The following is a 57,119-nucleotide window of genomic DNA, read 5'->3' as shown; positions in this document are numbered from 1 at the left end:
AATCCGTTCCAGAAGAAGATCGGCGACGCCTTCGACTGGACGGCGATCAGCGCCCCCTGCGGCGATGCCGGCTGCTATGCGATGCCGGGCGGCACCGCGATCGTCGGCTTCAAGCGCACCAAGTATCCGGAAGCCGTGGCGGCGTTTATCGAATTCCTCGGCTCCGAAAAGGTCCAGCGTGAAATCGCCGAAAACTACGTCATCCTGACGGGCGCCGACATCAAGGACCCGCAATACAAGCTCGAGAGCAAGAATGCTAAGGATGCCATGGCCGTCTTCCTCGGAAGCCGCAATAGCGTGCCGCAGGCAGCCCGGGACCTGGAACGTCTCAAGGGATCTTCCGCCATCTATCAGCTGATCGTCCAGAGGATGAGCCAGCTGATCGTCGGCGAGCTTTCCCTCGACGAGACCTTCAAGGCCATGAGTGCCGACGTCGACAAGGTCAACGGGGCGCTCGCCGCCAAGTAACCCGGTCACGCGTTGTCCCGCAAAATGCGCGCATGCAGCAGCCACGGCCTCGCAACAGGGCCGTGGCTTTTCATTTTCCTTACGGACACTTCGACCTGTTTCGAATTGTCGACGGCCGGAACCACGCTACGTCTGCCTTCAAAGTGTTGCAGCGTCCCTTGCGCGTCTGAAAAGACGCACGGCGCCGTACTGGAAAGGCAGCGTCATGCACTCAATCGAACAAGGCACCCAGGCTTACTCGCAGCTGAAGCCGGCCGCTCTCGCCATTCTTTGCCTCGGCGTGATCGTAGCGCAGGTCGATACATCGGTCGTCAATCTGGCGGTTCAGCCGATAGGGCTCGATCTCAGGGCCTCCGTCACCGAGCTGCAGTGGGTCGTCGACGCCTACAATCTCGTTTACGCCGCACTTCTCATCAGCGGCGGCCTGTTCGCCGATCTTTACGGCCGGCGCCTGATGTTCGTGATCGGCTGCGCTGTTTTTGCCCTGGCGAGCCTTGGCTGCGCTTTCGCCTCGACCATCGCGGTCCTCATTGCGGCGAGGGCCCTGACCGGCTTCGGCTCTGCCCTCCTCCTGCCCGCTTCTCTTTCGCTGATCCGGGTCATCTACCGGGATGAGAAGGTCCGTGCCCGGGCGCTCGGAATCTGGGCCGGCTGCAATGGAATGTCGCTTGCGATCGGTCCGAGCCTCGGCGGCCTCCTCATCCGTGATTTCGGCTGGCGATCCGTCTTCTTCGTCGTCATTCCCATCGCGCTGATCGCGGCGGCGGCAGCACGGTTTTTCGTTCCGGAAAGTGCCGATCGGCAAGGCCGGTCCTTCGACATGCCGGGGCAATTGCTGGGGATCGTATCTCTCACCGTGTTGACCCTCGCCGCAATCGAATCATCGCATCTGCCGCCCTTATGGATGGCACTCATGGCAATCGCCGGCGCGCTGCTTCTGCTGCTTTTCATCATCGTCGAGAAGCGCCTGGAGCAGAAGGCTCTGGTTCCGATCTCGATGTTTTCGGGCAGGCAGTTCCGCGGTGCCATGGCCGGAACGGCCGCAATGACTTTCGGCATGTACGGCACGCTTTTTCTTTTTCCGCTCGCCTCCCTCGGCCTCGGACGCCTGGCCTCGGTGGAGGCCGGACTGTCGCTGCTGCCGATGGCTCTCAGCTTCATCGCGATCTCACCCTTCTCCGGCTCGATTTCGGAACACCTTGGGAAGAACCGCACCATATCTGCCGGACTGGTGCTGATGGGTTTGGGCAACCTCCTGCTCGGCTCATCCTTTCTGGCCGACTTGCTCATCGCCGAAGAGATCGGATTGTTGCTGACAGGGATCGGGATGGGCATGGCGACAGGGCCTCTGACGGCGGTTGCGGTTTCGACCGTCACCGCCGATCGCGCCGGCACGGCAAGCGCCCTGATCAATGTTGCCCGCATGGTCGGGGCGACGACAGGCGTCGCTTTGCTCGGGGCGATCTTCGCCTTCCTGGGGGAGGCGGAAGCTGCCTTCATCGTCGCGATGACGGCGGGCGGCAGCGCGCAGCTGCTTGGAAGCTTTATCGCCTGGCGCTTGCTTTGAACGCGCGGCCGGATGTCGCGGTCATGCGCAGCCTCCGCATCCGCCGGCGAAGGCGTCGTGACACGAGCCTCGGGAGAGGCTATAGGCGTTGTCGGTCTGCGCCAGCCTGCGGGTCCACGTCAATTCACACATGCCGGCAACCCGGTTACGTCCGGCGACCCAGCGACTGCCTACCGTATAGAGGTGCATTTCCATGCCGATGGGCTCCGAGCATCCGCTGCGAAGGGAACTTCACAACGAGCTGCACGCGCGGCCGTCGCTTTATTTCGACGGCGACACCGATGTCTGGCACGTCGCCATCGTCGGCGAGAATGCTCCTCCGTCGATCCAAGACTCGCTGCCAGGACTGGAAGATGTCTCCACGACCCGCGAGGGCAATCACGGCATCGGCCGTTTCGGCGACGGCCGGCTGAAGTGGGAGGCCCATACCGAGTTCCTGACGCTGACCTTCGTCGTTCCGGCATCGGCCGAACCCGGCAGCCAGCCGCCGGAAGCCTTTCAGGCCTGCTGCCGCCAGATCGACGGAAAGATCATTGCAGCCGTTCGGGTGCTGGTGCGGGACGAGAAGGACGGACAGCGTCCGGAAAAACCGAAACTCGACTATGTCGCCTCTCAGGTCGGCGGCGGCGATGCGGAAGTGCATTCGAACTTCCGGCTGACCGACAGCGGTTTCGTCGAATTCCTGTTCTTCAACCGCAACCTCAACGCCTATCGCACCGGCCGCATGGTCAGGCGTTTCCTGGAGATCGAGACATACCGGATGATGGCGCTGCTGGCATTGCCGATGGCGCGCGAGACGGTCTCGAAGCTCTCCGTCTTCGACCGGCGCCTCGACTTGCTGATCGCGCATATGCAGAGTGCGATCAAGGTCGACAAGGCGCTGCTTTCCGAGGTGACCAGGCTCTCGTCGGATGTTCTCAACTTCTCGGCGCTGGCCCGCCACCGCTTCGGAGCGACGAAAGCCTATGCCGAAATTGTCGCGAGCAGAGTGTCGGAGCTTCGCGAGGCACGCGTCGAGCAGCGCCAGAGGCTCGGCACTTTCATTGACCGGCGCTTTCAACCGGCCGTCCGCTCGGTCGAAGCCGCCGAGCGCCGGCTCGACGAACTCGCCGAACGCGTGAGCCTGGCTGGAGACCTTCTCAGGACGACCGTGCAGGTCCAGCTCGAGGATCAGAATGCGTCGTTGCTGACGTCGATGGAAGAGCGGGCGCGCATCCAGGTGCATATCCAGCAGGCGGTCGAAGGCTTCTCCGTCATCGCCATCACCTACTACACTGTCGGGCTGGCGAAGATCTGCCTGGAAAGCATTTCCGAACTGGGTGTCGATCCGCATGTGGCGAAGCTCGCCGTACTCGGCGCCATCCCGCTCGTGCTCTTTGCCGTCTGGACGGCGGTCCGTCACGTTCGCAAGAGCATTGCCGGCGCACCGCACGGTCCGGCATCCGGGAACCACTGACGCGACCGCCGCCCTTTCGGGCGGCGGCGCTTATTTTCGTGCATCGATGGAAGGTCAGGATGCCAAGGCGTAGTGCCGATGCTCCGATGCCCGGCCGCTGCTCGTCCTGAAGCGCCGCAGCAATTCGGCAAGGCTTTCGGTTTCATGCGTCAGGCTCTGGGCGGCGGCCGTGGTCTCTTCAACCATCGCGGCGTTCTGCTGCGTCACCTTGTCCATCTGGTCGCCGGCGGCCGACACCTCCCGCAGGCTTGTCGCCTGCTCGCGGGCGGCAACGGCGATCTCGGCCACGGTCGCATTCATGGCGGTGACCTGCTCGACGATCTGTTCGAGCGACAGGCCGGATTCACCCACCAGCTGGACGCCTGTCTTGACCTGCGCCGAGGAAGTGGAGATCAACTGCTTGATCTCCCTTGCCGCGTTGGCGGAGCGCTGGGCGAGCTCGCGGACTTCCTGAGCGACGACAGCGAAGCCCTTGCCGGCCTCGCCGGCACGCGCCGCTTCCACGCCGGCGTTCAGCGCCAGCAGGTTGGTCTGGAAGGCGATCTCATCGATGACGCTGATGATGTTGCCGATCTTCGACGATGAATTTTGAATTTCCGTCATCGCGTCGATGGCGCGGGCAACGATCTCGCCGCCCTTTTCGGCATTGGTGCGGGCGGTCGCCACGACTCCCTGGGCGCGGCTTGCGCCCTCCGCCGTCCCGTTGACGCCGCGGGTCACGTCACCCAGCGCCGCCACCGTTTCTTCCAGGGACGCTGCCTGCTGCTCGGTGCGGCGGGCGAGATCGTTGGACGCCGTGGAGATTTCCGCAAGGCCGGAGCGGATGGTGGCGACCGCGCGAATGACGGAGTCGACCGCCTCTTCGAGGCTCGCAACCGAGTTGTTGAAATGGTCCCGGATCCTGACGTAGCGATGATCGACTTCGCCGACGCGGACGGTGAGATCGCCCTTCGACAGCGCGTCCAGCCCGACGGAGATCTGGCGGAAGGCATGTTCCATCACCTGCGCGTCGGAGAGCCGCTCGGCCTCCTGACGGAGCCGTTCCTCTTCGGCGGCGAGGCGCGCGCGTTCGGCATTGGCCTCGGCGATCAGCTTGGCGCGGCCTGTCTCCTGGAAGACCTTCAGCGACCGGGCCATGGCGCCCAATTCGTGGCGATGCTCGACGCCGGTGATGACGATCCCTTCCTCGCCGCGGGCAAGCTGTTCCATCGACTGGGCCATGTTGCGCACCGCCGAGGAAATCAGCCGGCCGACGAAATAGGAAAGCACCAGGCCGATGACGATCAGGAGACCGCTGATAACCAGCGTCGTGCTGGTCGCGGAGGCAACCGTTGCGTCGACCGAACCGTCGAGGTTCTTCTGCGCGCCGGTCACTGCCGCCTGCAGATTCTTGAACTCGCCTGATATCTTCGGCGCCAGCACGTTCAGCTGCGTCTGGCGGATATTGCCGGCAGCCTGCAGCACCTCCTTCATGTCGCCGAGACGGGCGGTGTAGTTCTGCATGAGCTGGCCGGCGCCCATCAGGCGCTTCTTCTGCAGCTCGTTCTTTGCGGCCTTGGCGGCGGCATCGTTGAGCGCCACGGCTTCGGCGAGTGCTGCCTGCGCCGTATCATAGGCGGCGAAATCATCGGAATGCACGAAGCGTTCGGAGAAATAGAGGCTGCGGTTCAGGGCCTCCAGCGTCGCCGCCGTCATCTGCAGCAGGGCCACGTCGTTCTGGCGCCAGGCGCTGCGCACGACGTCGTTGAGCGCGATGCTGGTCCAGGGGCCGAATTCGGTGACCTTGGAGATCAGCATGTCGCGTCGGGCCTGGAGGGAAACAATCTGTTCGAAAGCCTTGCCATAGGCGGTGATCTCCTGACGGATCGCCGCAAGGCCGGACTGCAGCTCCTTGTTGCCGGCAAAACGCGGATCATCCGCCTCGAAGGCCTTCACGCCGGCGCGAAAGCTGTCGACCACGGCTTGTGTCGGCGTCGAGCGGAAGGCTTCCGCCGACATCTGAATTTCGTTCAGCTGCTCGCTGTAGTCCGAGATGGCGAGACTTTGACCGGCCGTGACGCGATAGGATGCGAAGATCGCGGCGAGGCCGTTCATGCCCGAGATGGCGCTGACCGTGAGCAGGCTCATCAACAGGATCAGCGGCACGAAGCCGGAGGTGATCTGCGCGCGAATGCCGAATTTATTCCAGAAATGCAACATGATAGTCCTCTTATGCTCACTGGCTCTTCGGCAGATAGGCGGCAATGTTTTCAGGTGTGACGAGTTCGAAGGGAACGTTGTTTTCGCGCGGCACCTTCTCTTTGTTGATCAGCTTCACGGCGGCGTCGACAGCGGCAGCGCCCTGCCCGACGGCGCTCTGGAGAATGGTGACGTCGAGATCGCCTGCCACCATCGCGGCGAGCGCGTCGTCGGTCGCGTCGACGCCGCCGACGACGACGTCCTTCATCGGGATATTGGCCTTCTTCATGGCGCGGATCGCACCAAGCGCCATCTCGTCATTATTGGCGATAACCGCATCGAACTTGACGCCGGCCGCCAGCCATTCCTGCATCTGCTGATCGGCATAATCGCGTGACCAATAGGCCGCCTGCCGCTCGACGATCTCGAGGCCTTTGCATTCCGGCGTCGCGATGACATCGGTGATGTCCTGGGTGCGGGTGCGGGCAGCCACATGGAAGACCTCCCCCATCAGCACGACGACGCGGCCCTTGCCCTTGAGGAGAGAGCATACCTGCTTCGTTTCGAGCGTACCGGAGTCTTTCTCATCGGAGGCGACGACGACCTGATTGTCCGGCAAGTCCAAAAGATTGGAGGGCGTCGTGTTGATGTAGATCAGCGGAATGCCGGCATCCGCTGCGATCTTGGTCATTTGCGGCCCGAGATCGCCATCAGACAGCATCATGATAATGGCATCGACCTTGTCGGCGACGAACTGCTGAACCTGCTTCTTCTGCAGTTCGTTGTCGCCCTTGGCATTCGCGGTGACGAGCTTGAGGCCTGATATCGTCTTCCCGTGCGAGACGACGCCGTTCAGAAGCATCTCTCTGAATTTGTCGAGATTGGTCATCGAAACCGCGATCGTCTGCGCATTGGCAACAGAGACCGATATCGCCAGAGCGATGGATGCAAGCGTGGCCGTTTTCATGAATTCCCCTGCGCAATTCGGATACAACTGCGTTATTTCAAATTTTGGTTAAATTTTACTTTTCGACCGGAAACAAACGTTAAGCAGGGGATATGATCTTGCAACGCGAGCAGCGCGTTCTTCGGCGGCAATCGGCCGGACTTCAAGGACATCGCATCGAACTTGACGCAATGCGCTTAAGTCCTTGTACTTATAGACATCAGCGCCCGCCGAAGCCGGAGCCGACGCTGATGCCTTTGTAGATCACCCTCTGCAGCACGATGGCGAGCACGACGCCCGGCAGCATGGAGATCGTCGCACCCGCCATGATGTAGTTCCAGGCGGTGCCCTGCTGCGTCTGAAACAGGGTGAGGCCGAGTGGCAGCGTGGCTTTTTCGAGGCCGCTGGTAGCGATCAGCGGCCAGAGAAAACTCTTCCACTGCGCGATGAAGGTGAAGAGCGCCAGGAGACCGATGGCCGGCATGGCAAGCGGAACGATGATCCTGACCAGGATGCGCAGGCGCGAGGCCCCGTCCATCATCGCCGCCTCGTCGAGATCCTTGGGAATGCCGAGGATGAACTGGCGCAGTAGGAAGGTGCCGAAGGACGAGAAGGCGACCGGCAGGATCATGCCGTGATAGGTGTTGATCCAGCCGAGCTTGCTGACGAGAAGGAAGAGCGGGATGACCAGCATCACCTGGGGGATCATCAGCGTGCTGAGAAAGGTCAGCAGCAGTCCTTCGCGGCCCGGAAACCGCAGCCGTGCGAACGCATAGGCGGAAAGGCAGGATACCGCGATCACGATCGCGGTGACGCCGCAGGCGACGATGAAGGAATTCAACAGGAACGTGCCGAACGGCAGCGACACCAGGGCCTCGACGAAGGTGCCCCAATGATATTCCTCGGGGAGGATGCGGACCGGCACGGCCATGACCTCGGCATTCGAGCGCACCGCGTTCGACACCATCCAGAAGAAGGGAAAGAGGAACAGCAGCGCAACCAGCGAAAGCCCCGCATAGCTCAAGACGGTGCCGATCCCACGCAAGATGCGGCGGCGATCCGCAGAGACGGAATGTGGGTGCCGTGAGCTCGGATCAATCGTCATAATGCACCCATTTGCGCTGCATGTGGAACTGCAGGATGGTGAGCGCCATGATCATGACGAACATCACCCAGGCAAGAGCTGAGGCATAGCCCATCTGGAAATTCGCGAAGCCCTTCTGGTAGATGGCGAAGCCGAGTGTCGACGTCGCCGAGCCGGGGCCGCCGCGCGTCATCGCAAAGATCTCGTCGAAGACCTGCAGCGAGGTGATCGCCGTCATGACAGTGGCAAAGAAGATGGTCGGCGAGATGAGCGGCAGGCGAATGCGCCAGAAGCGCTGCCAGGCATTGGCTCCGTCGATCGTCGCCGCCTCGAGATAATGCTTCGGCACCAGGTCGAGCGCAGCGTTGAACATCACGACGTTGTAGCCGACATTGGCCCAGAGCGTGACGATCACGACCGCCTGCATCGCCCAGCTCGAACTCAGCAGGAAATTCGGCAGGCCGAGGCCGAGCGAGCGGATGACGCTGTCGGCGAGCCCGTCCGGCGTGAAGATCAAGAGCCACACCACCGAGGCGGCAATGGTCGGGGTGAAGGTCGGCAGGAAGAAGATCACCCGGAAGATCGCCTTGCCGTGTTTCAGGCTGGATATCCACACCGCCAGCGTCAGCGAGACGATGATATTCACGGCCAGATACTCGACGGCGAAGAACAGCGTGTTGTTCAATATCGTGTAGAAGGCCGGATCGACGGTGAAGAGCTTGATATAATTCTGAAAGCCGACGAAGGACGGCGTCGAGATCAACTGCCAGCTGGTGAAGGAGAGCGCCAGCGACGCCAGGATCGGCAGAGCCATGAAGATCATGAAGCCGAGGAAACTCGGCAACAGGAACAGCATGGCCGTCTGTGTCTCAGGCTGTAGAAAGCGCCGTGGCTGACCGGGCTGCAACGGAATTTCGGCGACGGCGCTTTGCGACATGTCTTCCTCCATCGCGGCAATCCTGCCACGCCATCCTATTGCTGCGCGAGGCTCTGGATCGACTCCATCGTCTGCTTGGCATCGGCGCTGCCGGCGAAGGCCGGCGGGAAATACTGGTTGAAGAGGTTTTCCACCGCCGCCCAGTTGTTGGTGATCACGTAGGGTACTGAATGCGCCAGGGAATAGTCGATGGCCTCGCCGCCATTGGTGATGTCCTTGGCCGCCACCTTGTACCAAGAGGATTGCGCGGCCGTGCGCGCCGGCAGCGCACGCCCCTGCTCGGCGAGATACTGCAGTGCTTCCGGGCTGGTCAGCACCTGGATCGCCTTCCAGGCCGCATCCTTGTTCTTGCTCGACGTGGCGATGCCGAAACCGGAGCCCGCCGTGACGGCCGTAAGCTCTCCCTCTCCGCGCGGGAGGGTGGTGGAACCAATTTTGAACTTGACCTTGTCTTTCATGCCGATGATCGACCACGGACCGTCGACATACATGGCGACATTGCCCGAGTAGAACCGGCCTTGGATGACCGTGCCGGCATCGGCGCTCGACGGCACCAGCGGCGCGACCTTGTCCTTGGCGGCAAAACCGATCACCTTCTCGGCCGCGGCAACGGCGCTCGGATTGGTCAGGTCGAGCTCGCCGGAGTCGTTGACATATTTATCGCCCCAGGCCGATGCCAGGACCGAATAATTCTGAGGGGTGATGCCGAATCCGTATTTGCCGTCTTTCGTCAGCTTCTTGGCTGCATCGGTGAATTCGGCCAGCGTCCAACCCGGTTTCGGCAAAGGAATGCCGGCAGCTTCGAGCGCATCCTGGTTATAGTAGATGACCCACGGACCGACATCATAAGGCAGACCGTAAAGCTGCTTGTCGACCGACATGCCGCCGATGATCGAGGGGGTGAAAGCGCCGACGTCGAACTTGTCGGCCGCGATCCGGTCATTCAGCGGCTCGAGCAGCGAATAGAAATTCGGCATGCGCAACGACTGCATGGAAACGATGTCGGCGAGCTGTCCCGACGCCGCCAGCACCGGCAGCCGCGTCCAGTAATCGACCCAGCCCGTCGTCGTCAGCGTCACCTTGATATCGGGATATTTGGCCGTCACCATGTCGGCCAGGTGCTGCCAGCCCTTGGTGTCGGCTTCGGAGCCGGTCCACATCTGCCAGGTCAGGTTGACCTGCTCGGCCGATGCGGCTGTGGCAAAAAGACTGCTGCCGATTGCGGCAAGCAAAAGCGTTTTCTTCAGAACCTTCATGGGTTTCTCCTCCCTCCATGAACGCAAAGGACACGCGAGTGCGATCGAGCTCACGCCTTGAGGACGATCTCGATCACCGGCACGGTAACGTCCGGGCGCCGGACCGGCAGTTCGAGCGTGATCATGCCTTCCGGCACCATCACGCCGATATTGGAATCCACATCCCTGGTGTGGCTCAGCCAGCGCACTTCGCTGGCGTCGTGCAGGAATTGCGCATAGGCGATCCTGTCGGCGAGGCCTTCGATGTGGATGTGGCGATAAGGCCAATTATAGACATGCAGGTAGAGGCGGTTGCCGCGCTGGGTATAGCGGCAGCCGGCCGGCACCGGATAGTCGGATGGCCCGGCCCCATAAATGGAGCGTGCGTTGACCTCAATCCAGTTCTGGTAGACTTCAAGCGCGCCGATGGCGCGCGCATCGAGCGTGCCGCGGCCGGTCGGGCCGACATTCATCAGGAGGTTGCCGCCGAGCGCGACGGAATCGATGAGCAATTGGATGATCTGTTCCGGGCTTTTCCAGCTATCCTCGTCGCGGTGATAGCCCCAGGAGCCGCTGAAGGTGTGGCAGGCTTCCCAGAGCACCCCCTGGCTGGCGATAGCGGGCGCCACGCGCGGCGTATATTGCTCCGGCGTCGTCACGTCGGGCAGATTGCCGGGCGGCAGATCGAGGCGGTTGTTGACGATGATGCCGGGTTGCAGCTCGCGTACCAGCGCGAGCAGGCGCTCGCTCTCCCAATCGGCACGCCCCTTGCCGGGCAGGCCGCGATATTCGCGCTGGGGATAGCTGAAATCGAACCAGATGATGTCGATGCGGCCGAAGCCGGTCAGAAGTTCGCGCACCTGTTCGCGCATATAGGCGGCATAGTTGGCCATATCGCGGCCGGCATTCAGCGCCTCGGCCTGCGGATGGTTGCGCAAGGGATGGTGGACGTCGATCGGAAAATCGGGATGGTGCCAGTCAAGCAGCGAATAGTAGAAGCCGATCTTCAGTCCTTCGGCGCGGAAGGCTTCGACCAGCGGCGTCAGCAGATCTTTGCCGCAGGGCGTGTTCGTCGCCTTGTAATCCGTCACCTTGCTGTCCCAGAGGCAGAAACCTTCGTGATGCTTGGTCGTCACCACGACATATTTCATGCCGGCAAGACGTGCCCGGCGGGCCCATTCCTTGGGGTCGTAGAGATCGGGATCGAAATTTTCGAAATAGCGCTGGTAGTGGTCGTCGGTCAGCTCTTCGCGGTTCTTCAACCATTCATGCCGGGCTCCCAAGGCATAGAGGCCCCAATGGATGAACATGCCAAGGCGGTCGTGGCTGAACCAGGCGTGCTTGCCCGCTCCTTCCCATGCCGGATTTTCCGACAGGCGTTCCGAATTCGTCACAGGTTTCTCCTCCCTGCTTTCCGGCTCAACATCATATCGAACCGGTTCGGTGACTAACACTCTTACCTGATCCGGCGCCTGTCAAGACAAATTCTCCATCGCAGATTCAGAAATGCAAGCCTTGCGGGATAGCCACTTTGAGGCATGCATGTTGCGCCGACCAATAAAATCGGACATAACAAGGCATTAGAACCGGTTCGACAGACATGACCACGATACGAGACGTAGCGCGCCTTGCGGGGGTTTCCATCTCGACCGTCTCGCTCGCGCTCAACAGCCCGAAGCGGGTCGGCGCCGAGACGCTCGACCGCATCCAGCAGGCGATAAATTCGACCGGTTACCGCATCGACCCGGTGGCCCAGACGCTGGCGCGCGGACGCAGCTCGTTGATCGGTTTCGTTTCGGCCAATCTCGGCAACATGTTCTTCGGCGACATCCGCCGCGAGATCGAGCATCAGGCGCTCGATCACGGCTATTTCGTCCTGATCGCCGACTCCTCCGGCAGGGCCGACCTCGAGCGGGCGCTGCTGGAGCGGCTGGAGGCGCAGAAAATCGCTGGCATTGCGCTGGCGGCAAACGGGCGCGGCGAGGAATACGCCACGTTCCTGCGCGACTTCAAGACGCCGATCGTGATGTTCGACCAGAAGGTGGAGGGTGCAGAGCGCGATTTCGTCGGCTCCGACAATCCGCTGACCACCACCATCCTGACGGAACACCTGCTGCAGCTCGGCCACCGGCGTATCGGCTTCATCTCCGGGCCCTCCGGCCTGCACACCGCCGACGAGCGCCTGAAAGGCTTTCTGAACACGATGACCGGCGCCGGTGTGGAGATCGACCCTTCGCTGGTGGTCGAAGGCGGCTACACCAGGACCGGCGGCCATGCGCAGGCGATGCGGCTGCTGACCCGCCGCGACCGGCCGACCGCCATCATCGGCGCCAACAACATGACTGGCCTGGCCGCACTGCAGGTGATGCAGGAGATGGGTTTCCGCTGCCCTGACGACGTGTCGCTGGCGATGGTCGACGACGTGCCCTGGAGTAATGTCATCACGCCGCGCATCACCATGGTGGTGCAGGATGCGCAGAAGCTCGGGGAATTGGCGGCACAACGTCTGCTGACAAGAATAGCAAGTCCGGAGGGCGCCGCCGCGCCGCCTGAGGATTTCATCCTGACGCCGAGATTCGTGCGCGGGGAATCGACCAGGCGGCTGTGAGGGCTTCTACCGATCTTCCCTCGTATGCCAAAGCCGCAATACATAGATTGTCGACTGCTGGATTTCGTAGCGGAGCTCGTAACGGCCGACGAGAATGCGGCGAACCTCTCGAGGATCAAACTCCTCGAGTCGCTCGCCGAGACGTGACTGCTCAAGCAGCCGCGCAGGGGCTGCCGTCAGCGCCTGTACGGTTCGGGCCGCAGCCCGCCGGTCGACCGGAGAGAGAAAGTCGTATAAGCGGGTAACATCCGAGACCGCTTTGCTCGTCCATTTGACTTCCATCACCGGGGCAACGAAATCGGCTCGTCACTGTCAAGACTATCAGCCCAGGCCTGAACAGCCTGATGATCGACAACGTTTCCACTATCCACGTCGGCCAACGCCTCAAGCGTCAAACGCCGACGCTCCTCTTCCTGGTCGATCCATGCAGTCAGTGCCTGCTTGACGATCCAGCCGCGCGAGCGTTCGAGCCGCGATGCAAGTTGATCGACCTTCTGCGCAAGCGGCAGCGGAACATGGGCAGTCAGAACTTTGGTCTCCATCGAAAACTCCTTGTCAATCACTTATAATCATAGCGATTAATTCTGATTATATCCAGTCACCTATTTCTCAGAAAAGCTCGAAACATGTCGGCGGACTGACGGAATGCCGAGAGTTTGCGATAAAGCGCAGCGGCTGATCTCCAAGTAAAAACCGCCAAGGAACAAGCCCGACTGCCGCGACCATTGAAAGAGCTCGAAATTTGTCATACATGTGTGATGAATCATGAGTTTCGCAGTGCCGCGCGTTTTGACGGCATTCGGATCAAAGCCGATGCGGGGGCAGGCGTGGCTATGCAGATGAAGGATCGCAGCAAAGGCTCCGGGTCGCTGGTCTCACAGGTCGGCGAAAGCCTTCGGCAAGCCATATTGAGCGGCCAGTATTCTGCCGGCGACAAGCTTCCGAGCGAGCATGAACTGACCGAAACGCATAGCGTCAGCCGGACCGTCGTGCGCGAGGCGGTGGCCGCGCTTCGCTCCGACGGGCTTGTCGAGGTGCGCCAGGGGGCGGGCATCTTCGTCCTCGGCGCCGATCCGGCTGTCTCCGCTGGGAAAGCCGACAAGGCCCGCGTTGTTTCCGATCTGGAAGTGCTCGAGATCAGAACGCCTGTCGAAATCGAAGCTGCCGGTCTTGCGGCCTTGCGCCGCTCGCCCGCGCAGGAGGAGGCGATTTTCGAATGCCACCGGAAAATTCTCCAGTGCATCGAGAGCGACCAATCCATTCGCGAGGCCGATCTCGAACTCCATGCCGCCATCGCCGAAGCCACGAACAATCCGCTGTTCCGGCAGTTCCTGGAGTCCCAGGGCTCGGCGATCATCCCGCAGTCCAGGCTGGTCCCGGAAACAAGGACAGCCGAACAGACTGCTTACCGAAAGCTGATCCACAGAGAGCACGAGGCGATCGTCGTCGCCATTTCCGACAGGGACGATCAGGCCGCCCGAAATGCGATGCGCGAGCATCTGGTCGGCAGCCAGGCAAGGTACCGCAACCTGCTGAGGGATCTGCGAAGCTTTACCAGCTGATAGTCGGCCCAGGAACTGTCTGAAAGCGCCCGTAGCGATTGGCGCGAATTATCCGCTATTTGTCCGGCGCGCGCATTTTCCCGTGCCATCAAATTGCCGAATATGGCTTCATGATCAACCGCCATGGAGCAAAAAATGTCCGGCCATGATACTGTCCTTCTCGTTATCGACGCCCAAGAGTCTTTCAGACAACGCGATTACTGGGATGAAAACCTGGCATCCGCCTACATCGATCGTCAGCAGGCGTTGATCGACGGCGCGGAAGCCGACGGAATACCCGTCGTCCAGATCTTCCATGTCGATGAAACCGCACCGTTTTCCGAGGCATCCGGGTTCGTCAGGACACTCGCGCCGCTCAGGATCGCGCCGAAGGCCACATTCAGGAAAAACCGCCATAGCGCCTTGGTCGGTTCGGGTCTCGACGTGTGGCTGACCGAGAACGGCGTCCGTCGTCTCCTGGTCTCCGGCATCCGCACCGAACAGTGCTGCGAGACCACCACCCGCCATGCCTCCGATCTCGGCTATCAAGTCGACTATGTCGGCGAAGCGACCCTGACCTTCCCGATGACCGACGCCACTGGGCGCACCTGGAGTGCGAGAGAAATTCGGGACCGGACCGAACTGGTCCTGTCAGGCCGTTTCGCTCGGATCGCGACCGTCGAACAGGCCCTGGCGGGGCGTGAAAAGCCACTCGCCGCATGACAGACGCCGCGCAGCCCTTCGATATTCCGGTCTTCGTCGTCGTGCCGCCGCGCGTGCTGCTGCTCGACGTGGCCGGTCCGATCGAAGTGCTGCGCAAGGCAAACCTCGAACAGCCCACAGTGCGCTTCACCGTCACCTATATCGGCCCGTCGGCGACGGTCGGCAGCTCGATCGGCCTTGCCGTTACGGGCGTCGCAGCATTGCCGGAATGCTTGCCCGATAGCGCGCTTGTCGTCATTGCCGGCAGCACCGACGTTCCGATGGAAAGCAGCCATCGGCGGGACGAACAGGAACGCGCCGACCAGGCTGCCATTGTCGCATGGCTGCAGCGCGCCATTCGTCCAGGAATTCGACTGGTCTCGATCTGCTCGGGCGCATTGCTCGCTGCCGAGGCCGGAATGCTCGACGGCCGCGAGTGCACCACCCATCACGGCTGCATGGAAGATCTGATCCGGCTCGCGCCGACGGCGCGCGTCCGGGACAACCGGCTCTATGTCGAGGATGGAGACCGCCTCACCAGCGCCGGCATCACCGCCGGCATAGACCTCATGTTGCATATCGTCGCCGAAGCGGCGGGACATGCCTGTGCGCTTGCGGTGGCGCGATAGCTTGTCGTCTATCTCAGGCGCGGCGGCTCGGATCCGCAACTTTCGCCCTGGCTCGAAGGTCGCAACCATATCCACCCGGTCATTCATCGTGCGCAGGATGCAGTGGTCGGCGACCCCTCTCGGGACTGGTCGGTGGCATTGCTCGCCCGCCTCAGCGGCGCCAGCCCGCGCAACCTTTCACGGCTGTTCAACGAGCAGACGGGCATGAGCGTTACGGATTTCGTCAACCGTATGCGCGTGGCTCTTGCCCGCGAGATGCTCGCCGGTTCGCGACTGGACATGGAGGCCGTCGCCATGCGCGCCGGCTTCGGCTCGGCGCGGCAGCTGCGCCGAGCCTGGAATCGTCTGAATGATGGCCCGCCGAGCACGGCACGGTCGCGGCTGTAGCTGAAAGCTAGTTGAAAGCTTCGACGTCATAGGAAGGGGCAGCATCGTGGAGGAGACACGGGTCAAGGGTGGCGAGACGACGATGCGAGCAAACCACAGGAGGAGATTTCCATGCGTTCTTCACGCAGCCTTTTTCACACCGTCGCCTTTTCGACGCTTCTCGCCGCAGCATCTTTCGCTACGAGCGCCGCAAACGCAGCCGACAAGATCACCATCATGGTCGGCGGTTATGAGAAGCAGATCTATCTGCCCGCCAAACTTGCCGAATCGCTCGGTTATTTCAAGGACGAGGGTCTCGACGTCGAGCTCTTGAACGAAGCCGCCGGCGTCGATGCTGAAAACCAGCTTCTGGCCGGCGCCGTCCAGGGCGTGGTCGGCTTCTACGACCACTGTGTGGACCTGCAGGCCAAAGGTAAATTCGTCGAATCCATCGTCCAGTTCAGCCAGGCGCCGGGCGAAGTCGAGATGGTCTCGAGCAAACATCCCGACATCAAGTCGCCGGCCGACTTCAAGGGCAAGAGCCTCGGCGTCACCGGTCTCGGCTCGTCCACCAACTTCCTGACCCTCTTCATGGCCTCGAAGGCCGGCCTGAAGCCCGGCGACGTCGTGACGGTTCCAGTCGGCGCCGGCGGCACCTTCATCGCCGCCATGCAACAGGACCAGATCCAGGCCGGCATGACCACCGAGCCGACGATTTCGCGCATGGTCAAAACAGGCGAAGCGAGTGTGCTCGTCGACATGCGCACGGTCGAGTCGACCCGTCAGGCGCTCGGCGGCACCTATCCGGCCGCCTCGCTCTACATGGAGGCCTCCTGGGTCGACGCGCACAAGGAAGAGGCACAGAAGCTCGCCAACGCCTTCGTCAAGACGCTGCGCTATATCAACACGCATTCCGCCGCCGAGATCGCCGACAAGATGCCGAAGGACTTCTACGTCGGCGACAAGGACGGCTACATCAAGGCTCTCGACGAGGGCAAGGGCATGTTCACGCCCGATGGCGTCATGCCGGAAGACGGTCCGAAAACCGTGCTTGCCGTGCTCTCGGAGTTCTCCAAGAACGTCAAGGGCAAGCAGATCGACTTGTCCAAGACCTACACGACGGAATTCGTCAAGAACGTCAAGTAGGGCGTCACGCCGCTTCCGGCACCAACCGGAAGCGGCCAACCGATCGATCCATGGGCATTGCGTGCACGCGCCCAAAGGCACGCTTCAGGTATCATCATGCAACATGACAACAACCAGATTCCGGCGATCGAGCTGATCAATGTCAGCCGCCGCTTCGTCTCGCCGACCGGCAAGTCCCTTACCGCCTTGCGCGATTTCAACATGACCGTCGCCCGCGGAGAGTTTGTCGCCGTCGTCGGCCCCACCGGCTGCGGTAAATCGACGACCCTCAACCTCGTGACGGGTCTTGCACGCCCGAGCGCCGGCGAAGTCCGGCTGATGGGCGGCCCGATCACCGGCATCGACCCGCGTGTCGGCTTCGCATTCCAGACCGACGCGCTCTTTCCCTGGAAAAACGTCATCGACAACGTCATGGCCGGCCCGCTGTTTCGCGGCAAGTCGCGCACTGAAGCGGAAAAGAGCGCACGCGACTGGCTGGCCCGCGTCGGCCTTTCGAAGTTTGTCCATCACTATCCCCACCAGCTTTCCGGCGGCATGCGCAAGCGCGTCTCGCTGGCACAGACCTTCATCAACGAGCCGGAAATTCTGCTGATGGACGAGCCTTTCTCGGCCCTCGACGTCCAGACCCGCACCGTCATGCATGAAGAGCTGTTGAAGCTGTGGGCGGAGCGAAAGGCCTCGGTGGTGTTCGTGACCCATGATCTCGAAGAGGCTGTCGCGCTCGCCGACAAGGTCTATGTCCTGACCGCCGGCCCCGCGACGGTCAAGTCGGTCTATACGATCGATCTGCCGCGCCCGCGCGTCGTGTCGGAAATCCGCTACGAGCAGAGCTTCATCGACTATTGCAAGACGATCTGGGAAGACCTCCGCGAGGAGGTGGAGACCAGCTACCGGCGCGCGAGCGAAGCGGCCTGAGGGAGGATATCATGGCACACACCACTCTTGAGGCCGGTTCGGCCACCCTGTTTCGGCCGGGCACGTCGGACTCGGAAATCGAGGCGTCGGCGCTGAAGGCGATGCGCCGGCGCAACACCGCGGTGCGCTTCTGGCAGATTGCCATCCTGGTCTTCGTGATCGGCATGTGGGAGCTGTCTTCCAACATGCAGTGGATCGACCCGTTCTTCTATTCGAGCCCGAGCGGCGTCGTTGAGCGCCTCTACGAATGGGCGACCGAAGGCACCACGGAAGGTTCGCTCTGGTATAATCTATGGGTGACGATGGAGGAGGCCTTGATCGGCTTCTTCGCGGGCTCGATCACCGGCGTCTTCGTCGGCATCGGTCTTGGCCGCAACCGCTTCCTGTCGGACATCTTCTCCGTCTACATCAAGGCGATCAACTCGATCCCGCGCGTCGTTCTCGCCCCGATCTTCATCATGATCATGGGTCTCGGCCTGCCGTCCAAGGTTGCTCTCGCCTTCATCATGGTGTTCTTCGTGGTGTTTGCCAACGCCTTCCAGGGCGTGCGCGAGGCCGACCGCAACATGATCGCCAATGCGCGCATCCTTGGCGCCTCGGACTGGCAGGTCACCCGCACGGTGGTCATCCCCTCGGCGATGAGCTGGATCTTCGCAAGTCTGCACGTCTCCTTTGGTTTCGCGATCATCGGCGCAATCGTCGGCGAATTCGTCGGTGCCCGGTTCGGCATCGGCCAGCTGATTTCGATCGCCAAGGGTACGTTCGATGCCGCCGGCATGTTCGCGGCAATCCTCCTCGTCATGGTCGTCACGCTTTTCGCCGAATATATCATGACGCTGATCGAGAACCGCCTGGCGAAGTGGCGCCCGCAGCAGCATCTCGATACGCAGTGATCCAATCCGACCTCCTCCCAAGGCAGATCGAACAGGAGGCCGGGTGCATGCCCGGCCTTCTGTCATTTGATGCACTTGAGGTTTAAGCAAGCGGAAGCCGCACCGTCACGACCAGCCCACTGCCTTCCGCGTCATCGAGCGAGACTGAGCCTCCGGCGCCTTCGACAACCTCCCGCACGATCGCAAGCCCCAGACCGCTCCCCTCGGCTTCGGTCCCCATAATCCGGTAGAAGCGTTCGAAAACCTGCTCGCGCTCGCCGATCGGAATACCCGGTCCGTCGTCCTCGACGGTGACGACGGCGTTGCCGTTCGCCTGGCCGATCGCGACGGTCACCCGTCCATTGGCACAGGTATAGCGTATGGCGTTGTCTATGAGGTTGACCAGCATCTCGCGCAGCATCGTCCCATCGCCTTCGACGATGACCGGTCGGTCCGCTTCCAGTCCGAGATCGATGTTGCGCTTGAGCGCCTCTTCGGCATGCGCTTCCAGGATCTCGCGGGCAGCCTTGCTGAGATCGGTCGTATCGCTGCGCGGACGGCGGCTTCCGGGCTCGGCCCGTGACAAGGTGAGGAGCTGGCTGGCAAGACGCGAAATCTGCTTCGTGCTGGTGCGAAGGGCGAAAAGCGCCTCGTCGCGGCGAGCCGCATCGGCTTCGCGGGCTGCCACGCTCGCCTGCGTCGAAATCAGCGCGAGCGGCGTTCTGAGTTGATGCGCGGCATTCGATACGAAGCGTCGCTGTGCGGCCATCTGGTTCTGGACGCGCTCCATATGGTCGTTCAGGGCATGAACGAGCGGTCGCAGTTCGCTCTGCACCATCTCGGGCGGCAGCGGATCGAGACGGTTGCGCCCGCGCTGGCGCACGGCGTCCCGCAGTCTCAGAGCCGGCGCCAAGCCCCGCTGAAGCCCGAGGATGGTCACCAGGCTTGCGACGAAGACGAGCACGAACTGCTTCGAAAAATCCGAAAGCCATAGCTGCCTTCGCATCGCATACTGGCTGTTATGCGTCACGGCGACGGTGACGGAGATCGTGCCGTCATCGGGAAGGCCGACGACAGGATGGTCGAGCATCAGGACGCGCACATCGGCACCATGGAACGCACGATCCTCGCCCGCCCGCTGTACGGCTGGCAACGGCAGGTCGGGAAGACCGCTCACCAGACTGCCCCACACAGTGATGACCTGGTAAAATACCCGGTCGCCGAAGCCCGTATCGAACATCTCCAGCGCGGAAGGCGGCACGTCCACCTGAACATTGCCGCCCTCATCGACGCGGACGGCTTCAGCAATGACGCGGGCCGAGGCCAGAAGCGTTCGATCCGTCACCAGTTTTGCTGTCGCATCCGCCGTCCAGAAGCTGTCGTAAAGATTGAAACCGATCGCGCCGAAGAGAGTGAGCAGCACCCAGCAGAGCAGCTGTACCCTCAGGCTCTGGCTGAGCCGCGCGATCGTGGCGCCCAGCTTTGTGATGAGGCTACTGGACATGTCGGAGGAGATAACCGAGCCCGCGCAACGTCCCTATCTGAACCGAACTGCTCTCGAGCTTCTTTCGCAGCCTGTGGATGTAGATTTCGATAGCGCTCGGATCCGCCTCGTCGTCGAAACCGAACACACTTTCGGAAAGAGCGGCTTTCGAGATCGTGTTGCCGAGCTTCATGACAAGCTGTTCAAGAACGGCATATTCACGCGGCGTCAGCTGCAGCGGTTCGCCTGCGACGAAAAACTGCCGCGTTCCACCGGAGAAGCGCAGATTGCCGACGGTGATCTCGGAGGATGCCCGATCCTGACCGCGGCGAACCACCGCACGGATCCTCGCCTCGAGTTCGGCGATTTCGAAGGGCTTGGCGAGATAGTCGTCGGCACCGCTGTCGAGCCCCGCCACACGACCGTCCAGGCTCGCATTCGCAGTCAAGATGATGACCGGCAGCTTGTTTCCGGACTGCCGCAATCGTTTCAAGAGCGTCAAGCCATCAAGCTTGGGCAGCGCCAGGTCGAGGATCATCGCGGCATACTCCGCCACCTTGAGCATGTGCTCCGCATCCTCGCCATCGTGGGCAATATCGATAGCATATTGCGCCTGTCGCAGGGCTTTCCCCAGCCAGGCCGCCAGATCCTTGTTGTCCTCCACCACAAGCAGTCGCATCCGACCTCCTTAGCATGTGCAGAGTGCTTGGCGGAAGCGCATCCGTGGGGTCATAAGTTGAGAGGAAGAGCGGCCGGCTCTGGTTTATCTTCGGCCGCAACTGCGACGTCCCGATCGACGGCGCCCGGCACTTCCGTTCCCCAGATCTCGATCTGGGTCAGCGCCGGAAAGGGCGAGGCATCCTCGGCCTTGATCAGCCCATGCAATTCCACCCATTCGACGATACAGGGTTCTATGGAAAAGCTCTGAGCAACACCCGATTTCACCAAGGGAAAGCGGGAGGTCCTGCCGTTCGAGAAAGTGACGCTGGCCTCATTCCACCAAGAATCATGCGGGAAATCGGCCCGGAGATAGAAGACGATCTCGTCAATGCTGACCGGCCGGCCGAATTCCAGCTTCAGCGCCGCCTGCGGATCGCGATTGATGCCCCAGCTCGTATAGGGCCAGAAGCCGTGATCGTCGTTGGCCTTTTCGCCGTCGATCGCGTTGCGCGCGGCAAAGGCCGCTTCGCCCCGGGTCTCCACATTGGCGCGCGCATGCGGAAACAGCGCCCGGTTGGCATGATCGTCCCAGGGGTTCAGAGCGAGATTACGGCGTTGCACGATCTCGTCGGGGCGCGCGCTTCGCGCCGAAAGCCGGTGGAGATCACCCCGGAAGGCATTCGGCGAATAGGGCTTGCGCTTGTCGCCGAAGGGCACGGCGAGGGCATAGGCGCATTCCTTCATATAGACCAGGCCGGGTTGGATCGCGCCATCGAGGGCGAGGAAGACATGTCCAGGCTCGGAGACCTCCAAGACCACGCGATCGCCTTCGCGATAGCTCTGTCGATAGACCAGGAAGGTCTCGTCCCGCCCTGTGGAGCTTGCCAGCACCAGCCCATCGGCATCCACGATCTTCAGCGTCAATTCCATGCTCGCCTTCCTCATACGATCCGCAATCTCAGAACCCTGCCGGCGAACGGCACGCGCAGCCGGTAGATTTTCCCGGGCCAGGCCGATCTCAGCCGGGCGTCCTCCACGTCGATTTCGTCGATTTCGATCTCGCCACCGCCATCGACGAAGATGCTGCCGAGATCGGCGAGATCGATCCTGTCCGGGACGACGGTCGGCGCCAGGCACGTCATCAGCGACAGCACCGCCGGCTTGCCGCCGTCATAGCTGTCGACGATCTCGACATGGCGGCCGCGCAGCAGGGAAACGATGCGCCGGTAGCTGTGCAGCTCTGCTTCGGCGGGATAGGCGCCTGCTATATCGAGCGATATGCGCGCGCGCTCCTCGTCAAACCCGACCTCGACGTCTCGCGCGCCGAATGTGTCGCCGGCCGACTGCATGACGCCTGCGAATGTCGGCAGGTTGTGGAACGCCGATTGCATCGTCCAGATCTCGTAGCGCCGCGCCGAAAAGGTCTTTGCGGTATAGGTCTCGACACCGACATCGATCAGGAACGGGCGCCCATTCTTGTAGAGCGTCACGCTTCCGACATCGTTGTGATTGTGGCCCTCGCCATTGTTGCCGCCCTTGACGGCGAGCGAAAACTGCTCGTCGCGGGCGATGAACAGGCCAATGCCGGGATAAAACATATCGCGTCGGGACGCAGGATGCGGCGGGGCGGCATCGGGAAGCGTCGGGCCGATCAGCACTTCCTGCACGCGATACCAGAGGTTCCATTCTCCGGGCAGGTGCGAGCTTCCGGAGGCCGCCCTATCGGCCGCGGCGAACTCAGCCAGCACCTGCGAACCGACCGCCTGTCCGAACAGATATTCCCGCACACTGCAGGGTTCGACCACCGCGGAGGAATCGGCGAAGTTGAAATAATAGCGGCCGGCCACATGCATATGGGCGATATATTCAGCCATGCTGCGGATTTTCGGCTGTTGCCAGAGCTTGCCGAACAGGCCCGGCGCCACGCCATCCAGAATGGTCAGCGCGCCATGCAGGCAGAGTGCTGCGTGGCGATAGTAGAGCACGCCTTCCTCGCAGGCCCCGTCCTCGGCATAGTCCTTCAGGAAAGCATCGAGGCTGCCGAGCGCCTTTTCGACAACAGCACGGCGCGCCGGCTGGTCGGTTTTCAGCGAGAAGACCGTCAACAGGACATTCTGGCTTATCCAGGCCGTCCAGTTGTTCATTCGCTCCTCGCCGCGGCCCATCCACCAGAAATGCCGGCCGAGATAGGGCGAGACGATGCGGATCTGGATCTCGCGTTCCACCCGGGCGGTAATTTCGGGGCTGAAGCCGTCGAGCGCGTCGCCCAGCAAGGCGACGGCGGTGGCAAGCAGGGCCGCCGTTTCGGCGGCGAAGAGATCGACGACAGGCTGCGAATTGTCGGGAAGCGGCAGCCGCGCACCGCTTCGTTCATAGGCGTTGTGCGCCGGAAGCTGCCAGCCGCTCTCCTCGGCAATCAGGAAGATGCCGTCGACAATCCCAGGCAGGAACCGCGTCCTACCTTCGACGAGTTCGCCGAGCACCAGATTGTTGAGCATCCGGCGCCGCGCGAAATAAAGCTCCTCGAAGCGCGAGCGGTTGCCCGTTGCGGTGAACTCCCGGTAATCCGAGGCGGTGATGAGCGGAAAGGCGCGCGCAAGCGTCTCTTCGGCATCGCGAATGACCCGTTCCCGGACCGTCTGCGGCACGGAGTTCCATATGGCGCGATCTGAGCAAACCGACCCAGGCGTGAAATCGCCCAGCACATCCGGCAGCTCCCCTGAAATCTCGCTGAACATATCCCTCCCCGCACCGGAAAGCATTGATGAGCGTTTGGTCTGCATGCTCACCTATCATATGTATTTTGCGCTTTCTATTAAATTCGTATGACCTATTCAGAACTTGTTTGACCAGTATCGGAACTGTGCTATGTGGTTGCGAGAGGAAGAGGAGGCATCGGTGTCCATATCGAATTCGGCCATCGCTGGAGATGGCGCTCTGGCAACTTCCGGCAGGAAAGCCACCGTCTTGTCCAAGCGCCAGCGCAGGATACGCAGCGCGCTCGTCGCCTATTCCTTCATCGCGCCGAACTTCCTCGGCTTTGCCGTCTTCACGCTCGGCCCGATCCTGTTTGCCTTCGTGCTCGCCTTCATGCATTGGGACGGCTCGAATGCGATTACCTTCGCCGGCCTCGACAATTTCTGGCGACTTTTCGAGGACAAGGCCTTCATCGCGGCCTTCTGGAACACAGTCATCTATACGGTTGCCTCCGTGCCGGCGACGCTGCTCTGTGCGCTCGGCCTCGCCGTCCTCCTCAACCAGAAGATTGTCGGACGCGATTTCTTCCGCACGGCGATGTTCTTTCCCTATGTCGCCTCGCTGGTGGCCGTCGCGGTCGTCTGGAACATGATCTTCAATCCCGAAATGGGACCGGTGAACATGATCCTCTACACGCTGGGCCTCGATCCCAAGAACATGCCGGGATGGGCTGCCGATCGCCACTGGGCAATGGTGACGGTGATCCTGTTCGGCATCTGGAAGAACATGGGCTATTACATGGTCATCTATCTGGCCGGTCTGCAGGGCATCAATTCGGAGCTCTATGAGGCCGCCGATCTCGATGGCGCCAATTCCTGGCAGAAGTTCATCCATGTCACCGTGCCGCAGCTCGGACCGACGACTTTCTTCGTCACCGTCATGCTGACGATCCAGTCGTTCAAGGTCTTCGACCAGATCTACATGATCACTCAGGGCGGTCCCGGCACCTCGACCCTCGTCCTCGTCTACCACATCTACAACGAAGCCTTCATTTCCTGGGATCTCGGCTATTCCAGCATGGTTGCGCTCGTTCTGTTCTTCCTCGTGCTCGCCGTCACCGTCTTCCAGTTCCGGCGCCAGAGGGAGGACGAGGCATGAGGATCGCAGGACGCAGAGTCACCGCCAAAACGGTCCTCCTCTATGCCATCGTGATCACGGTCACGGTGGTCATGCTGATGCCCTTCGCCTGGATGCTCTCGGCATCCTTGAAGCTCAGCCGCGACGTCTTCGCCTTCCCCATCGAGTGGATACCGGCGGAGCCGCAATGGCAGAATTACGTGGATATCTGGACGAAGATCCCGCTCGCCCTCTTCATCTACAACACCTCGAAGCTGACGATCATCGTCACGCTGCTGCAGCTGCTGACCTCCAGCTTTGCCGCCTACGCCTTCGCCAAGCTGAATTTCCCCTACAAGAACACGCTGTTCCTCGGCTATATCGCCACCATCGCCATGCCTTGGCAGGTCTATATGGTGCCGCAATTCCTGCTGATGCGCGAATTCGGCCTCAACAACACCCATCTGGCGCTGATCTGCCTGCAGGCCTTTACCGCCTTCGGCGTCTTCCTGATGCGGCAGTTCTACATGTCGATCCCGACCGAGCTTTGCGAAGCGGCCCGCATCGATGGCATGAACGAGTACCAGATCTGGGCGCGCATCATGCTGCCGCTCTCCAAGCCGGCGCTCTCGACGCTGACGATCTTCACCTTCGTCACCACCTGGAACGATTTCCTCGGGCCGATGATCTATCTGACCAAGACCGAGCTGAAGACTGTCCAGATCGGCCTGCGCATGTTCATCTCGCAATATTCGGCCGAATACGGACTGATCATGGCGGCCTCCGTCGTCGCCCTCATTCCGGTCCTCATCGTCTTCCTCTCTCTCCAGCGCTTCTTCGTCGAGGGCATCGCCTCGACCGGACTGAAGGGTTAAATCCATGAACGCCGTTCCGTCCGTCGCCCCGCAACCGATCACCGACGAGGAAGCGAAAGCCGCGCTCGATCTTGCCGTCGCGCAGATCCGCCGCAACCTTCCTACTTTCACCTATGCTTCGCAGAACCATTCGAGTGTCGGGAATTTCTATCCGGCTGTGGCGAACACTCAATGGACCGCGGGCTTCTGGCCCGGCGAACTCTGGCTCGCCTTCGAGCATAGTGGCGATCCGGTCTTCCGACATGCGGCGCAGATCCAGGTCCAATCGTTCCTGCATCGGATCGTGAACCGCATCGAGACCGATCATCACGATATGGGCTTCCTCTATTCGCCGTCCTGCATCGCCGCCTGGAAGCTCGTCGGAGACGAGGATGGCCGCAGGGCCGCCTTGCTCGCCGCCGACCAGCTGATCGAGCGTTTCCAGCCCGTCGGCCAGTTCATCCAGGCATGGGGCCGCAAGGGGGTGGCGGAAGAATACCGCTATATCATCGACTGCCTGCTGAACCTGCCGCTTCTCTATTGGGCAAGCCGCGAGACCGGCGATCCGAAATACCGCGAGATCGCTCTCACCCACGCCCGCACCACGCTCGCCAATTCGGTTCGGCCGGATGATTCCACCTACCACACCTTCTACATGGACCCGGTCACCGGAGCGCCGGTGCGCGGCGCGACCAGGCAGGGCTACCGGGACGACAGCGCCTGGGCGCGCGGACAGGCCTGGGCAATCTCGGGGATGGCGCTCTCCTATCGCTATGAGCGGATCGAGGAATATCGCCAAACCTTCGACCGGCTGCTTGCCTTCTATCTCAACCGGCTGCCGGCCGACATGGTGCCCTATTGGGATCTCGTCTTTTCCGACGGCGACGGCGAGCCGCGCGACAGCTCGTCGGCCTCGATCGCCGCCTGCGGTCTTCTGGAGATGGCCGATCTCGTCGAACCGGAGCCGGCCGAGCGTTATCACATACTGGCGCGGCGCATGATGAAGAGCCTTGCCGATCACTATGCGGTCAAGGATCCCACCGTCTCGAACGGCCTGGTGCTGCACGCCACCTATTCGAAGAAATCGCCCTTCAACACCTGCCGCGGCGAGGGCGTCGATGAATGCGTCTCCTGGGGAGACTATTATTACATGGAAGCTTTGACGCGCCTTTCGCGCAGCTGGTCTTCCTATTGGTGAATTCAGGAGAACCCGATGGCCAGCATTTCGCTTAAAGAGCTGAACAAGAGCTACGGTGCGCTTACCGTCGTCCACGACATCGACCTCGAGATCGCAGACAAGGAATTCATCATCCTGGTCGGCCCCTCCGGCTGCGGCAAATCGACGACGCTGCGGATGATCGCCGGCCTCGAAGAAATATCGGGAGGAGAGCTCAAGATCGGCGGCGACGTCATGAACGACGTTCCTTCCAAGGATCGGGATATCGCCATGGTCTTCCAGAATTATGCGCTCTACCCGCATATGACCGTCTACAAGAACATGGCATTCGGCCTCCAGCTCAGGAAGGTGTCGCGCGATTACATCGATGCCCAGGTGCAGGATGCCGCCAGGATCCTCGACATCAGTCATCTCCTGAACCGCAAGCCGAAGGCGCTTTCGGGCGGCCAGCGCCAGCGCGTCGCCCTCGGCCGCGCCATGGTGCGCAATCCCGCCGTCTTCCTTCTTGACGAGCCGCTTTCCAATCTCGATGCCAAGCTGCGCGGCACGATGCGCTCCGAAATCACCAAGCTGCACAAGCGCCTCAATGCCACCTTCATCTATGTCACCCACGATCAGGTGGAGGCCATGACCATGGCGGACCGGATCGTCGTCATGAAGGACGGGCATATCCAGCAGGTCGACACACCGCAGAACCTCTATGACCGCCCCGTCAACATGTTCGTCGCCGGCTTCATCGGCGCGCCGCAGATGAACATGCTGCCCTCGACCATCCTGCGCCGTGGCGAAGGCTACGTCGCCGTCTTCGACGGCCGGGAACTGCCGCTGCCTGCCCATTTCGACCAGAACAGGATCGCTCCTTACGAAGGCCGCGAACTGGTGCTCGGCATCCGCCCCGAGAATTTCCACGAACTGCCGCCGGCCGACATCGCACCGGAGAACCTGGCGCCCCTCAAGGCGGTCGTCGAGCTTGCCGAACCCATGGGCTCTGAAGTGCACCTGAACATGGTGGCGGGCGGACGCAATCTCATCGCCCGCGTCTCGCCGCGCTACCGGCCTGATATCGGCGAGGAGGCGACGCTGGTCGCCGATATGACCAACGCGCAGCTGTTCGACAAGGAAACGGAACGTTCGATTCTATACTGAGGCGCCTGCGGGAGACGGCTATGCAGTGGTTGCGGGAGATGTGGACGAGGGAGGGACCGGGCATTCCGAAGGATGCTCCGAAGAAGACCGGCCTTGCGCTGTTCGCCGAGATCCTCGTCCGCGAATGGTGGGAGATGGTCAAGCTCAACATCCTGTTCATCCTGGCCTCGCTCCTCGTGGTGACGCTACCGGCAGCCCTGGTCGCCATGGCCCGGGTCTCGGTGACCTTTGTGGAAGATCGCAACACCTACCTGCTGCGGGACTTCACCGAAGCTTTTCTGCGCTATTTCTGGCGCGCCACCGCTTGGGGGCTGGTGCTCGCGGGCGGGCTTGCAATCGGCATCCATGCGATCGTTGCCTATACCGCCGGCGCGCGCGACAACCTGCTGCTGAGCGTGCCGCTGGCGATTGCCCTCGTCGCCACCGCCTTCGTCACCGTTCTCGCCTGCCATCTCATCATTCTGATGGTGATGCGCGATCTGCCGGCTTCCAGGCTGCTGCGCCTCGCCGCGCTCGCCTCCATCATCCGTCCGCTCCCGGCGCTTGCAGCGCTCGCCTTCGTTGCAAGCCTCTGGCTGGCGCATATCCTCTTCTATCCGGTTTCCGTGTTCATGCCGGCAACCTTCAATTTTTCACTCGGAATGTTCGCCGTCGTATTCGGCGCCCATCGGGCGGCGGTGATGGTTCTCGAGCTGCCGCCGTACCGCAAACCGCATGCACGAAACGCTTCATAAATAACTGATCCAGAGATGATCCAGGGAAGGAGAACGGGAATGTATTTGGATAAATTTGGGAGGACGATGAAACTTGCCTTGGCGGGTTTCAGCTTGGCTGCAACGACGGCCGGGGCAGCATTTGCCCAGGACGCCGTGACGCTCAAATGGGCTTTGTGGGACTGGGACAAGACTGCCTATTACAAGCCGCTGATCGAGGCCTATCAGGCCAAACACCCCAACGTGAAATTCGAGCAGATGGACCTCGGCTCGCAGGACTATCAGCAGATGATCTCGACGCAGCTGACCGGCGGCTCCAAGGACATCGACATCGTCACCATCAAGGACGTGCCGGGCTACACCAATCTGGTGCGCGCCGGCAACATCGCCGATCTCAGCAGCTTCGTGAAGGATCAGAAGATCGACCCGGCTCCCTATGGCGGCCTGATCGAGGAACTGACCATCGACGGCAAGCTCTATTCGCTGCCGTTCCGCTCCGACTTCTGGATCGTCTATTACAACAAGGACATATTCGACAAAGCCGGCGTGCCCTACCCCACGAATGACATGACCTGGGCGCAATTCGACGCGACCGCCGAGAAGCTTACGGGTGGCATGGGTACCAACAAGACCTATGGCGCGCTCCTGCATACCTGGCGGTCGACCGTCCAGCTGCCCGGCGTCCTCGACGGAAAACACACGCTGGTCGACGGTGAGTATGACTTCCTGAAGCCCTGGTACGAGAGGGCGCTCACCCTACAGAAGGATGGCGCGATTCCCTCCTACGCCTTCCTGAAGACGTCGAATACGCATTATTCGGCGCTCTTCTTCAACGGTACGATCGGCATGCTGCCGATGGGAACCTGGTTCGTCGGCACCCAGATCACCAAGGTGAAATCAGGTGAATCGAAGAGCAAGAACTGGGGCATCGTGAAATTCCCGCATCCCGACGGCGTCGCGGCCGGCACGACGGCCGCCCAGATTTCCGGCCTGGCGGTCAACGCCAATTCCGACCACAAGGATGCCGCACTCGACTTCATCAAGTTCGTCACCGGTCCCGAGGGTGCGGCCGTTATCGCGTCGACGGGCACGTTCCCCGCGCTCAAGACGGATGACGTCAGCGCCACGATCGCGGCAACGCCCGGCTTCCCGCAGGACGAGGCCAGCAAGGCGGCGCTGAAGCCGACGAAAACCTACCTGGAGATGGCGGTCAACCCGAACGCCGCCAAGATCGAGGTCGTGCTCAACCGTGCGCATGACGCAATCATGACCGACAACACGTCCGTCGACGACGGGTTGAAGGAAATGACCGACGGCGTGAAGGCCATCAAGTAGACGTCAAGAAATGTCGACGGCCGCGGGCAATATCTGCCCGCGGCCGATCCAGTTTTTCATGAATTTCGAGCCTGACAATGATATATGATCCCGCCCGGGCCAATCCGCTCTTCGGCAATCCGCTGAAGACCCGCGACGACCTCGCCAAGGCCGTCACCGATCTCTTCGAGCCGCTCCTGCCGTATTTTTCTGAAAGCGGCGCCCGTGTGCGCCTCGGTGCGGCCGGCGCGATCTTCGACCGGGCGGCGGCGGATCTGGAAGGATTTGCACGGCCGCTCTGGGGCATTGTTCCGTTCGCTGCAGGCGGCGGCGCGTTCCCGCATTGGGACCTCTATCGGCGCGGGCTGGCGAACGGCACGAACCCCGCTCATCCCGAATATTGGGGCGATCTTGCCGACCGCAATCAGCGACTGGTCGAGCTCGCCGCCGTCGGTTTCGCGCTGGCACTTGTCCCCGAACACATCTGGAAACCGCTCAGCGATAGCGAGAAGAAGACCGTCGCCGCCTACCTTCTCAGCGCGCGCGAACTGGAATTCATCGACAACAACTGGAAATTCTTCCGCGTCCTCATCGATCTCGGGCTGGAGCGCGTTGGTGTCGCCTTCGACCACGGGAAAACCCTTGCCTATCTCAACGAGTTGGAAGCCTTCGACCTCGGGGAAGGCTGGTATCGCGACGGGCCGGTGCGTCGGGTCGATCATTACATCCCCTTCGCCATGCATTTCTACGGCTTGATCTATACCGTGCTGGCGCGCGGCGACGAAGCGCGCAAGGACCGCTTCCGGGATCGCGCCCACACCTTTGCCGGGGATATCCGCCACTGGTTCGGCCCCGATGGCGCAGCCCTTGCCTTCGGCCGCAGCCAGACCTACCGCTTCGCGGCCGGTGGTTTCTGGGGCGCGCTTGCCTTTGCCGGCGTCGAAGCGCTGCCCTGGGCCGAGATCAAGGGCTATTACATGCGCCATATCCGCTGGTGGTCGGCGATGCCGATTGCCGAGCGCGACGGCGTTCTCTCCGTCGGCTACGGCTATCCCAATCTCTTCATGAGCGAGAGCTACAATTCGCCCGGTTCGCCCTATTGGGCGCTGAAATTCTTCCTGCCGCTGGCTCTTCCCGGGGATCATCCATTCTGGACCGCCGACGAGGCGCCGCAGCCGGAATTTCCGGAGCCGGTTGCGTTGAAACCGGCGGGCATGGTCGCCATGCACACGCCAGGAAACGTGGTCGTGCTCTCCTCCGGACAGCAGCATGACAAGATGCTCGGCGCAAACGAGAAATATTCGAAATTCGTCTATTCCACGCGCTACGCCTTCAACATCGAAGCCGACGACCGGAATTTTGCCGCCGCAAGCTTCGACGGCATGCTCGGCCTCTCCGACGACGGCGTCCATTTTCGCATGCGCGAAACTATGGAAGAGGCGCTCATCGCCGACAATCGCCTCTATTCGCGCTGGCGCCCCTGGAACGATGTCACCATCGAAACCTGGCTGCTTCCCGAAAACCTCTGGCATATCCGCATCCACCGCATCGCCACGCCGCGCGCCCTCAGCACAATCGAGGGCGGCTTTGCGATCGAACGCGCGGACTTCAATGCCGACCGCTCCGATGCAGGGGAAGGCCGAGCCGTCTGGTACGGACAGACCGATGTCAGCGCGATCGTGGATCTATCGCCCGATCCGAGGGCCGGCCATGCGATGAGCCCGATACCAAATACCAATCTCATCCACGCCAAGACCCTGCTGCCGCAGCTGCGCGGCGAAATCGGCCCCGGAACCACCGTGCTCGTGACCGCGGCAATGGCATTGCCCAGCCGCGAGAACTGGGCAAAAGCGCTCGATAATCCGCCCGCCTGCCCTCGCCTCGAAGAGGTGGAGCGGCTCTTTCGCGAGAACGGCGAGCGGGTGCCGGCATTCGCTCTCCAGTCATAGCCTGGGATTGGGGGAACAGGAGTGACTATCGTGCGGTCAACTCGGCACGGTATGCTTCTGCGATGCACTGTGCCAACTCTGCCATTTGATCGTCAGGTATGTGCAGGACCCCATTCTCCGCCATCAGCGCATGGTATTGCTGCTCTTCGAGAGGCACGCCTGAAGGCAAGGGAACGACATGAAAATGCAGGTGACTATTGGCTTGCTGGCTGCCGAGCGAAAGTACATAAATTCGCTCGGCGTCGAACACGCTTTTGAGGGCGCGCGACAAGACATGCACCTTGCCCTGTAGTCGAAGATATTCATCCTTCGACATGTCTCGCGCCAGATCCTCACGGTGCTCCTTCGGACAGACAAGGCAATAGCCGGGTAACGTGGGATATTTGCTCAGGAAAATGATCGTCTCATCGTCTTCAAAAACGCGATGATGAAAGAAAGCGGGGTCGTTCTTGAGCAAGCCGCAGATAAAGCACGGCCTTGTTCCGATGTCGTGGACATAGGCTTTGAGATCAAATGGCTGGCGTTCGATCATTCCAAACCTCTGCCATCTCGCACGCGGCGTATCCTATTGTCAGATTGATGCGACAATCGGAGGGAAGTCAAATTGACCAAGTCATTAGCGCCAATGACACTCGCTGACTCCGGAACCGTCACCAAAGCTATTGCAAAAACCCAATGCGCGCCCGACGCCGCCGTCGCATAACATTTTCGAATTACTCAATAGTTATATTTACATCTCCAACTAATGAATAAGAAAAACCCACTCTTCGCAACATTGCTGTAATGAAATCCGGCAAAGCGCAACAGCATACTTAGCTTTCAGTTTTCCGAGATCTTGAGAGGAGGACACAATGCCTACCATAATGATCTGTCACGACGTCAAGGACACGAAACACTGGCTCGCTTCACCCATCCGCAAACAGGTATTGGAACCCATCGGCGTCACGAACATTCGTACGTTTACAGACCCGCAAAACTCCAACCGCGTTGGTTTGGTCATGGACGTCGCAGACATGGAAAAGTTGATGGCCTTCATGCAGACCAAGGCAGCCGCCGATGCGATGGCGAGTGACGGCGTCTTGCCCGAGACCATGATGTTCCTGGTTCAATCGTAATAGCCATCCACGAGACTTGGAAATGCAATCGGGGAGGATGATATGACGACATTATTCGTGAGGCACGAGGTCTCCGACTACGCCGCCTGGCGCAAGGTATATGATGCGTTTCATCAGGTTCAGAAGGCCAATGGGGTGACAGCGCAAGCCGTCTATCGCGCCATCGACAACCCGAACGATATTACCGTCACCCATGAGTTTGCGACGTTTGAAGCGGCTCAGGCGTTCAGCAAGCTGGACGAACTGAAGACGGCGATGCGCACGGGAGGCGTGCTCGGCGTCCCGACAGTGTGGTTTACCAACAAAACATGAAATGAGGCACAAAACCTTCGCTGCACCAGCGGAAGTCAGGTTACGGTCGCCATCGGCCCATTATCGATCTTGGCGGCCAGGCGAACTGCGCAAATTTGTCCGAGCCCCTATTGTCGGCTCTTGATGTCGCGCAGGAGATCCAGGCCGCGCTGGTACTTTTCGGTGTTCTTGCCGGTCTGTTCGGCCTGCCGGAGATTGTCTTCGAGATCGGCCTGCTTGACCGGCAAGGCCAGCGGGTTGGATGCCGCGCGTCTGACGAAGTCGTCGTCCGGCTCGTCCGGCCGCCGTGTCAGAGCGTCCACGGCGGAGATGATCGCTGGCGCAAAGCCATCTTCCCTCAGCCTGTCGAGCGTCCAGCCGCTTCCTTTCTCGACCACGTCATGAAGGTAGGCGATCGTTCGCCGCTCATCGCCGGAAACGAGAAGTGCGACCCGCTGGCAATGTTCGAAGAACGGCCGGCCGGTCTTGTCTGCCTGACCTTCATGGGCTGTAAGAGCCACTTGGATGGCATGGTCGAGATGCTGCATGGCGATCACGGGCCCTCGGTCTTCCCGATCTTCTGTCGGGAAGGCTTCTCGCCCGTCGTCATCTCGATGTCAGGGACGGGAACCGCCGCGGCCTGGACAGGCGTTCGTCGCCGATCGAAATCGCCGCTCTCGCCGGCACCTTGGAGCAGTGCTGCATCATCCCTGTCGTCTTCATCGAGCAGGTTCTGCAGTGTTTCATGCTCATCCTCGCCCGCAAGTTCATCACAGGCTTGCAGCCAGTGACGCTGGTCGGCGCCATCCGGGCGGCCTTCGGCCTCCCAGATTTCGTAGGCACGGTGACGTATCTGCTCGTGCTTGTCTATCGCCATGATCTCCTCCAAGCGCATTTAAATAAGCCGTCCGAAGAACAGGCCCAGCCACTTTCACGGCGTGTTGATGGTTGGAAGAAAATCCTCCACCCGTTTGTGCTCGTCCTTTGAAAGCGTCTCCACCCGTTCCTTCCAGAAGCGTTCGGCCTCCCGCGGATCTTCATCCCATTGACGAACGTCGGTGATATTGTCGTCGATCATCGACCGGCGGTGGCCGCCGAGGCTGAGATATTCTTTGGCAAGCTTGAGGCTTAGGGTTTCGGTGCCGCTGTGGCGATCCAATGTCGAACTGACGTTGCGCCGGGCAGTTTCCAATGCCCTTTTGCGATCGGCTTCGGTCCGTTCGGTGTCGGCGGAACGCGCGTCGTCGGTCCCGCTCTCGGGCGGCACGGTGGATTTGACGGTCATCATGGATCACCCTTCGATGTTGTGATCCAATAACCTTCGCAAGCAGTGAGAGTTCCGCGTGGGTGGCGATTGATTTGAGCGCGCGATCGAGCCGCACGCGCCGGCGGCAATCAATGAACGGCCATACTCACCATTCGATAGGGGTGCACGGCCTCGAACTGCGAAATCATCGCCGTCGCCTGCAGCAACACGAGCTCGGCATTGTCGGGATCGTCACGGGCCAGTTCGTCGGCGTTGACGCGGATCGCTTCAGCCATGTTGTTGGACAGTGCCGCAAACTGCATGTTGCCTTCGACAAGAGCCTCACGCGCCGTATCCTCCAGCGTGCGAGCGATATCGACGAAGATTTCCTCACGTTCCTCAATGCTGAGGTCTCTGATTATATTGGTCTTTTCTTCCATGTCACTCACTCCAAAAGACGTGGGACGGTGATCGAGCTCGTCAAGCCTCGATCATGAGACAGTTGGGAATGTCAAATTCCGGATTCAAGCCTCGATGCGGCTTGAACGCGCCTTCGACGCAGTGTCATCCACCTCGTAGTCCGAACGCGGGAGCCGATTTTCTGTTCCCTGCAATACGTTAGCACTCGTCGGTGGAGAGTGCTAATTTTTCTCTTATTCCCTCTTGAAATTGCAGTGCCGTCGAACCAGATCAGTCGCGCAAGGCGCGCTCGCGCGGAACCTTGCACCCGCCCCGGATTGGTCATCCGGTCCGGCCCGGGGGAGCAACATCATCACTGTTTGTCGATGGAGGAAGACATGTCGTTCCGACCGCTTCATGATCGCATTCTCGTCCGCCGGGTCACGTCAGAGGAAAAGACCAAGGGCGGCATCATCATTCCCGACACTGCCAAGGAAAAGCCGCAGGAAGGTGAGGTCATCGCCGTCGGCCCTGGTGCACGCAACGATGCCGGCCAGATCCAGGCGCTCGACGTCAAGCCCGGCGATCGCATCCTGTTCGGCAAATGGTCCGGCACCGAGATCAAGATCGATGGCGAAGACCTGCTGATCATGAAGGAAAGCGACGTGATGGGCGTCATCGAAACCCAGGACGAACAGCAGCAGGCCGCCTGAGGTCCCTGCGAACATTCGTCAACGCTGGAGCGCTTCAGCTTGTCGTAGAAAAGCAGAACAGCTCCAACATTTTATTTCTGACGCAATTCCGAACGGAAAACCGCTTCGCACCTTTCCCGGAATTGCTCTGGCTGCCTATGAAGGAGTGAGGACATGGCTGCTAAAGAAGTCAAATTCAGCACCGAAGCCCGGGAGAAGATGCTGCGCGGCGTCGACATCCTGGCCAACGCCGTGAAGGTGACGCTCGGCCCGAAAGGCCGCAACGTCGTGATCGACAAGTCCTTCGGCGCGCCGCGCATCACCAAGGACGGCGTCTCCGTCGCCAAGGAAGTCGAACTCGAAGACAAGTTCGAGAATATGGGCGCCCAGATGGTCCGTGAAGTCGCCTCGAAGACCAGCGACATCGCCGGCGACGGCACCACGACCGCAACGGTGCTTGCCCAGGCGATCGTCAAAGAGGGCGCCAAGGCCGTCACGTCAGGCATGAACCCGATGGACCTGAAACGCGGCATCGATCTCGCCGTCGGCGCCATCGTTGCGGAACTGAAGGCCAACGCCCGCAAGATCTCCAACAATGCCGAAATCGCCCAGGTCGGCACGATCTCCGCCAATGGCGATGCCGAAATCGGCCGTTTTTTGGCGGAAGCCATGGAAAAGGTCGGCAATGATGGCGTCATCACCGTCGAAGAAGCCAAGACCGCCGAAACCGAACTCGAAGTCGTCGAAGGCATGCAGTTCGACCGCGGCTACCTCAGCCCCTACTTCGTGACCAATGCCGACAAGATGCGGGCCGAGTTCGAAGACCCATATATCCTCATCCACGCGAAGAAGCTGTCGAACCTGCAGTCGATGCTGCCGGTTCTCGAAGCCGTCGTCCAGTCCGGCAAGCCGCTCCTCATCATCGCTGAAGACGTCGAAGGCGAAGCTCTTGCAACCCTCGTCGTCAACAAGCTGCGTGGCGGCCTGAAGATCGCTGCCGTCAAGGCGCCTGGCTTCGGCGACCGCCGCAAGGCCATGCTCGAAGACATCGCCATCCTCACCGCCGGCACCGTCATCTCCGAAGACCTCGGCATCAAGCTCGAATCCGTCACGCTCGACATGCTCGGCCGTGCCAAGAAGGTGTCGATCGAAAAGGAGAACACCACGATCGTCGACGGCGCGGGCGCCAAGTCCGACATCGAAGGCCGTGTTGCCCAGATCAAGGCCCAGATCGAAGAAACCACCTCCGATTACGACCGCGAGAAGCTGCAGGAGCGTCTTGCCAAGCTCGCCGGCGGCGTTGCCGTCATCCGCGTCGGCGGCTCGACGGAAGTCGAAGTGAAGGAAAAGAAGGACCGCGTCGACGACGCGCTTCATGCAACCCGGGCGGCGGTCGAGGAAGGCATTCTGCCGGGCGGCGGTGTGGCGCTGCTGCGCTCCGTCAAGGCGCTCGACAACCTCAAGACCGCCAATAGCGACCAGCGTGTCGGTGTCGACATCGTTCGCCGCGCGCTCGAGACGCCGGCGCGGCAGATCGCCGAAAATGCCGGAGCGGAAGGCTCGGTCATCGTCGGCAAGCTGCGCGAGAAAAGTGACTTCGCCTACGGCTGGAACGCTCAGACCGGCGAATATGGCGACCTTTATGCGCAGGGCGTCATCGATCCGGCAAAGGTTGTTCGCACCGCGCTGCAGGACGCGTCCTCCATCGCCGGCCTTCTCGTCACGACCGAAGCCATGATCGCCGAGAAACCCAAGAAGGACGCGCCGCCGCCATTGCCCGCCGGCCCCGGCATGGATTTCTAACACATCTGCCGGCCCGCCGGCCTCGCTGGCGGGCCTTTCGAAGGGAATAGAGATGGTTCAAACGATCAAAAACCGATCGCAGGTACCGCTGGACTCCCGCGATCTTGAAACCTGCCAGCACGTCTTCGACAAGCTCCGCGCCGATTACGCGATAGCAAGAGACAGCGATGAAGCAGAACGAATGGCGAGCATCATCATCGAGATCTACCGACAGGGCGTACGCGACCCCAATCAGCTGCAATCGATGGTCGAGGCGGCCCGCGGTCTCTTCGAAACAAGCGAGCGCCCGCCTACGGCTCGGGAAATTTGACCATGGTGCCGCCGCCGGTCGCCTGGTCCGTCGGGAAGACTTCGATCCGCGACACGTCGACGAAGACGGGAAGCTCGATGGCGTTCGAGATGATCGAGGCGATGTGTGAAGGCTGTATCGGACGGTAGCCGTCATAGAGCAGCGTCCGCGCCTGATTGCCCGCCATTGCGGTTCGATAAAGTTCCGTCTGGACGCGGCCCGGCACCACCTCGGTCACCCGAACGGAGGTCCCGAGCAGGTCGCAGCGCAAATTGTCGCAAAACAGGCTGAGCCCGGCCTTCGACGGGCCGTAGGCCGCCATATTCGGATACGGCGCCTGGCCGCCGCTCGAGCCGATATAGATCAGGTGGCCGCGCTTTCGCTCAACCATGGCAGGCAGGAATGCACGGGTCAGCTGCATCGGCGCCTTGAGATTGATGTCGATCATGGCATCGATTTCGGACGGTTCGATCTCGCTGAATGTCGCCCGCGTCGAGAGAATGCCGGCATTGTTGATCAGGATATCGACCTCAGTTCCGTGAAGCTGCTTGACGATTTCGGCGGTATCGCGCACATCGGCCCGGATCGGCTTCGCCCCGCTTTCCCCAGCGAGTTCTTCAAGAGCCTCGGCGCTTCGGCCAACGGCATAGACCGTCAGCCCCATCTTACACAGCTTGTCGACGGTGGCGCGACCGATGCCGCTCGTCGCACCGGTGACCACGGCGACCCGATAGGGCAGCGGCTCAGACATAGATGTAGCCTCCGCTGACGACGACGTTTTCGCCTGTTGCATAGGTGTTGCGGCTCGATGCCATCATGACGATCCATTCCGCCATTTCGACCGGCTCGGCCGCGCGGCCAAGGGCGCTGGCTTTGGCCAGCTCCGGCAGGAATCCGAGCTCCTTGGCGCGATCCGTCGCGAAACCGGCGGGCGCTACGGAATTGACAAGGATCTGGTCCTTGGCGCATTCCTGGGCAAAGGATTTCGTCAGGCTGACGACAGCCGCCTTGGTTGCGGCATAATGCGCATTCTGGGGATGAGCCTTGAAAGCATCGACCGAGGTCACGTTGACGATCCGCCCCGTAACCTCGGGCGCGTTCACGTGCTGGCGCATATGAAGAACGGCAGCCACCATCATATGATAGGTACCCTTCACGTTGATCGCATTTTCGAGGTCCCATTCTTCGTCGGTGATCTCGAGGATAGGACGTCTCGGATAGATGGCGGCGCTGTTGACGAGCACATGGATCCGGCCGAGCTTGCCGGCGATCTCGTTGAACCCACGATGAGCCGTTTCCGCCCGGGAAATGTCGGCAGCGGCCGTCGCAACCTCGGCGCCGAGAGCACGAAGCGCCTCGGCCGAAGAGGCAAGCAGCTGCTCATTGCGATCGATGAGCCCGATCCTGGTCGCCCCATGCGAGATCATCAGCTTGGCCGTCGTCAAGCCGAGCCCGGAAGCGCCGCCGACGATGATTGCGGTCTGGTTCTTCAAAGTTCCACCTCAGTGTTTTGCGTTGCGCCGCTGACATTATATGTTATCACTTATATGCCAACTTCGACAAAGCTCAAGTGCATTCTGAAGGTTTCGACATGATTCCGCGCCTCCGGCCGCATGGTTCAATCCCCCTTCCTCCTGCAGGATTCTTCCAGCGGCTCATCGAGGCGGGGTTCGATGGCGACATCGAAACCGGCGCGGCGAGCCGGACGGTTTTTTCGACCGACAACTCCATCTATCAGATCGAGCCGACCGGCATCCTTTTCCCCCGAGGCGTCGAAGACCTGCAGATCACGGCGGCCGTCTTGTCGGAGCCGGCGTTTCGCGGGATCACCGTCGCGCCGCGCGGCGGCGGAACCGGCACGAACGGCCAATCTCTCACATCGGGCATCGTCGTCGACTGCTCGCGACACATGAATTCCATTCTCGAAATCGACCCGGTCAGGAGAATTGCCCGCGTCCAAGCGGGCGTGGTCAAGGATCAGCTGAACCAGGCTTTGAAGCCCTACGGCCTGTTTTTTGCGCCCGAACTCTCCACCTCCAATCGCGCCACCATCGGCGGCATGGTTTCCACCGATGCCTGCGGCCAGGGGTCATGCCTCTACGGCAAGACCAGCAACCATGTACTGGGATTGCGCATCGTGCTTGTAGATGGCTCCGACTGGTGGTCGCGCCCGCTCGATCCGGAGGCGTTCACGGAGATCGTCGCGCGCCAGGACCGTGTCGGCGAGATCCACAGGACAGTCGAGCGGATCGCGCGGGAAAAGCGCGACCGGATCGCCGAGATCTTTCCGAAACTCAACCGCTACATGACCGGCTACGACCTCGCTCACATCTTCCGCAGCGACGGGCGCTTCGACCTCAATGCCATCCTCTGCGGCTCGGAGGGAACGCTGGCGATGATCGCCGAAGCCGAACTCAACCTTCTGCCGATCCCCGCCCATGCGGCCCTGATCAACATCCGCTACGGCGACTTCAACACCGCCTTGGAGGATGCCCGCAGCCTCGTGGCGCTGAACGTCGCCTCGGTGGAAACGGTCGACGAAAAGGTTCTCGGCCTCGCCAGAGGCGACATCGTCTGGACCGGCATTGCCCGCTTTTTTCCGGACGACGCGAGCGAAGCGACCAACGGCATCAATATCGCCGAAGTGCTGGCCGACGATGAAGCCGAACTCGAACGCAAACTCGCCGAGGTGACCGCCGCGCTTGCCACAGGCCCAAATGCGCGTCACCTGGGTTATACGATCGCGCGGGATCATGCCGAGGTCGAGGCGATCTGGTCGATGCGCAAACGGGCGGTCGGCCTGCTTGGCAATGTCGATGGCCCGGTCAGGCCGGTTGCCTTCGTCGAGGATACCGCCGTACCGCCGGAGAATCTCGCGCCCTATATCCGCGAATTCCGCGCGCTTCTCGATGGCGCGGGCCTTTCCTACGGCATGTTCGGCCATGTCGATGCCGGCGTCCTGCATGTGCGGCCGGCACTCGACCTTACCCGCGACGACCATATCAAGCTGGTCCGGGAGGTCAGCGACGCCGTCGTGGCGCTGACGCGCAAATATGGCGGCGTGCTCTGGGGAGAGCACGGCAAAGGCGTGCGTTCCGAATATGTGCCGGAATTTTTCGGCGATCTCTATCCCAGCCTGCAGGAGATCAAACGGGCTTTCGATCCGGAAACCTGCCTCAATCCAGGCAAGATTGCAGCCCCTGCCGGCCAGGCGCTGCTGAAGATCGACGATGTGCCGCTGCGGGGAGAGACCGACCGCATCATCGGCAACGAGATCCGCTCCGCCTTCGACAACGCCGCCTATTGCAACGGCAACGGCGCCTGTTTCGACTTCGATGAAACCAGCCCCATGTGCCCCTCCTACAAGGCGACACGCGATCGGCGCTTTTCGCCCAAGGGCCGCGCGGCTTTGATGCGGGAATGGCTGAAGCTGCTTGCCGAGAAGGGCATCGATGCTCGCGAGGAGGCAAAACGCTTGCGGCGGAGCGGTCCGCTGGCGAAACTGGCGCGGCGCGCCTTCAACTCGCTGAACCCCCAAAATCGTGACGACTTTTCCCATGAGGTCCGCGCTGCGATGGACACCTGTCTGGCGTGCAAAGCCTGCGCGGGGCAATGTCCGGTGAAAGTCAGCGTCCCGGCCTTCCGCTCCAAATTCCTCGAACTTTATTACGGACGTTACCTCCGTCCGCTGAAGGATCCGCTCGTCGCCGCCATCGAGACCACCCTGCCCCTGGTTCAGCGGATACGACCTGCCTATAACCTTATCGTCAGCACGCGCGCCGGCAGGATGATGATGCGCGTCGCCGGACTGACGTCCCTGCCCCGCCTGCCGCGGATCTCTCTGGCGAAAGAGGCCGCCCGCCTTGGGGTACCGCTTGCGACCCCGTCGCGGATCGAGGCCTTGTCGCCGCGCCAGAGGGAGCAGAGCGTTATCTTCGTCGCCGATGCGTTTACCGCCTATTTCGATCCTGAGGTCGCCCTCGCCGCAATCAGGCTTGCGCGGAAAATGGGGCTCTCGCCCTTCCTCGCCGCGTCCCACGTTAATGGCAAAGCGCTGCACGTTCATGGCTATCTCGGACGTTTCGAGGCTGCGGCCGGGCGGACCGCGCATTATCTTCAGCGGCTGGATGAAGCGGGTGTGGCGCTCGTCGGGCTCGATCCGTCGATGACGCTCGCCTTTCGCAGCGAATACAAGGGCATGCTGAAGGCTGCCATTCTTCTTCCGCAGGAATGGCTGGTCGCCAATCTTGACCGGCTTGCCGCGTCACCCTCCGCCGCCAAGGGTAAAAACTTCCGACTGATGGCCCATTGCACCGAACGCACCAATGCGCCCTCTTCCGTCGCACAATGGAAACAAGTGTTCGCAAGCCTCGGCATCGACCTTCAGGCGGCACAAACGGGGTGTTGCGGAATGGCCGGCACCTTTGGCCACGAGGCGCGCAACCGGCCGATCTCCGAGCGCCTTTATGCGATGAGCTGGAAGCCGGAGGTCGATGCATCAGGCGATACCGACAGTCTCATGGCCACCGGATATTCGTGCCGCTCCCAGGTGAAGGAAATCGACAACAAACGCATCCCGCACCCCTTTCAGGTCATCGATAAGATAATGTCTGAAAACCCCGGCATCCCACAATCAGACGTGGCATGATATGTGATATGTGCTAAATTTGATCGTGAAAACCGGAGTGAACCAGTGTCAATCATCACGCAACGAGGCAATCTCGCGGAAATCGTCGTTGCAAAGCTGATGGAACGGATCGATTCCGGTCTTTATGCCCCGGGCGAGAAAATTCCGTCAAGTGCCCAGCTATGCGAAGAGTTCGGGGTTTCCCGAACCGTCATTCGCGAGGCGCTCACCTCCCTCAAGGTGGGCGGACGGGTGACAGCGCGGCAGGGTGCGGGGGTCTATGTCAGCGAGAAGGACGCAAAGACCCTCAATTTCGAGATCAGCCGCATCGAGGACATTCGCTCGGCGATGCAGATCCTGGAATTACGGCTCGGCGTCGAGATCCAATCCGTTGCCCTTGCAGCGTCGAGGCGCACGCCGGAGGCGCTGGCAGAAATTGCCCGCGCCTATGACAACCTTGAAAACCTGGTGACGGACGATGCCGAGGTCGAGGCCCGCGCCGATTTCGAATTCCATCTTGCAATCGCCCGCGCCACCCGCAATCCCCACTTCCCGAGTTTTCTGGAAGCGGTGATAGAGAGCATCAATTTCGAACTCGTGCTCAAACATCGCCAATCGGCGCGCGGCTACAGCACCTACCTGAAGAAGATCAATAAGGAACACGCCGCTATTCTGGCCGCGATCACCCAAGGTGATGCCAAGGCTGCCAAGGCCGCGCTGATCGTCCATCTGGAGGAAAGCCTCCATCGCTACCGCACGATGCTCAATGAGCCGGCGAGCAGCGAAACAGAGGATTGATGCGCACCGCCTGCTTTTCAGGCGGTGCGTTTTCCTGCGATCACTTCCCCGCAATCACTTAGCCGTAATCACTTTCCCTGGGCGATCGCCTGTTCGCGAATTTGCGTCAGTGTCATTTTCGGTGTCAGCGCTTCCGGATCGATCCGGATTTCGATGAGACCCGGCTTGCCTGACGCCTCGCAGCGTTCGAAGGCGCCGGCGAAGTCCTCGGTTTTTTCCACGGTCTCGCCGTGGAGGCCATAGGATCGCGCCAGCGCGGCAAAATCCGGGTTCGTCAGGCGGGTAGCGGAGACGCGACCGGGATAGCTGCGCTCCTGATGCATGCGGATCGTGCCATACATGCCGTTGTTGATGACGAGGAAGACCACCCGAGCGTCATACTGCATGGCGGTTGCAAGCTCCTGGCCGTTCATCAGGAAACATCCGTCGCCGGCGAAGGCAACGACCGTGCGCGCGGGATCGGTGATCTTGGCGGCGATCGCCGCCGGCACGCCGTAGCCCATGGAACCGTTCGTCGGTCCGAGCTGGGTGCGGAAGGTGCGGTACTGATAGAAACGATGCGCCCAGGCGGAATAGTTGCCGGCGCCGGTGGTCAGGATGGCGTCGGGCTTGAGATGGCCGCGCAGCCATTCCATGATATCACCCATCTGCACCGGCCCCGGGACCTCGGAATGCGCGAGGTTTTCGAGGTAGTCGGCATGGGTCGCTCGGGTCCAATCCTTCCACACCGGCGCAGATGATGGATTCAACTTTGCCGCCTGCGACAGGAAACCCGCGACGCTGGCGTTGATCGGCAATCGCGCGTGATAAACGCGCCCCAATTCCTCCGCGCCCGGATGGATATGAACGAGCGACTGCTTCGGCACTGGAATGTCGATCAGCGTATAGGCGCCTGTCGTCATCTCTCCGAGACGGGCGCCAATGGAGATCAGCAGGTCGCAATCCTTCACATGGCGGATCAACTTCGGCCCTGCGGCAAGGCCGAGATCGCCGGCATAATTCTCGTGCTTATTGTCGAACAGATCCTGGCAGCGGAAGGAAGCGGCGACCGGCAGGCTGAAGGCCTCCGAAAACGCTTTCAGGTCGACAACGGCCTGCTGCGTCCAGCCGCCGCCGCCGACAACGACCAGCGGGCGCTTCGCCTCGGAGAGAAGGCCGAGCAATTCTTCGAATTGCTCGGGGCCGGCAAAGCCCTCGACCCGCTTGTAAGGTGGAGTGTCGGCGACATCGACCATATCGGTCAGCATGTCTTCCGGAAGAGCGACGACCACCGGCCCGGGCCGGCCGTTGACGGCCCGGTGGAACGCCTGGCTGATGAGCTCGGGAATGCGGGCGGCATCCTCGATCTCGACGACCCACTTCGCCATCTGGCCGAACATGCGGCGATAATCGATCTCCTGGAATGCTTCGCGCTCCATCTGATCACGCGCCACCTGGCCGATGAACAGGATCATCGGTGTCGAATCCTGGAAAGCCGTATGCACACCGACGGAAGCATTGGTCGCGCCCGGCCCGCGGGTGACGAAGCAAATGCCGGGTTTGCCGGTCATCTTGCCGTAGGCTTCCGCCATATAGGCAGCGCCACCTTCCTGCCGGCAGACGATGAATTCAATAGCGTCTTCCATGTCGTGAAAGGCGTCGAGGGCGGCAAGATAACTTTCGCCCGGCACGCCGAACACGCGCTCGACACCGTGGATGCGCAAGGCATCGACGAGCACCTGGCCGCCACTGCGCTTCAATGTTTCATTTCTCATCGGGAGCCCCTCTCCTTGTACGTTAAATGACGGCGTCTTCGAGGAAGGGCCGGTGTGCCGTCACTCGTTCATAGCCAAATGGCGAAAGATCGAGCGTCTTGAAGCCACCATAGGCAATCAGTTCCGAGAGACCCCGTCCCATCGCCGGCGACTGCTGGAGACCGTGCCCCGAAAAGCCGTTTGCGAAGAGGAAATTGCTGACCTCAGTATGCGGTCCGAGGACGACATTGTGATCGAGGGTGCAATAATCGTAGTGGCCGGCCCAGGAATTGACGACCTTGATCGCCTCGAAGGCCGGAACCCGGTTCGCCATGATCGGCCAGATTTCCTCATCGAATTCGTCGTGCATGACGTCGAAATCGTTGGGATCGACCTCCGGATCGTGCTTGGGATAGGTACCCATCAGATAGAATTTGCCCTCGGGCCGGAAGAAAACGCCGGTGGGGTCGATCGTCAGGCCGACCTTTCCTTCGAGCGGTGTGCGGCAATCGACGACGAACAGCGAGCGTCGGCGTGGCTCGACGGGAACGTCGAGCCCGGCCATGCGGGCGACCTTTTTACCGTTGGTGCCCGATGTGTTGACCATCGTGCCGCAAGCGATCGTCTGGCCGCTCTTCGTCGACACGGAAACGATGCGGTCTCCCTCTCTGTTGACGGCAACGACTTCGTCTTCGATATATTCGACGCCCAAAGAGCGCGCTTTCTTGCGGAAGCCCTGGAGCAGGCCGACGCTGTCGAACCAGCCTTCGCCCCGTTCGCCGGTGCTGCCGAGCGTCAGTCCTTCCAGGTTCAACCAGGGAAACCGCCGGCCGAGGCCGTCAGGATCGAGCAGCGTGACATCAGCCCCGCAGGAGATCTGGGTCTCGTGGTTGCGCCGGAGAACCTGATCGCCGCGTTCGTCCTCGGCGAGGAACAAATACCCGGCCTCATGGAAACCGATCTCCGGCGTATCGTCGTCGACGGCGACGTTTTCCTTGAAGTTGCGGATGAACTCCGTCCCGAACTGCGAGACTTTGACGTTGATCGCATTCGAGAACTGGTGACGGATGGAGCTGGAAGAGAGCGCGGTGGCCGACCGCTGATAGGTCCAGTCCTTCTCGATCACCAGGACCGATCCGTTGAAATCGGGGTTGGTCGCCAGAAAATATGCCGTCGAACTGCCAACCACTGCACCGCCGACGATCACCACGTCATAGGACGACTTGGAAGCTTGCATCGGTGCGTCTCACTTCTTCTCGTCTTCATAATGGCCGGCAGCCGCAAAGCTGCCGCCCTGGAAGCGCACCGCCGGATCGTTGGGATCGCCTTGTTTCGTCTTCGCAAAGACCTTGTCCGCGTAATCGTCGGCGCTGTCTTCCGGCTTGTATCCAAGCGATGCCGCCGTGCGGTTGTCCCAGAAGGCCTGGCTGTTGTCGGACATGCCATAGGCGACCATGAAGCCGACGCGTTCGGCCGACAGGCTCTTTTCGACGAGCTGGCGGCAATCGCGATAGGAAAGCCAGGTGATGAGATGGCGCCGGTCCGTCGGCTCCGGGAAAGACGAGCCGATGCGCAGGCTCACGGTCTCGATCCCGAACTTGTCGAAATAGTAACGGCCGAGGTTTTCGACGAAGGTCTTCGACACGCCGTAGAGACTGTCGGGGCGGGTCGGTACGTTGCCGTCGATCGTCTCGGTGCGCTCGTAAAACCCGATGGCGTGAACGGAGCTGGCATAGACGATGCGCTTGACGCCATGCTGGCGCGCCGCCTCATAGATGTTGTAGCTGCCGACGATGTTGGCGTTGAGGATGGTGTTCCAGGGAGCTTCCAGCCCCTGACCGCCCATATGAATGATGGCGTCGCAACCCTCCACGGCTTTGGAAACGGCGTCGAAGTCGGAAAGGTCCGCCGGGAAATCTTCCTCGTGCGGCGCGAGGTTGTCGCAGGGCTTGCGTGCGGACAGCCTGACGATCTTGCCGAGCCTTGTTCCGGATTCGCGCAACTGGGTTCCCAGAGCGCCGGCCGCGCCGGTCAGAAGCGTGCGCTGATAATCGGTCATCGAATTTTCCCTTTAGCGAAGTTTAGCCAGTGCATCGGCGGTGCGCTCGATGGCAATGGCAAGATTGTCGCGCGATGTCGCGAAGGAAAGGCGAATATAGGGTTCGACACCGAAAGCGGCACCCGGAACGGTTGCGACCTTGCCTTCCCTGAGGAGATAGGAGGCCAATTCGGTGTCGTTGGAAATCCCGGCGCCGTCGGGCGCCGTCTTGCCGATATAGTGGGCGCATTTCGGAAAGAGGTAGAAGGCCCCTTCCGGTGCCCGCACCTCAAGACCGGGTATCGCGCTGAAGCCCCTTGCGACGAGTTCGCCGCGCGCCTTGTATTCGGCAACCGCTGTCGTCACGAAGTCCTGGGGACCGTTGAGCGCTGCGGCGGCGGCAAACTGGGTGATGGAGGACGGGCAGGTCGTGCTCTGGGACTGAAGCTTGTTGAGGACCCTGGTCAGTTCCCGCGGGCCGGCCGCATAACCGAGGCGCCATCCCGTCATGGCGTAGGCCTTGGATACGCCGTTGATGATGAGCGTGCGGTCCTTCAGCTCCGGGCAAGCGACGACGAAGGACGTGAAAGGCACCTCGCCGCAGACGATATGCTCGTAGATCTCATCCGACATGATCGCCACATGGGGGTGGCGCGCCAGCACCGCGCCAAGCGCCTTCAGTTCGTCCGCCGTATAGATCGCCCCTGTCGGATTGGAGGGAGAGTTGAACAGGAACCACCGCGTCTTCGGCGTGATGGCTGCTTCCAGCCGCTCGGCTGTGATCTTGAAGGCATCCTCGACACCGCAAGGCACGGTTTTGGGAATGCCGCCATGCAGGATGACGATGTCGGTATAGGAGACCCAGTAAGGCGCCGGCACGACCACCTCGTCGCCGGGCTCCAGCGTTGCCAGGAACGCATTGAAGAGTATCTGCTTGGCGCCGTTGCCGATGGAAATCTCATCCATGGCGTAGTCGAGGCCGTTCTCGCGTTTGAACTTGGCGACGATCGCTTCGCGCAGTTCCACCAGTCCGTCCGGCGCGGTATAGCGGGTAAGCCCCTTGCGCATCGCCTCGATCGCCGCCTGGACGATATGATCGGGCGTATCGAAATCGGGCTCGCCGAGCGAGAGGTCGACGACATGCTCTCCCCTGGCCCGCATCGCCTTGGCGGCGATCGACACCGCCATGGACGGCGAGGATTTGATCGTCGCGACGCGCTTGCTTTCGAATGCAATCATATTCATGCCTTGCCTCCCTGGGTCCGGCCCCTGCCGTAGGCTTCAGCCTGTTCTTCGGTGATGTATCCATGCCTCAGGTCGTGTTCGATCGCGTCAGTCGGGCGATTTGCCGGATCGCCGTAACCGCCGCCGCCCGGAAGCGACAGAACGAGGCGCCGGCCTTCCGGCACGAATTGAAGCCCCTTGCCCTTGAGAACCGTACCGTCGTCGAGCGCAACGGCGCCGGCCGTGCCGCTCTGTCCGCCTTCGCGGCCGCGTGCGGGGTGGCCGAGCCTGTCGAACATGGCGGAGAAGCGGAAGCTGAAACCTTCGGCCGCTTCGATCTCGATCATCTGGCCGAGACCGCCGCGTTGCGCGCCGGCACCCCCTGACCCCTCGCGCAACTCCTTGCGCCAGATGATGACGGGGCCGACATTTTCCGTCGCCTCGATCGGCATCGTGTGCACGCCGCTCGGAAAGGCGGTGGCGTTCAAGCCATCGAGAGCGGCACGCGCGCCGGAGCCGCCGGAATTGAACATCAGGATTTCCGCGCCCTTGCCGCCGATCTGATCGGAGACGGAGCGCACGCTCATATGCAGGTTCCAGAGTGCGCTGGCACCCTCCGCAGGAACCTGGCCCGGAAGCGCCTGATGCAGCGCGCCGAGCACGAGGTCCGGCACGAAATGGCCGAGAACGTGGCGGACGGCGACCGGCGCCGGCCGCTTGGCATTGAGGATGCAGCCTTCCGGCGCCACGACGTCGAAGGGTGCTAGCGAGGCCGCATTGTTGGGAATTTCCGGCGCCACGACGCATTTGATGCCGTAGCAGGCATAGGCCTTGGCGTAGACGAGCGGCACATTGATGCCGAACTTGCTCATGCCGGAGGTGCCATCGAAATCGACCACGACTCCCTCGGGACCGATGGTAAGTCTTGCGGCGAGATGCACCGGCTCATCATAGCCGTCGAGATCCAGGCTATAATCCCAGGAGCCGTGCGGAAGATTCTTCAGCCGCTCCAGCGTTGCCTCGCGGCTGTGCTTGAGGATGAAGCCGCCGATCGTCGACAAATCAGGAAGATTGAATTCCGTCAGCATGTCGACGAGCCGGCGATGGCCCGTTTCATTGCAGGCGGCGAGCGCATAGAAGTCGCCGACGACCTTATCGTTTTCGCGGACATTGTTGCGCACGATATGGATCAGCGTCCGGTTCAGCTCGCCGCGCTCGAAGAATTTCATGATCGGGATGAAGATGCCCTCTTCATAGACTTCACGGGCATCCGGGCCGAAACCGCGACCGCCGACATCGACGACATGCGCGGTCGAGGCAAAATAACCGACCAACTTGCCGTGATGGAAGGAGGGCGTGACGACGGTGATGTCGTGCAGATGGCCCGTTCCCTTCCATGGATCGTTGGTGATGTAGACGTCGCCTTCGAAGATATTGTCCGGCCCGATATCGGCAATGAAATGCGCGACGGATTCCGCCATGGCGTTGACGTGGCCGGGCGTGCCGGTAACCGCCTGCGCCAGCATGCGGCCTTCCAGGTCGAAGACGCCGGCCGACAGATCGCCCGCCTCGCGTACGGAGGTGGAGAAGGCCGTGCGGATCAGCGTCTGCGCCTGCTCCTCGACGACGGAGATCAGCCGGTTCCACATGACCTGCATATGGATATCGATCATGGATTGGTTCATGTGACTATCCTCAGATCCGGGTTACGAGAAGGCAGCCATCGCGCTGAACGACGGCCTTGAAAGAGACGGTGAGAACCGTCGAGGTCTCGCGCTCGACGATGACGGCGGGGCCCTTGACCACGTCGCCGGGCGTCAGGCCGGTACGCTCGTGAATGCCGGCTTCGAGATAGGCGCCCTGCGCAGCCTCGAACAGGCGGCGCGTCTTGCCAGGCTGCACGACATTGCCTTCGGCGATGGAGGATACGCGCTCCACCGGCGGCAGCGGCGAGCTCGCCTTGACCGACCAGCTGACGATCTCGATATCGAGACCTTCGATGGCGCGGCCGAAGAAACGCTCATATTCCTTTTCGAACGAGGCGGCGATCGTCTCAGCACTCGCGGCGTCGAAATTGTCATCGGCAAGCGGGACCGGGATATCCCAGCCCTGCCCGGCATAACGCATGAACAGCGTGCGTTCGATCACCGGGGAGCCCGCGTCGAGCCCGCCTTCGACGAAGCCCAACGCCTCAGCCTTCATGGCTTGGAGGAGCCGGTTGGCCTCGGAATATTCGAAATTCGACAGGTTGAAGACGGCGCTGCGGACGGACTCATAGCCGAACGGCGCCTTGAGGAATCCGATCGCCGAACCAACGCCGGCGCCCGGCGGAACGAGGAAGGTCGAGATGCCCATTTTTTCACAGAGGCGCGCGGCATGCAGCGGTCCGGCGCCGCCGAAGGTGATCATGGTGAAATCGGAAATGTTCTTGCCGTTCTCGACGGTGTGGACGCGGCCGGCATTGGCCATGTTTTCGTCGACCATTTCGCACGTGCCGTAAGCTGATGCTTCCGGATCGAGGCCGATGACCGAGCCGATATCGTCGCTCATTGCCCGGCGGCTCGCCTCGACGGAAAGCGGGATGGCGCCGCCCGCGAAATTGGCGGGATCGAGCTTGCCGAGGATCAGGTCCGCATCGGTGACGGTGGGGTTCTTGCCGCCGCGCTGATAACAGGCCGGGCCGGGCTCCGAGGCCGCCGAGTGCGGCCCGACGCGGATCTGGCGCATTGCGTCGACCGAAGCGATCGAACCGCCGCCCGCGCCGATTTCGACCATCTCGACGACGGGGATGGAAATCGGCATGCCGGATCCCTTGCGGAATCGATAGGTGCGCGCGACTTCGAATGTCTTGGCCGTCTTCGGCACCTGGTTTTCGATCAGGCAGATCTTGGCGGTCGTGCCGCCCATATCGAAGGAAAGAACCGTATCGAGACCATATTGACGGGCAATGTCGGCCGCGAAGATCGCGCCGCCCGCCGGACCGGATTCGACCAGACGCACCGGAAACTCGGAGGCGCTCTCGACCGAGACGATCCCGCCGCCGGAATGGATCATGAAGACCGGGCAGCCGACTCCGATCTCCTTCAGCGACACGACGAGACGGTCGAGATAGGATTTGATCGCCGGCTTGACATAGGCATTGGCGCAAACCGTGTTGAAGCGCTCGAACTCGCGCATCTGCGGCGAAACTTCCGACGAGATCGAAACGGAAATGCCGGGAAGGCGCTTCAGGATCGCATCGCGGACGGCGACTTCGTGCGCGCCATTCGCATAGGCATGAATGAAGCCGACCGCGACGCTTTCATAGCCGCCTGCGGCAACCTTCTCGACGACGGCTGCGACCGAAGCCTCATCCAGAGCGAGCAGAACCTTGCCCTGCGCATCGATACGCTCCCGGATGACGAATCGGTCGGCGCGGGCAATGAGCGCCGGCGGCAGGGAGATATTGAGATCATACTGCTCGAAACGGTTCTCAGTGCGCATCTCGAGCACGTCACGAAAACCTTCCGTCGTCACGAAGGCGGTTTTGGCGCCGCGCCGCTCGATGAGCGCATTGGTGGCGAGCGTCGTGCCATGAATCAGGATGCCGATCTCTGAAAGAGCGATACCCGCCATGTCGGCGACGGCCTTCACGCCCTTGAGGATCGCCCGCTCCGGTGCCGTATAATCCGTCAGGATCTTCGTCGAGTGAAGCGTCCCATCGAGGTCGAGAGCGATATCCGTAAAGGTGCCGCCGATATCGACGCCCACCCGGCAGTTTCGTGGCGTGCTGCTCACCGTCTTGTTCCCCGCTTTCTTAACGTTGGAGGCCGCGCTCGCGCAGCCATGCGTCGTGCCATTCTTCACTGTTGCAAACGACACTGCAACATTTCCGCTTGACGATCTTCGTATATGTCACTTATCATATAAGTGTCAATTAAGAAAAGGATCGAAAATCTCGAAATCCGCTCTTCTCCGCAACTGCGGAGCAGAGAAATTACCTAACAAAAATAATATCTTCGCCTTTGATGCGAAGCATGAACGCGGACTGAACCGCGTCGAGAACCATTAAAAACCAGAGAGCTTCAACCAGAGGGAAAGCACATGAAATCCATCTCGAAACTTCTGAGCGCCACCGCTGTGGCCTCCGCCTTGCTGTTTTCCAGCGCTTTGGCCGCCGACACGGTCAAGATCGGCGTCGCCGGCCCCTTTACCGGCGCCAATGCGACCTTCGGCGAGCAGGTGTTCAGCGGCGTGTCCGCCTATGTCAGCGACGTCAATGCGTCGGGCGGCATCAATGGCAAGAAGATTGAACTGGTGAAGGGTGACGACGCCTGCGAACCGAAGCAGGCCGTGGCCGTCGCCAATCGTTTCGTCGACCAGGACAAGGTTCAGGCCGTGATCGGGCATTTCTGCTCGTCCAACACGATCCCGGCTTCGGAAATCTACAATGATGCCGGCATCCTCGAAATGACGCCGTCCTCGACCAATCCGACCGTCACCGATCGCGGTTTCGACAATCTGTTCCGTGGCTGCGGCCGTGATGACCAGCAGGCCGTCGTCGCCGGCAGCTTCATCCTGGATACGCTGAAGCGGGACAAGATCGCGCTCATCCACGACAAGGACACCTATGGCCAGGGCCTGGTGGACGCCGTCAAGAAGACGATCGAAGCACGCGGAATCAAGCCGGTGATGTACGAAGGCCTGACCCGTGGCGAACGTGACTTCAACGCGCTCGTCACCAAGATCAAGAGCTCCGGCGCCAACGCCGTTTATTTCGGCGGCCTCATTCCCGAAGGCGGCCCGTTGATCCGCCAGCTGAAGGAACAGGGTGTCGACGTAGTCGTCGTCAGCGGCGATGCTTTCGCGCAGACGGAACTCGTCGCAGCCGCCGGCGGGCCTGAGAATCTGAAGAACGTCTATTATTCGGCGACGCCCGATCCGCTGGCCGATCCCTCCACGCAGGGCGTCCAGGATGCGTTGAAGAAAGCCAACATCACGCCGGCCAACTACGTGCTCTATGGCTACGCCAATGCGCAGGCCATCGTCGCTGCGCTGAAGGCCGGCGACGAGCTGGAGGCCCAGGCCGACTATCTCCGCAACAACACGGTCGATTCTGCCATCGGCAAAATCACCTGGGACGCCAAGGGCGACATCAAGGACTTCAAGTTCGTCTTCTACAACTTCGACGACAAGGGAACCCCTGTCTTGGTGAAGTAAGGCATTTTGCCCGAGTTGGCCGGACCGCAAGGTTCGGCCGGCTTATCCATCCCCGAAAACCATAAGAGGGGTTCACCATGGACTTTTACATCCTGGTTCAACAATTGTTCAATGGCATCACGCTGGGGACGATCTACGGTCTGATCGCGGTCGGATACACCATGGTCTACGGCGTCATCCGGATGATCAACTTCGCCCATGGCGACGTCTATATGGTATCGGCCTATATCGCCGCCATCACACTCGCCGTGCTTGGCTATTTCGGCGTTCAGTCGGTTCCCTTCGCCTTGATATCCGTGCTGGTGATCAGCTGCGCGATCACGGCCGTCTATGGCTGGGTGATCGAACGCGTCGCCTATCGGCCGCTTCGCGGCTCGACCAAGCTTGCTCCGCTGATATCGGCCATCGGCATCTCCTTGATGCTGCAGAGCTATGTCCAGATCGCTCAGGGCGCACGCGACCAGGGCGTGCCGACACTCATCCAGGGTGCGTTTCGCATCGGTGGCGATGTCCACTTCGCACAGATCACCTATATGCAGACGGTGATCCTGTTCGCGTCGCTGATCGCCATGGGCATACTGACCTATGTGATCAACTACACCAGGATCGGCCGCGAATGCCGTGCCACCCAGCAGAATATCCGGATCTCCGCGATACTGGGGGTGAACACCGACCGGATCATTTCGGCCGTGTTCGTCATGGGCGCGGCCACGGCCGCCGTCGGCGGCACGCTCGTCACCTTCAATTACGGCTCCTTCAACTTTTTCATCGGCTTCGTCATGGGCATCAAGGCCTTCACGGCCGCAGTGCTCGGCGGGATCGGTTCACTGCCCGGCGCCGTGCTCGGCGGTATCGTCCTCGGCCTGACCGAGGCTCTGTTCGCAGGCTATGTCAGCACCGACTACAAGGACGTCTTCGCCTTTGCGTTGCTCATCACCCTCCTGTTTTTCCGACCGTATGGCCTGCTTGGCCGGCCGGAAATCCAGAAAGTCTGAGAGAGGAGCAAGAAACCATGGAATCCAACCGCCTTCGCGCGCTCGTCAGGCAAGCGCTCCTCACCTTTACGGTCTCCCTCATCCTGTTCGGTCCGATATCGGGACTGGTGCTCGAGGGATTTTCGTTCACCAACGAACTGATACGCGCGGTGTTGCTGGCTGCCGTCGTCACGGCAGGACGTCTAGCACTCTCGCTGTTCCAGATGAGCAGCCCCGGCCGAAAACTCATCCGGCGCATCGCAGGCAACGGTGCCGGCGTGACCGTCATGACCGGCAAGGAAAGGTCGCCGGCGCTGCTCCTTGCCGTGCTGTTTCTCGCAGGGCTGAGCCTGCCGTTTTTTGCCGACAAATACCTCCTGGGTATCGCGATCCTCGCCCTGATCTATTGCCTGCTCGGCCTGGGGCTCAACATCGTCGTCGGGCTTGCTGGCCTGCTCGATCTTGGCTACGTCGCCTTCTACGCCGTCGGCGCCTATCTCCTGGCGCTCGGATCGCAATATCTCGGCATCGGGTTCTGGGGCGCTCTGGTGCTCGCCCCATTCCTGGCCGGCCTCTTCGGCATGGTCCTCGCCTTTCCCGTTCTCAAGATGCATGGCGACTACCTTGCCATCGTCACGCTCGGATTCGGCGAGATCATTCGTCTTGTGCTGAACAACTGGCTTGATTTCACCGGCGGGCCGAACGGCGCTCCGGTTCCGGCACCCACCTTCCTCGGCCTCGAATTCACTCGTACCGCCAAACAGGGCGGCGTTCCCATTCATGAATATCTGGGCATCCCCTACAGCGCGGACTACCGGTTCTGGTTTCTCTATTTCGTGCTGTTTCTTGTCGTCTGCTTCGTCATCTACGCCGTGGAGCGGCTGCGCGTCATCCCTCTCGGCCGCATGTGGGAAGCGCTGCGCGAAGATGAGATCGCCTGTCGTTCGCTCGGCGTCAATCACGTCTTCACAAAGCTCACGGCCTTCATGCTCGGCGCCTCCACAGGTGGCCTGGCCGGCGTCTTCTTTGCCGCACAGCAGGGCTTCGTGAATCCGACATCCTTCACCTTCTTCGAATCCGCCCTCATCCTGGCCATCGTCGTCCTTGGCGGCCTCGGATCGACGGCCGGCGTCATCTCGGCAGCGCTCGTTCTCACCATTCTTCCGGAACTTCTGCGCGAATTCGCCGAATACCGCGTTCTCGTCTTCGGCATTCTGATGGTGGTGATGATGATCTGGAAACCGCGTGGCCTGGTCCGCATCAAGCGCCCGGCCTTCTTTCCGAGCTCGATGAAAGAAGGCATCGGCAACGAACTGTCCTTTGAGGGCAAGGCGGAGGCGGGACGATGAACGGATCTATCCTCGACGTGCAGAATGTCACGATGCGGTTCGGCGGCATCGTCGCCAACCGGGACGTCAGCTTCTCGGTCGAACGCGGCGCGGTGACCGCCCTGATCGGTCCCAACGGCGCCGGCAAGACGACGATGTTCAACTGCATCACCGGCTTCTATCGCGCCAGCGAAGGCAGCATCATGCTGAACGGACGCGAAGGCCCGACCGATATCGGCCAGTTGGTGACGAAACCGATTACCGGCGGCTCGCACCTCGTGACACGCGCCGGGATTGCCAGGACGTTCCAGAACATCCGCCTGTTCAAGGAAATGTCGGTTATCGAGAACCTTCTGATCGCCCAGCACCTCACCACCCGCAACAACATCCTCAGCGGTGTTTTCCGGACTGGAGCGTTCCGCAAGGCCGAGGGAGAGGCCATCGATCGTGCCTATTACTGGCTCGGGCAGATGAAGCTTGCCGACGACGCCAACCGCCTGGCCGGTGAACTGCCTTACGGCCGGCAGCGCCGCGTCGAGATCGCTCGCGCCATGTGCACGGGCCCGAGCCTCATATGCCTCGACGAACCAGCCGCGGGCTTGAACCCCTCCGAAACGCTGGATCTGGCGGAAGTCATACAGCGGCTCTGTGACGATCACGATCAGACGGTTCTCGTCATCGAACACGACATGGGCCTCGTCATGCGCATTTCGAACCACATCGTCGTGCTCGATCATGGCGAGGTGATCTCCGACGGCACGCCTGAGCATGTCGCCAATGACCCGGCCGTCGTCGCCGCTTATCTCGGTGTCAGCGAAGAAGAGGTACCAGCATGAGCCAATCGTCCGACACGCAGGTACCGCTTCTCGAATTCGCCGGCGTCCATGCTCATTACGGCGCGGTCGAAGCGCTGAAGGCGGTAAACGTCCACATCTCCGCCGGTGAGATCGTCAGCCTGATCGGTGCAAACGGCGCCGGCAAGACCACGCTGCTTTCTTCTATTTTCGGCGCCCCGCGCGCCTCATCGGGCAAGATCCTGCATCGTGGCGAAGATATCTCCCATATGCCGACCAGCAGGATTTCCCGGCGTGGCATCGCGCTCGTTCCGGAGGGCCGGCAGATCTACCAGGAGATGTCCGTCGAGGAGAATATGATGATGGGCACGACACCGATCGGCATGGCCCATTTCGAAGAAGACAGGAACACCATGTTCGAGCTCTTCCCGCGTCTCAAGGAACGTCGAAACCAGACCGCCGGCACCATGTCCGGCGGCGAGCAGCAGATGCTCGCCATCGCCCGCGCCATGATGGCGCGGCCCGAATTGATCCTGTTCGACGAACCCTCGCTCGGCTTGGCGCCGCTGATCGTCAAGCGCGTTTTCGAGGTTTTGCGGGAAATCGCCGCAATGGGCAAAACGATATTTCTCGTCGAGCAAAATGCCAATCACGCCTTGAAGCTCTCCCAGCGGGCCTATGTCATGGTCAACGGCCGCATTCATCTCTCCGGCGACAGCGCCGCCCTTCTCGACAACCAAGACGTCCGCAAGGCCTATCTCGGGCTGCACTGAACGCAGGGATTTCCATGCTGCACAAGAACCTGATCGC

The 57,119-nt window shown here is 61.2% G+C and carries 54 protein-coding genes and 1 pseudogene (2 of these 55 running past the window's edge); 30 read left to right on the top strand and 25 right to left on the bottom strand.

Features of this window, described 5'->3' with window-relative positions:
- The 3 genes from NE851_RS34655 to NE851_RS34645 form a co-directional block, all read left to right on the top strand.
- A protein-coding gene (locus NE851_RS34655; RefSeq protein ID WP_029867882.1) for an ABC transporter substrate-binding protein crosses the window boundary here: on the top strand, positions 1–468 show its end. 816 nt of this gene lie to the left of the window's left edge; the window shows 468 of its 1,284 coding nt (coding positions 817–1,284); its start codon lies beyond the left edge, outside the window; it ends in the stop codon at positions 466–468.
- 205 nt (positions 469–673) lie between these two features.
- Entirely contained in the window at positions 674–2,035 is a 1,362-nt protein-coding gene (locus NE851_RS34650) for an MFS transporter (RefSeq protein WP_097543732.1), read from the top strand.
- A gap of 193 nt (positions 2,036–2,228) precedes the next feature.
- Positions 2,229–3,491, top strand: a complete 1,263-nt coding sequence (locus NE851_RS34645; protein WP_097543731.1) for a DUF3422 domain-containing protein — start codon at positions 2,229–2,231, stop codon at positions 3,489–3,491.
- 54 nt (positions 3,492–3,545) lie between these two features.
- Here the strand turns inward: NE851_RS34645 and NE851_RS34640 are convergent, their stop codons facing one another.
- From NE851_RS34640 to NE851_RS34615, 6 genes are all read right to left on the bottom strand, one after another.
- Positions 3,546–5,690 carry a methyl-accepting chemotaxis protein gene (locus NE851_RS34640; protein WP_029867885.1) on the bottom strand — a complete coding sequence of 715 codons (2,145 nt, stop codon included), beginning with the start codon at positions 5,688–5,690 and terminating at the stop codon, positions 3,546–3,548.
- Between the two features lie 16 nt (positions 5,691–5,706).
- Positions 5,707–6,636, bottom strand: coding sequence for a substrate-binding domain-containing protein (locus tag NE851_RS34635; protein ID WP_047618847.1), 930 nt, complete (start codon positions 6,634–6,636; stop codon positions 5,707–5,709).
- A gap of 199 nt (positions 6,637–6,835) precedes the next feature.
- Positions 6,836–7,720, bottom strand: a complete 885-nt coding sequence (locus NE851_RS34630; protein ID WP_047618844.1) for a carbohydrate ABC transporter permease — start codon at positions 7,718–7,720, stop codon at positions 6,836–6,838.
- A complete protein-coding gene (locus NE851_RS34625) occupies positions 7,710–8,636 on the bottom strand; it encodes a carbohydrate ABC transporter permease (RefSeq protein WP_097543729.1) in 927 nt (308 codons plus the stop codon). The genes NE851_RS34630 and NE851_RS34625 overlap by 11 nt, the downstream gene beginning before the upstream one ends.
- 35 nt (positions 8,637–8,671) lie before the next feature.
- Complete coding sequence (locus NE851_RS34620; protein ID WP_097543728.1) at positions 8,672–9,892, bottom strand: ABC transporter substrate-binding protein; 1,221 nt, start codon at positions 9,890–9,892, stop codon at positions 8,672–8,674.
- Positions 9,893–9,942: 50 nt separating this feature from the next.
- Complete coding sequence (locus NE851_RS34615) at positions 9,943–11,265, bottom strand: alpha-L-fucosidase (RefSeq protein WP_097543727.1); 1,323 nt, start codon at positions 11,263–11,265, stop codon at positions 9,943–9,945.
- A 206-nt stretch (positions 11,266–11,471) separates the two neighbouring features.
- On the opposite strand from NE851_RS34615, the gene NE851_RS34610 reads away from it, so the two are divergent.
- Positions 11,472–12,479, top strand: coding sequence for a LacI family DNA-binding transcriptional regulator (locus tag NE851_RS34610; protein WP_097543726.1), 1,008 nt, complete (start codon positions 11,472–11,474; stop codon positions 12,477–12,479).
- A gap of 6 nt (positions 12,480–12,485) precedes the next feature.
- Here NE851_RS34610 and NE851_RS34605 read toward each other — a convergent pair whose 3' ends face one another.
- Complete coding sequence (locus tag NE851_RS34605) at positions 12,486–12,761, bottom strand: type II toxin-antitoxin system RelE/ParE family toxin (protein ID WP_097543725.1); 276 nt, start codon at positions 12,759–12,761, stop codon at positions 12,486–12,488.
- On the bottom strand, positions 12,761–13,021 hold the full coding sequence (locus NE851_RS34600; RefSeq protein WP_047618843.1) for a CopG family ribbon-helix-helix protein: 261 nt from the start codon (positions 13,019–13,021) through the stop codon (positions 12,761–12,763). Before NE851_RS34600 ends, NE851_RS34605 begins: the two co-directional genes overlap by 1 nt.
- Before the next feature lie 291 nt (positions 13,022–13,312).
- Here NE851_RS34600 and NE851_RS34595 point away from each other — a divergent pair, with 291 nt between their 5' ends.
- From NE851_RS34595 to NE851_RS34570, 6 genes and pseudogenes are all read left to right on the top strand, one after another.
- Positions 13,313–14,041: a FadR/GntR family transcriptional regulator gene (locus NE851_RS34595; RefSeq protein ID WP_097543806.1), complete on the top strand. Its 729-nt coding sequence runs from the start codon at positions 13,313–13,315 to the stop codon at positions 14,039–14,041.
- A gap of 123 nt (positions 14,042–14,164) precedes the next feature.
- A complete protein-coding gene (locus NE851_RS34590) occupies positions 14,165–14,743 on the top strand; it encodes an isochorismatase family protein (RefSeq protein WP_179867830.1) in 579 nt (192 codons plus the stop codon).
- Positions 14,740–15,738, top strand: a pseudogene (locus NE851_RS34585) (GlxA family transcriptional regulator). Before NE851_RS34590 ends, NE851_RS34585 begins: the two are co-directional and overlap by 4 nt.
- Before the next feature lie 111 nt (positions 15,739–15,849).
- Entirely contained in the window at positions 15,850–16,863 is a 1,014-nt protein-coding gene (locus NE851_RS34580; protein WP_029733068.1) for an ABC transporter substrate-binding protein, read from the top strand.
- Between the two features lie 96 nt (positions 16,864–16,959).
- Positions 16,960–17,778 carry an ABC transporter ATP-binding protein gene (locus NE851_RS34575; RefSeq protein ID WP_029733067.1) on the top strand — a complete coding sequence of 273 codons (819 nt, stop codon included), beginning with the start codon at positions 16,960–16,962 and terminating at the stop codon, positions 17,776–17,778.
- Positions 17,779–17,789: 11 nt separating this feature from the next.
- Entirely contained in the window at positions 17,790–18,671 is an 882-nt protein-coding gene (locus NE851_RS34570; protein WP_029733066.1) for an ABC transporter permease, read from the top strand.
- A gap of 82 nt (positions 18,672–18,753) precedes the next feature.
- Here NE851_RS34570 and NE851_RS34565 read toward each other — a convergent pair whose 3' ends face one another.
- The 4 genes from NE851_RS34565 to NE851_RS34550 are packed head-to-tail and all read right to left on the bottom strand — an operon-like array spanning position 18,754 to position 23,531.
- A complete protein-coding gene (locus NE851_RS34565; RefSeq protein WP_029733065.1) occupies positions 18,754–20,154 on the bottom strand; it encodes a sensor histidine kinase in 1,401 nt (466 codons plus the stop codon).
- Complete coding sequence (locus tag NE851_RS34560; protein WP_127431070.1) at positions 20,144–20,812, bottom strand: response regulator; 669 nt, start codon at positions 20,810–20,812, stop codon at positions 20,144–20,146. Before NE851_RS34560 ends, NE851_RS34565 begins: the two co-directional genes overlap by 11 nt.
- A 50-nt stretch (positions 20,813–20,862) precedes the next feature.
- Complete coding sequence (locus NE851_RS34555) at positions 20,863–21,723, bottom strand: hypothetical protein (RefSeq protein ID WP_025554787.1); 861 nt, start codon at positions 21,721–21,723, stop codon at positions 20,863–20,865.
- A gap of 11 nt (positions 21,724–21,734) precedes the next feature.
- Positions 21,735–23,531: a heparinase II/III domain-containing protein gene (locus NE851_RS34550; protein ID WP_127431069.1), complete on the bottom strand. Its 1,797-nt coding sequence runs from the start codon at positions 23,529–23,531 to the stop codon at positions 21,735–21,737.
- Positions 23,532–23,661: 130 nt separating this feature from the next.
- Here NE851_RS34550 and NE851_RS34545 point away from each other — a divergent pair, with 130 nt between their 5' ends.
- The 7 genes from NE851_RS34545 to NE851_RS34515 all read left to right on the top strand — a co-directional run bounded on the left by NE851_RS34545 (position 23,662) and on the right by NE851_RS34515 (position 31,759).
- Positions 23,662–24,648, top strand: coding sequence for a carbohydrate ABC transporter permease (locus tag NE851_RS34545; RefSeq protein ID WP_025554591.1), 987 nt, complete (start codon positions 23,662–23,664; stop codon positions 24,646–24,648).
- The gene (locus NE851_RS34540; RefSeq protein ID WP_025554593.1) at positions 24,645–25,481 is read left to right on the top strand and encodes a carbohydrate ABC transporter permease; all 837 of its coding nucleotides are present in this window, start codon (positions 24,645–24,647) and stop codon (positions 25,479–25,481) included. Before NE851_RS34545 ends, NE851_RS34540 begins: the two co-directional genes overlap by 4 nt.
- A 4-nt stretch (positions 25,482–25,485) precedes the next feature.
- Positions 25,486–26,658 carry a glycoside hydrolase family 88 protein gene (locus NE851_RS34535; protein WP_127431068.1) on the top strand — a complete coding sequence of 391 codons (1,173 nt, stop codon included), beginning with the start codon at positions 25,486–25,488 and terminating at the stop codon, positions 26,656–26,658.
- 15 nt (positions 26,659–26,673) lie between these two features.
- Positions 26,674–27,783: an ABC transporter ATP-binding protein gene (locus NE851_RS34530; protein WP_025554597.1), complete on the top strand. Its 1,110-nt coding sequence runs from the start codon at positions 26,674–26,676 to the stop codon at positions 27,781–27,783.
- Between the two features lie 20 nt (positions 27,784–27,803).
- Positions 27,804–28,517 carry a DUF624 domain-containing protein gene (locus tag NE851_RS34525; protein ID WP_025554599.1) on the top strand — a complete coding sequence of 238 codons (714 nt, stop codon included), beginning with the start codon at positions 27,804–27,806 and terminating at the stop codon, positions 28,515–28,517.
- Positions 28,518–28,556: 39 nt separating this feature from the next.
- Positions 28,557–29,831, top strand: coding sequence for an ABC transporter substrate-binding protein (locus NE851_RS34520; RefSeq protein WP_127431067.1), 1,275 nt, complete (start codon positions 28,557–28,559; stop codon positions 29,829–29,831).
- Positions 29,832–29,908: 77 nt separating this feature from the next.
- A complete protein-coding gene (locus tag NE851_RS34515; RefSeq protein ID WP_127431066.1) occupies positions 29,909–31,759 on the top strand; it encodes a DUF2264 domain-containing protein in 1,851 nt (616 codons plus the stop codon).
- A 25-nt stretch (positions 31,760–31,784) separates the two neighbouring features.
- On the opposite strand, the gene NE851_RS34510 is transcribed toward NE851_RS34515, so the two are convergent.
- The gene (locus NE851_RS34510) at positions 31,785–32,291 is read right to left on the bottom strand and encodes an HIT family protein (RefSeq protein ID WP_127431065.1); all 507 of its coding nucleotides are present in this window, start codon (positions 32,289–32,291) and stop codon (positions 31,785–31,787) included.
- Between the two features lie 319 nt (positions 32,292–32,610).
- On the opposite strand from NE851_RS34510, the gene NE851_RS34505 reads away from it, so the two are divergent.
- Together NE851_RS34505 and NE851_RS34500 are read left to right on the top strand one after the other, a co-directional pair.
- On the top strand, positions 32,611–32,874 hold the full coding sequence (locus NE851_RS34505; RefSeq protein ID WP_029867892.1) for a hypothetical protein: 264 nt from the start codon (positions 32,611–32,613) through the stop codon (positions 32,872–32,874).
- Positions 32,875–32,916: 42 nt separating this feature from the next.
- Positions 32,917–33,186 carry a hypothetical protein gene (locus tag NE851_RS34500; protein WP_029867893.1) on the top strand — a complete coding sequence of 90 codons (270 nt, stop codon included), beginning with the start codon at positions 32,917–32,919 and terminating at the stop codon, positions 33,184–33,186.
- Positions 33,187–33,293: 107 nt separating this feature from the next.
- Here the strand turns inward: NE851_RS34500 and NE851_RS34495 are convergent, their stop codons facing one another.
- From NE851_RS34495 to NE851_RS34480, 4 genes are all read right to left on the bottom strand, one after another.
- On the bottom strand, positions 33,294–33,713 hold the full coding sequence (locus NE851_RS34495) for an HD domain-containing protein (RefSeq protein ID WP_029867894.1): 420 nt from the start codon (positions 33,711–33,713) through the stop codon (positions 33,294–33,296).
- Positions 33,714–33,718: 5 nt separating this feature from the next.
- The gene (locus tag NE851_RS34490; RefSeq protein ID WP_127431064.1) at positions 33,719–34,042 is read right to left on the bottom strand and encodes a DUF2934 domain-containing protein; all 324 of its coding nucleotides are present in this window, start codon (positions 34,040–34,042) and stop codon (positions 33,719–33,721) included.
- A gap of 54 nt (positions 34,043–34,096) precedes the next feature.
- Positions 34,097–34,453, bottom strand: a complete 357-nt coding sequence (locus tag NE851_RS34485; RefSeq protein ID WP_097631267.1) for a hypothetical protein — start codon at positions 34,451–34,453, stop codon at positions 34,097–34,099.
- 107 nt (positions 34,454–34,560) lie between these two features.
- Entirely contained in the window at positions 34,561–34,851 is a 291-nt protein-coding gene (locus tag NE851_RS34480; protein WP_029867897.1) for a hypothetical protein, read from the bottom strand.
- 357 nt (positions 34,852–35,208) lie between these two features.
- On the opposite strand from NE851_RS34480, the gene NE851_RS34475 reads away from it, so the two are divergent.
- The 3 genes from NE851_RS34475 to NE851_RS34465 all read left to right on the top strand — a co-directional run bounded on the left by NE851_RS34475 (position 35,209) and on the right by NE851_RS34465 (position 37,615).
- Positions 35,209–35,523, top strand: a complete 315-nt coding sequence (locus tag NE851_RS34475) for a co-chaperone GroES (RefSeq protein WP_127431063.1) — start codon at positions 35,209–35,211, stop codon at positions 35,521–35,523.
- A 153-nt stretch (positions 35,524–35,676) separates the two neighbouring features.
- A complete protein-coding gene (gene groL, locus NE851_RS34470; RefSeq protein ID WP_254962525.1) occupies positions 35,677–37,305 on the top strand; it encodes a chaperonin GroEL in 1,629 nt (542 codons plus the stop codon).
- A gap of 52 nt (positions 37,306–37,357) precedes the next feature.
- Complete coding sequence (locus NE851_RS34465) at positions 37,358–37,615, top strand: hypothetical protein (protein ID WP_047618812.1); 258 nt, start codon at positions 37,358–37,360, stop codon at positions 37,613–37,615.
- On the opposite strand, the gene NE851_RS34460 is transcribed toward NE851_RS34465, so the two are convergent.
- Both NE851_RS34460 and NE851_RS34455 read right to left on the bottom strand, forming a co-directional pair.
- Complete coding sequence (locus tag NE851_RS34460; RefSeq protein ID WP_097631692.1) at positions 37,596–38,345, bottom strand: SDR family oxidoreductase; 750 nt, start codon at positions 38,343–38,345, stop codon at positions 37,596–37,598. The genes NE851_RS34465 and NE851_RS34460 overlap by 20 nt on opposite strands.
- Positions 38,338–39,087: an SDR family NAD(P)-dependent oxidoreductase gene (locus NE851_RS34455; RefSeq protein WP_029868427.1), complete on the bottom strand. Its 750-nt coding sequence runs from the start codon at positions 39,085–39,087 to the stop codon at positions 38,338–38,340. The genes NE851_RS34460 and NE851_RS34455 overlap by 8 nt, the downstream gene beginning before the upstream one ends.
- A gap of 98 nt (positions 39,088–39,185) precedes the next feature.
- Between NE851_RS34455 and ydiJ the strand changes: the two genes are divergently transcribed.
- Together ydiJ and NE851_RS34445 are read left to right on the top strand one after the other, a co-directional pair.
- Complete coding sequence (gene ydiJ, locus NE851_RS34450; RefSeq protein ID WP_127431061.1) at positions 39,186–42,242, top strand: D-2-hydroxyglutarate dehydrogenase YdiJ; 3,057 nt, start codon at positions 39,186–39,188, stop codon at positions 42,240–42,242.
- Between the two features lie 45 nt (positions 42,243–42,287).
- Positions 42,288–43,019 carry a FadR/GntR family transcriptional regulator gene (locus NE851_RS34445; RefSeq protein WP_029868376.1) on the top strand — a complete coding sequence of 244 codons (732 nt, stop codon included), beginning with the start codon at positions 42,288–42,290 and terminating at the stop codon, positions 43,017–43,019.
- A 68-nt stretch (positions 43,020–43,087) separates the two neighbouring features.
- Here the strand turns inward: NE851_RS34445 and NE851_RS34440 are convergent, their stop codons facing one another.
- Genes NE851_RS34440 through NE851_RS34415 form a run of 6 tightly spaced genes read right to left on the bottom strand, consistent with a single transcriptional unit; the run spans position 43,088 to position 51,791 of the window.
- Positions 43,088–44,773: a thiamine pyrophosphate-binding protein gene (locus NE851_RS34440; protein WP_127431060.1), complete on the bottom strand. Its 1,686-nt coding sequence runs from the start codon at positions 44,771–44,773 to the stop codon at positions 43,088–43,090.
- A 22-nt stretch (positions 44,774–44,795) separates the two neighbouring features.
- Positions 44,796–45,989 (bottom strand): NAD(P)/FAD-dependent oxidoreductase, encoded by a 1,194-nt coding sequence (locus NE851_RS34435; protein WP_127431059.1) that lies wholly within the window; start codon positions 45,987–45,989, stop codon positions 44,796–44,798.
- Between the two features lie 9 nt (positions 45,990–45,998).
- The gene (locus tag NE851_RS34430; protein ID WP_047618800.1) at positions 45,999–46,811 is read right to left on the bottom strand and encodes an NAD-dependent epimerase/dehydratase family protein; all 813 of its coding nucleotides are present in this window, start codon (positions 46,809–46,811) and stop codon (positions 45,999–46,001) included.
- Positions 46,812–46,823: 12 nt separating this feature from the next.
- On the bottom strand, positions 46,824–48,035 hold the full coding sequence (locus tag NE851_RS34425) for a pyridoxal phosphate-dependent aminotransferase (RefSeq protein ID WP_164735949.1): 1,212 nt from the start codon (positions 48,033–48,035) through the stop codon (positions 46,824–46,826).
- Complete coding sequence (locus NE851_RS34420; RefSeq protein ID WP_127431058.1) at positions 48,032–49,699, bottom strand: hydantoinase B/oxoprolinase family protein; 1,668 nt, start codon at positions 49,697–49,699, stop codon at positions 48,032–48,034. The genes NE851_RS34425 and NE851_RS34420 overlap by 4 nt, the downstream gene beginning before the upstream one ends.
- Positions 49,700–49,709: 10 nt before the next feature.
- Positions 49,710–51,791, bottom strand: a complete 2,082-nt coding sequence (locus NE851_RS34415; protein ID WP_127431057.1) for a hydantoinase/oxoprolinase family protein — start codon at positions 51,789–51,791, stop codon at positions 49,710–49,712.
- A gap of 306 nt (positions 51,792–52,097) precedes the next feature.
- Here NE851_RS34415 and NE851_RS34410 point away from each other — a divergent pair, with 306 nt between their 5' ends.
- The 6 genes from NE851_RS34410 to NE851_RS34385 all read left to right on the top strand — a co-directional run.
- Positions 52,098–53,213, top strand: a complete 1,116-nt coding sequence (locus NE851_RS34410; RefSeq protein ID WP_127431056.1) for an ABC transporter substrate-binding protein — start codon at positions 52,098–52,100, stop codon at positions 53,211–53,213.
- 77 nt (positions 53,214–53,290) lie between these two features.
- Positions 53,291–54,208 carry an ABC transporter permease subunit gene (locus NE851_RS34405; RefSeq protein WP_127431055.1) on the top strand — a complete coding sequence of 306 codons (918 nt, stop codon included), beginning with the start codon at positions 53,291–53,293 and terminating at the stop codon, positions 54,206–54,208.
- Between the two features lie 17 nt (positions 54,209–54,225).
- The gene (livM, locus tag NE851_RS34400; protein WP_127431054.1) at positions 54,226–55,536 is read left to right on the top strand and encodes a high-affinity branched-chain amino acid ABC transporter permease LivM; all 1,311 of its coding nucleotides are present in this window, start codon (positions 54,226–54,228) and stop codon (positions 55,534–55,536) included.
- Positions 55,533–56,351 carry an ABC transporter ATP-binding protein gene (locus NE851_RS34395; RefSeq protein ID WP_127431053.1) on the top strand — a complete coding sequence of 273 codons (819 nt, stop codon included), beginning with the start codon at positions 55,533–55,535 and terminating at the stop codon, positions 56,349–56,351. Before livM ends, NE851_RS34395 begins: the two co-directional genes overlap by 4 nt.
- Complete coding sequence (locus NE851_RS34390) at positions 56,348–57,082, top strand: ABC transporter ATP-binding protein (RefSeq protein WP_028755658.1); 735 nt, start codon at positions 56,348–56,350, stop codon at positions 57,080–57,082. Before NE851_RS34395 ends, NE851_RS34390 begins: the two co-directional genes overlap by 4 nt.
- A 14-nt stretch (positions 57,083–57,096) precedes the next feature.
- Positions 57,097–57,119: the beginning of an aldehyde dehydrogenase family protein gene (locus NE851_RS34385; RefSeq protein WP_254962520.1), read on the top strand. Its footprint extends 1,408 nt past the window's final position; 23 of the gene's 1,431 nt are visible here — the first part of the coding sequence; it begins with the start codon at positions 57,097–57,099; its stop codon lies off the right edge, out of view.

The organism is Rhizobium anhuiense bv. trifolii, assembly GCF_024346605.1.
GTDB lineage: Bacteria > Pseudomonadota > Alphaproteobacteria > Rhizobiales > Rhizobiaceae > Rhizobium > Rhizobium anhuiense.
Note: the sequence above shows the minus strand (reverse complement) of the source record. Positions and strands in the feature narration are given on the sequence as shown.

Coding starts and splice junctions, on each gene's coding strand:
- NE851_RS34650 (WP_097543732.1), top strand. CDS start 674: ATGCACTCAATCGAACAAGGCACCCAGGCTTACTCGCAGCTGAAGCCG.
- NE851_RS34645 (WP_097543731.1), top strand. CDS start 2,229: ATGCCGATGGGCTCCGAGCATCCGCTGCGAAGGGAACTTCACAACGAG.
- NE851_RS34640 (WP_029867885.1), bottom strand. CDS start 5,690: ATGTTGCATTTCTGGAATAAATTCGGCATTCGCGCGCAGATCACCTCC.
- NE851_RS34635 (WP_047618847.1), bottom strand. CDS start 6,636: ATGAAAACGGCCACGCTTGCATCCATCGCTCTGGCGATATCGGTCTCT.
- NE851_RS34630 (WP_047618844.1), bottom strand. CDS start 7,720: ATGACGATTGATCCGAGCTCACGGCACCCACATTCCGTCTCTGCGGAT.
- NE851_RS34625 (WP_097543729.1), bottom strand. CDS start 8,636: ATGTCGCAAAGCGCCGTCGCCGAAATTCCGTTGCAGCCCGGTCAGCCA.
- NE851_RS34620 (WP_097543728.1), bottom strand. CDS start 9,892: ATGAAGGTTCTGAAGAAAACGCTTTTGCTTGCCGCAATCGGCAGCAGT.
- NE851_RS34610 (WP_097543726.1), top strand. CDS start 11,472: ATGACCACGATACGAGACGTAGCGCGCCTTGCGGGGGTTTCCATCTCG.
- NE851_RS34605 (WP_097543725.1), bottom strand. CDS start 12,761: ATGGAAGTCAAATGGACGAGCAAAGCGGTCTCGGATGTTACCCGCTTA.
- NE851_RS34600 (WP_047618843.1), bottom strand. CDS start 13,021: ATGGAGACCAAAGTTCTGACTGCCCATGTTCCGCTGCCGCTTGCGCAG.
- NE851_RS34595 (WP_097543806.1), top strand. CDS start 13,313: ATGCAGATGAAGGATCGCAGCAAAGGCTCCGGGTCGCTGGTCTCACAG.
- NE851_RS34590 (WP_179867830.1), top strand. CDS start 14,165: ATGGAGCAAAAAATGTCCGGCCATGATACTGTCCTTCTCGTTATCGAC.
- NE851_RS34580 (WP_029733068.1), top strand. CDS start 15,850: ATGCGTTCTTCACGCAGCCTTTTTCACACCGTCGCCTTTTCGACGCTT.
- NE851_RS34575 (WP_029733067.1), top strand. CDS start 16,960: ATGCAACATGACAACAACCAGATTCCGGCGATCGAGCTGATCAATGTC.
- NE851_RS34570 (WP_029733066.1), top strand. CDS start 17,790: ATGGCACACACCACTCTTGAGGCCGGTTCGGCCACCCTGTTTCGGCCG.
- NE851_RS34565 (WP_029733065.1), bottom strand. CDS start 20,154: ATGTCCAGTAGCCTCATCACAAAGCTGGGCGCCACGATCGCGCGGCTC.
- NE851_RS34560 (WP_127431070.1), bottom strand. CDS start 20,812: ATGCGACTGCTTGTGGTGGAGGACAACAAGGATCTGGCGGCCTGGCTG.
- NE851_RS34555 (WP_025554787.1), bottom strand. CDS start 21,723: ATGGAATTGACGCTGAAGATCGTGGATGCCGATGGGCTGGTGCTGGCA.
- NE851_RS34550 (WP_127431069.1), bottom strand. CDS start 23,531: ATGTTCAGCGAGATTTCAGGGGAGCTGCCGGATGTGCTGGGCGATTTC.
- NE851_RS34545 (WP_025554591.1), top strand. CDS start 23,662: ATGTGGTTGCGAGAGGAAGAGGAGGCATCGGTGTCCATATCGAATTCG.
- NE851_RS34540 (WP_025554593.1), top strand. CDS start 24,645: ATGAGGATCGCAGGACGCAGAGTCACCGCCAAAACGGTCCTCCTCTAT.
- NE851_RS34535 (WP_127431068.1), top strand. CDS start 25,486: ATGAACGCCGTTCCGTCCGTCGCCCCGCAACCGATCACCGACGAGGAA.
- NE851_RS34530 (WP_025554597.1), top strand. CDS start 26,674: ATGGCCAGCATTTCGCTTAAAGAGCTGAACAAGAGCTACGGTGCGCTT.
- NE851_RS34525 (WP_025554599.1), top strand. CDS start 27,804: ATGCAGTGGTTGCGGGAGATGTGGACGAGGGAGGGACCGGGCATTCCG.
- NE851_RS34520 (WP_127431067.1), top strand. CDS start 28,557: ATGTATTTGGATAAATTTGGGAGGACGATGAAACTTGCCTTGGCGGGT.
- NE851_RS34515 (WP_127431066.1), top strand. CDS start 29,909: ATGATATATGATCCCGCCCGGGCCAATCCGCTCTTCGGCAATCCGCTG.
- NE851_RS34510 (WP_127431065.1), bottom strand. CDS start 32,291: ATGATCGAACGCCAGCCATTTGATCTCAAAGCCTATGTCCACGACATC.
- NE851_RS34505 (WP_029867892.1), top strand. CDS start 32,611: ATGCCTACCATAATGATCTGTCACGACGTCAAGGACACGAAACACTGG.
- NE851_RS34500 (WP_029867893.1), top strand. CDS start 32,917: ATGACGACATTATTCGTGAGGCACGAGGTCTCCGACTACGCCGCCTGG.
- NE851_RS34495 (WP_029867894.1), bottom strand. CDS start 33,713: ATGCAGCATCTCGACCATGCCATCCAAGTGGCTCTTACAGCCCATGAA.
- NE851_RS34490 (WP_127431064.1), bottom strand. CDS start 34,042: ATGGCGATAGACAAGCACGAGCAGATACGTCACCGTGCCTACGAAATC.
- NE851_RS34485 (WP_097631267.1), bottom strand. CDS start 34,453: ATGATGACCGTCAAATCCACCGTGCCGCCCGAGAGCGGGACCGACGAC.
- NE851_RS34480 (WP_029867897.1), bottom strand. CDS start 34,851: ATGGAAGAAAAGACCAATATAATCAGAGACCTCAGCATTGAGGAACGT.
- NE851_RS34475 (WP_127431063.1), top strand. CDS start 35,209: ATGTCGTTCCGACCGCTTCATGATCGCATTCTCGTCCGCCGGGTCACG.
- groL (WP_254962525.1), top strand. CDS start 35,677: ATGGCTGCTAAAGAAGTCAAATTCAGCACCGAAGCCCGGGAGAAGATG.
- NE851_RS34465 (WP_047618812.1), top strand. CDS start 37,358: ATGGTTCAAACGATCAAAAACCGATCGCAGGTACCGCTGGACTCCCGC.
- NE851_RS34460 (WP_097631692.1), bottom strand. CDS start 38,345: ATGTCTGAGCCGCTGCCCTATCGGGTCGCCGTGGTCACCGGTGCGACG.
- ydiJ (WP_127431061.1), top strand. CDS start 39,186: ATGATTCCGCGCCTCCGGCCGCATGGTTCAATCCCCCTTCCTCCTGCA.
- NE851_RS34440 (WP_127431060.1), bottom strand. CDS start 44,773: ATGAGAAATGAAACATTGAAGCGCAGTGGCGGCCAGGTGCTCGTCGAT.
- NE851_RS34435 (WP_127431059.1), bottom strand. CDS start 45,989: ATGCAAGCTTCCAAGTCGTCCTATGACGTGGTGATCGTCGGCGGTGCA.
- NE851_RS34430 (WP_047618800.1), bottom strand. CDS start 46,811: ATGACCGATTATCAGCGCACGCTTCTGACCGGCGCGGCCGGCGCTCTG.
- NE851_RS34425 (WP_164735949.1), bottom strand. CDS start 48,035: ATGAATATGATTGCATTCGAAAGCAAGCGCGTCGCGACGATCAAATCC.
- NE851_RS34420 (WP_127431058.1), bottom strand. CDS start 49,699: ATGAACCAATCCATGATCGATATCCATATGCAGGTCATGTGGAACCGG.
- NE851_RS34410 (WP_127431056.1), top strand. CDS start 52,098: ATGAAATCCATCTCGAAACTTCTGAGCGCCACCGCTGTGGCCTCCGCC.
- NE851_RS34405 (WP_127431055.1), top strand. CDS start 53,291: ATGGACTTTTACATCCTGGTTCAACAATTGTTCAATGGCATCACGCTG.
- livM (WP_127431054.1), top strand. CDS start 54,226: ATGGAATCCAACCGCCTTCGCGCGCTCGTCAGGCAAGCGCTCCTCACC.
- NE851_RS34395 (WP_127431053.1), top strand. CDS start 55,533: ATGAACGGATCTATCCTCGACGTGCAGAATGTCACGATGCGGTTCGGC.
- NE851_RS34390 (WP_028755658.1), top strand. CDS start 56,348: ATGAGCCAATCGTCCGACACGCAGGTACCGCTTCTCGAATTCGCCGGC.